The sequence below is a fragment of the Psychromonas algarum genome (assembly GCF_004376845.1).
Taxonomy (GTDB): domain Bacteria; phylum Pseudomonadota; class Gammaproteobacteria; order Enterobacterales; family Psychromonadaceae; genus Psychromonas.
Genome location: NZ_SNUW01000002.1, coordinates 115,344 through 173,014, shown reverse-complemented (window position 1 = coordinate 173,014; position 57,671 = coordinate 115,344). Strand labels below are relative to the sequence as shown.

Here is a 57,671-nt window from a genome sequence, read left to right as displayed (position 1 = left end):
GGTGGCTCTGGTTCACGGGGCATTACGGCAGTTATTTTTCCAGATAATCAGCCTGCAGTGTTTGTAGCTATCTATATTACTCAAACAAAAGCAAGCATGGCGCAACGAGATCGTGCTATTGCAGAAATTGGAGAAGTGATTTTTACCTTGATAAAAAACAATAATAGCAATCATAATCAATAGCTTATTTATTTTACTTGTTAAAATAACTTATTTTTTCGTTGTAAATGTCGTAAGAATTGTTTTTTCAGCGCAAAATATTAAATAATATATTTAATGTAATCGCTATAATACCATTCCGCTTAATTATGTGATCTAATATAACTATTATTAATTCATAATATTTAGTTGGTAAATATGACTCTACATAACTTTACTGAATTAGCTAAAACACATAAAAGTGTTCGTATGAGACTAGGTTATTCAGCGCTAGCACACTTTCAAGAGGGTAAGTCTCGTACTTTTATTGAGCATAAAAAAGCCAGTAGCGAATAAACGTTACTGGCTTCAATTAACACTGCAATCTATTGCTAGATAGTTAAATTATTTCAATTTACTCATATCACGTACAGCACCTTTATCAGCAGATGTTGCCATTGATGCATAAACTTTTAATGCTGCTGAAATAGGGCGGACACGATCTACAGGTTTCCATCCGATAGCATCTTGTTTTACACGACGCTCTGCTAATATTTCATCTGATACTTGTAGGTTCATTTCACGTGTTGGAATATTGATGTCGATAATGTCTCCATTTTCGATTAAACCAATAACACCACCTGCTGCAGCTTCTGGTGAAACATGACCAATAGAAAGGCCAGAAGTACCACCAGAAAAACGACCATCAGTAATTAATGCACATTCTTTACCAAGCCCGATCGATTTTAAATATGATGTTGGGTAAAGCATTTCTTGCATACCAGGACCACCTTGTGGGCCTTCATAGCGAATAATAACCACATCACCAGATACTACTTTTCCACCTAAGATGGCAGCTACTGCATCATCTTGGCTTTCGTATATTTTAGCTGGGCCAGTAAAGGTCAAATTACTATCATCAACACCTGCTGTTTTTACTACAGCACCGTCAACAGCCATGTTACCAAATAGTACGGCTAAACCACCTTCGGTACTAAATGCATTTTCGATAGAGCGAACACAACCACTTTTACGATCATTATCAACGGTATCCCAACGACATGATTGACTAAATGCTTGAGTCGTACGGATCCCTGCAGGTCCAGCACGATAAAAGTCGATAATGGCTTGATCTTTTGTTTGCATAATATCGTAGTGTGCAAGCTGTTCTTTCATTGTTGGACTTAAAATAGTTGGAATATCACTATTTAATAAACCTGCACGGTCTAATTCACCTAAAATAGCCATTACACCGCCTGCACGATGTACATCTTCCATATGGTATTCTGGAGTTGAAGGTGCAACTTTACATAACTGAGGAATACGACGAGACATTGCATCCATATCTGCTACTGTAAAGTCTAATTCAGCTTCTTGTGCACACGCTAATAAATGAAGAATTGTATTTGTTGAACCACCCATTGCGATATCTAATGCCATTGCATTTTCAAATGCACCTCGGTTAGCAATTGAGCGTGGTAATACAGAGTAATCATCTTCTTGATAGTGGCGTTTTGTAATATCAACAATACGACGACCAGCTTCTAAGAATAGGTTTTCACGGTCAGCATGTGTTGCTAACATTGAACCATTACCTGGCAATGATAAACCTAATGCTTCGGTTAAACAGTTCATTGAGTTTGCAGTGAACATCCCAGAACAAGATCCACAAGTAGGGCAAGCACTACGTTCCACTTTCTCAAGATCTTCGTCAGAAACATCTGCATCAGGTCCCATTACCATTGCATCAACTAAGTCGAGTTTAATGATTTGATCTGAAAGCTTAGTTTTACCTGCTTCCATCGGACCACCTGAAACAAAAATAACAGGAATATTAAGACGTAATGACGCCATTAACATCCCAGGGGTGATTTTGTCACAGTTTGAAATACAAACAATTGCGTCAGCACAATGGGCATTGACCATATATTCAATTGAATCGGCAATTAAATCACGAGAAGGTAAGCTATATAACATACCTGAGTGACCCATCGCGATCCCATCATCAATAGCAATAGTATTAAATTCTTTTGCAATACCGCCTGCCTTCTCAATTTCGCGAGCAACTAATTGCCCCATATCTTTTAAATGTACATGACCTGGTACAAATTGAGTAAATGAGTTTGCAATAGCGATGATCGGTTTTCCGAAGTCGTCATCTTTTACACCGGTAGCGCGCCATAATGCACGTGCGCCGGCCATGTTACGGCCATGTGTTGATGTTTTTGAACGATAATTTGGCATATTAATTTCCTCAAACTGCTGCAAACCAAGTGACTTGGTTCTGATGTAAGTAAATAATTTATAGCAGTAAAACAGATATCCCTTAAGGGCACAATCTGAAATTTTACGCTGTTGCTTTAATATTTTGTTCTTGTTGTAATGTGGCAACTTGCGTCACACCTACTATTTTTTCAATTTGTTTAGTCAACAAGCTAATATCACGATCACTACATACTGTTAGGGTCACGTGTGTTGATTGCTTTATATTAGCGGTTTCTGCATTGATACTATCTACTGTAAAACCTCGATGACGACAAACACGTAATAACCGCTCTAAAAATTCTGGGCTTTTTTGAGCTTCAATAATTAATAATGACTTCATTCTACACTCTCCATCATTTTGTCATTTGGTGCTCCAGGTGGTACTAGCGGCCATACATTTTCTTCTTCAGAGATAGATACATGTAATAAATATGCGCCATCACTATTTAAAAATCGTTGTAATGCTTGATCTATTTGAGACTTGCTTTTAATGCTCTCTCCTGGAATATCAAATGCACTGGCTAGTGTTACAAAATCTGGATTATCAGTTAAAACGGTTTCGCTGTAACGGCCATTAAAGAATAGCTTCTGCCATTGTCTCACCATGCCTAAACGTTGGTTATCAATTAATAATATTTTAATTGGTAGTTGTTTACGTTTTATTGTGCCTAATTCTTGTACGTTCATCATAAATGAACCATCACCAGAAACTGCAATAACCATGTTGTCTGGTCGTGCAACTTGTGCACCAACAGCTGCTGGAACGCCAAATCCCATTGTTCCCAAACCTGAACTCGAGATGTGGTTCTCTGGGAAATCAACAAACATATGTTGAGCAACCCACATTTGATGTTGTCCAACATCACTACATATTACTGTATTGGCTGGCATTAATTCAGCTAACTGACGCAATAATGCAGGTGCAAATATAGGATCTCCGGGATGATCATATCGGTTAGCGTAATCTATCTTCATTTTGGCAATATGCTTCTGCCATGAAGTAATGCTCAGTTTAGTATTAATAGCAGGTAATACTTTTTTCAAATCATCTGTGATAGATAAAGTGACTTGGCGTAATTTATCTATTTCAGCAGTGTCAATATCTAAATGGATCACCTTTGCATTTTCTGCAAACTCATCTAATTTTCCTGTGACTCGATCGTCAAAACGAGCACCTACTGCAATTAATAAATCACATTCTTGGATGGCTAAGTTTGATGCTTTGCTGCCATGCATCCCCACCATACCCATAAAGAATGGTGAGTCATGGGGAACGCATCCAATTGCTTTAAGCGTACATACACTGGGGATCTTGCTATATTTAATGAGATCTCGTAACTCTTTAACAGCACCAGCCATTCCTACGCCACCACCAATATAAAGTAATGGTTTTTGAGCAACTTGTAACATCGATTTTGCTTGTTCAATTGCTTTATGATCAATTGATTTTTCAGTTTTCACTAATTTAGCTAAATGATGCGTAACACTTGGGCCGATTTGAATATCTTTTGGAATGTCAATTAATACAGGTCCTGGGCGTCCAGAGCTAGCTATTTCAAAAGCTTGTTCAATGATAGGACCCAACTCTTCAGCAGAAGACACCATAAAACTATGTTTGGTGCAGGCTAAAGATAACCCTAATACATCGATTTCTTGAAAAGCATCTGTGCCAATTAAATAGGTAGGTACTTGTCCTGTGATCGCGACAATAGGAACTGAATCTAGTAAAGCATCTGCTAAACCTGTGATTAAATTTGTTGCACCAGGTCCCGATGTTGCTATACAGACACCCACCTTACCTGTTGAACGTGCGTAACCAATTGCTGCCATTGCAGCACCTTGTTCATGACGACATAATAAATGATTAACTCCACCATCAAATAGAGCATCATATAGAGGCATAATAGCCCCACCTGGGTATCCAAATACCTGTGATACGTTTTGCTCTTTTAAAGCTTGTACAACAAAATTTGCACCATTCATAGGTTTTTCCTGAATTGCATGAAGGGTAATCAACCTGTGGCTAAACAGCAGTTGATAGATTTCAAAAAAGGGTGCTCTTTATAGCAAAAAAGCGTTAATCAAACAACACTTGTCACATTTTTAAACGAATTTGCAATTTTTTATCACTTTTTTATTTATATGTTTCACGGAAATCGAATGATTTGGTTTTGCCTCCTATACTTAATCTAATACTAGGAATGTGCGTTATTTAAATAACGTTAAAGGAGTATACATGGCACTAGCAAGGTTAGTTTGTAGAGCAATCTCAGGTGTTGATGCACCTGAAGTAGAAGTTGAAGTTCATCTTGGAACAGGGTTGCCGGGATTTTCTTTGGTTGGATTGCCTGAAACATCCGTTAAAGAAGCTAAAGATAGAGTGCGAAGTGCCATTTTAAATAGTAATTTTAAATTTCCCAGTAAAAAAATTACAGTTAACTTAGGTCCAGCCAATTTGCCCAAAGAAGGGGGGCGTTTTGATTTGGCGATTGCTCTTGGCATTTTATTAGCATCGGATCAAATTCAATGTACAGACATATTAAAATATGAGTGTTATGGGGAATTATCTCTGTCCGGAGAGTTACGTAATGTTGATGGCATTATCCCCTGTGCTTTAGCCGCTAAAAAACAACAACGAATTGTGATTGTATGTGCTGATAATGAACATGAGTGTGCATTAACTGGTGCACAAGGTTTTGTGGCAAAACATTTGATTGAGGTTTGTGCTTTTTTGCAACAGCAAACAAAATTATCTAACGCTCAACAAAGAAAGATTATAGAAATAAAACAGAAGCAACTCGATTTTTCTGATGTATTAGGGCAAGAGCAAGCCAAAAGAGTATTAGAAGTCGCAGCTACAGGCGCCCATAATTTATTGTAGTTGTGTCAATATCACTACCAAGTAAAAGTATTAAAATATTAGTGACTTAACAGGTAGATACTTTGGCTATTATAACCAAGAACATTAATTCCTCTTTTAAAAAAGCTTGATTTCTATGGATAAAACAAAAGGTAAATAACGCTTGTTTCCTGACAATTTACCCCCCACCTCCTAACAATTACACAGTGTTCTTTATATTCTCCTAACAATTACACAGTGTTCTTTGTATTCTCCTGATAATTCAGAATATCTAGATATATCTCTTTAGATAGATTTATTAGATAGATAAAGAAAAGAAATGGTTATTCAAGAATAACATTGTAAAAAGCTAAATATTTTTACAAGTAATTCTAGTTATTTATTAAAAGATTTTCTAATACTTGCTTCGCAAGCTTTTCTGATAAAAACAGGCTCGAAGTGCTGGTAATACTAATAGTTCGGTACAATTCTGGAAGCTTTTTCAGAAGTGAAAATCTTTGATTTTCTTGCGAAGCATATAAATAATTCTGTAGTGCTATTGATCTTTGATAGATTTGTTATACAACAATATTAAACAGAAGAGAAAAGCCAAATTTCTAATCAAACATAGATAATCCGCAAAATATATACACTTATTTCTTTTCTATAAATTTAACTGAAAGGAAATAATATAATGACGAAACTCTACACTCCAATAAATAATTACGAAGGTCTCTCATCTGAAACTTTAACAATCCCTACTTTTCAAATTCACAGTGCATTTTTCAGAAATGAATCTGTACAAAAAGAAGTAATTTTTTGCCCGATCAGAAACGAAAAAATTAGCTTTAATAACGTTCAAGCAAACATTAAACATGACTTGTTTATATTTAATCATCTACTTCAAAAACACCACCATTTGGCTCTTAAACATCATTCTAAAGAACTTATTGAAGTTAAATGTGAAGCTGGCTCAAGCATTGTAAAATCGTGCAAGGTCAAAGCTAACCATACTGTTAAAGAAATATCTGATGCATTAGAAGAGTTTGCTTTAAAACTGTCTGTAGATAAGAAAATAACTGTTAATAAGTACAAAGAACAACAGAAAACAGGAAGTTATACTTTCTCGATATTTGAAGAGATTCGTTATGATAATAAAACTAATACATTAAGTTATATGTTTAGTGAAGAGTTCTTAAGCTATTTAAATTTAGATGATAAATGTCTGACTATTATACAAATAAGCGATTTTAAAGACGTTAAAAGTAACAAAACAGGAGCTTCAATTTACTTACTTACTCAATCAATGTCTGGACTTGATAAAGACAAGTTTCTTAAAACAAAATATTTATCTGAAATCTTAGGAATTAAGAAAAATTGTAATCAACTCTTTAATAATGCATTTAAACTTTTATCTGAAAAAGTCTTTCGTGAAAGTGAAGCAGATAAAGCATTAAGAAAAACTAGAACTAAAGAAGAAAATAAACTACATGATCAAAATAAAGAAAAAATATTAGAGTTTAATAAAGAAGTAAAAATAAAAGTTGAAAATGGAAAATTCAAAGTATGGTCTAAATATGTAATCAAGAAAATTGCTAAAGCAGTTGTTGAGGTAAAAGAAAAAATTAAAACGTTTACACAAACAGAGATTCTAGCTAATAAAAAAGCATTTATAAAAAAAGGTGCTTTTGCAAAACTAATATCAGAGCTTAATGAAATGGATGCTATAGACAATTTAAAGGCAGATTTAAGCGATTTAACTTTACACAATGAGTACCCTGAAACTTATTTTGATTAACAGTTACTTTCTGTTTATCTCTTAAACTAATAGTCCTTTATATATACACAATTTAAACATTGCATTAAATATTAAAGTATTTTTAGTTAACTTGTTTCTATGCTTGGTTCGGCATTTTCAGAAAAAGTCAAGCGAATAATTCATTTATTATTTACATTTTCAATGGTTGTGGTAAAATATATATAAAGTAAATATTTAAATAATTTAAGGAAAAACAATATGAAAGCAACAAAATCATTAATTATATTATCAGCCGCATCATATCTTCTTGTTGAAGCAGGTAGACTAGATATTTTAGCAGGACTTGGATTGCTTGTAGCAACTGCATTTATTTTAAAAGTCGGAATTGATAAATTATCTTCATAAAAAAGACTACAAAAAAGTAGTCTCTATAAACTTATTTCAAACATTTATCAGGAAACCAAGTTTTAATCTTATACATTTCCTCTGCTCTTTTTTCGTCCGTTACATATTTAACTGTTAAGTTACCTTTATTATCTAAAGGCTTTCCTTTTTCGAAGTAACTCTTATAAACACCATCAACATATTCTTTTCTGTTCGATTTATTCATTTTCAACTCATAATCTACGTCAGAAACTTTAGTTAACTTAAACTCAATACCAGTTCTTGATCCTTTTTTACTACCTTTTTTTCTTTCTGATTCATTGTAAAAAGTATAAACACCACCTTTTTCAGTTAAATCAAAAATCCTAACTTTTTTACCAGATAGAGAAACCGTAAAAGTTACATCAGGACTAAAATAGAGACTGTCAAATTTAGGTGTATTTTCACCTTCGTATTTTAAATAAAGCCCGTTAATTTTGTTACTACCATACTTATTATGATACTGGTTGTATTTGTCTACGCAGTCATTTCTATACTTAGTTAAGTCTAAATCACTAACATCAGCTAGAGCTATATTAGTAAGAAGTAAAGAGACTGTTAAAGCGATAATTTTTTTCATATTATTTTCCTTTTATTTTTGTTTGAACTTGCTTGCTAGATTTTTAATTTGATCTGTTTTCCCCGTGATTCTGTCTGAATCTGTTTTTAACAATTCTTCTAAAAAATTATGGGTTTCAAAAAACATTTTAAAGAATGTGATTGCGGAGATTATGATTAGAATGATGATTGCGGATAAACTCATTAATAAAGCAATCTTGCTTACACTATCTAGAACTCCTATAGATTCCATAACCTTAATGCCTACAGTAGCAATCCCTGAACTGGCTAACATTGCACAGAAAAGTGAAGTGGGGATTAACACTATTGCAAAACAAATGTTTATCATTTCATCAAACAAAGATTCAACTTCTGTATTTACAAATACTGTAAATATAATTTTAAAAACAATAACGATAACAGCGATTAAAATTAATTTGATATAGATTACGAGCATATAAGCAATGACTATATTGCTTGAAATTTCGGGGTAAAACGAAAGAGCAATTGCTACAGTTCCATAAGTATTCATTAAAGGAAAAATACCAGCATCTATCTTTTTGGATTTAGCTTGGAATTCACCCAAAGCACCAGCAATTTTTATTGCACTACCAAGGGTAAACAGAGAAGTTCTGTTTTTATCTACGGCTCTAAAGGTATTTACATCTACTTTAAAGTTCTCTTTTTTTGTTGCATCAGTGTAATGACCGAGTAATTTTTTAGGATCAGTTAACCAGTCGAAATCGAGAAAAGTATCAGACAATAATGAATTGTTAATTTCAAAGAATAATTTGGAGTTTGAAGCTAAATATGAATAGAAATCAGCACTATTAGTAATTGCGCTAGAGTTTGTATTTTGAGTAGACTTAGAACCTACATTCAGATTTTTACTCGATGGTTTTATAAAATGTATTTTGTTGAGTTCAGAATCAATTCCTGAAGAGTAACCTGCACTATCGTAATTGACAGACATAAACTGCTTTATTTGATCAGCAGTATTCAGCATTAAATTATCATTGTTATTGTTATTGTTTTCTTTTCTGGCTTCATTAAGTTTATTTTTAATATATTTAATCGTTTCTATTGATAGAGCCGATTGAAAGTTAGTAACCGTTTCACGAAGCTTTGATTCGTAGACAGAAAGCAAAACGTCAGTAGAGCTTGCGTTAAAAGCACCATCAGAATAATTTCTACAATAAACTTCAAATTTTTCTTTATCAATTTTCAATGATTGATTACATATGATAGCCCTGTACTCATTAGCAAGTGTTGCAAGCTTAAGAGAGTATTCATCAATGATGTTAGCAACATTTTTATTTTCAGCCTTAGAATTAACCCTTCCGCAATTCACACTTACTGAATCATTTTTACTTGAACAATAATTAACAGCGAAAGGTAGGGGAAGCATATTTTCCCTACCTGCTAAAGAATGGGGCAATACTTTAATATATGTTTCTTCTATACAATCTAATTCTGGAACATCAGTAATTAATTCTAAATCTCTTTTGTTATATTCTGAAATAAGTTCTTGTTTGTATTTCATTGCACAGAATTGAGATGAGTAAATAGAACTAGATATTTCAGATATTTTATTTGAAAATTTAGAACTGTTTTCTTGAGTCGCAATATTGTTTATAGACTCAGATTGAGAGTTGATTCGATTAGTTGTTTCGAAATAAGTCAGCATCGTTACATTTAGATAGTTTAACGATTTCTCTAATGCATAAGTTGAATATCTATCGTTACCGATAATAATTACTAGAAAACTGATAACAGCAACTTTCATTGATTTTTGAGTTAAGAACTCTTTAAATTTATTATTCGAAGAGTTGTAATCCATCGCTTTATGAAGTGCATAAATAACAGAAAGAATTATTAAGATACTGATTAATGTATTACTGCTTGAAATAAATGATTTTGCAGCGCTGGGTATACTCACTGCAATACTATTATTTGTTTTTTGCTGTGTAGTGCCTTTCTCAGTCAGTTCAGAAATACAGTCTTTAGTTTCTTTAGTTGTTAAGTCTAAATTTTTATAATCAGTTACAACACAATCACCAATTTTCAAATCTTCGGCAGGTGCATTTGAATATGCATAAACGCTGAAAGTAATAAATATAAGTGCTAGTAATGTTTTCATAATAATTCCTTTAATATAATTACAGAATTATCATAATTTTCGTATAACTCAACAGAGGGGATTTTAGACATAAAAAAAAGACCGTTAATCAGGTCTTTAAATTATTTTAAGATACGAAATTTTACTCTATATTTTTGTCATTTTTAGCAACATCTTTATCTACGTTAAATGATTTAGTTGGAATCGGGTTAGAAGGTTTTTTTGAAATTTCTTCTTTTTTAGATTTTGCTGATCGTTTAGCTTTTTCTTTAACATTACTTACTTTATTTCTAGTAGTAGTTGTAACTTCTGCTCCTTTCATAACAACTGCTGTAAGTATCGCTGTATCTAAAACATCACTGCTTTGAGAGCTATTAGATTGAATATTAAATATGTCTTTACCTTTTGAATATAAAAATGGAATTATTTTTAAAGTAAGTACATATGTAGCGATAAGAAATATAAGAGCTTGTAAAATCCAAGTGAAAAGGGCTGAACCTGCATCTGTGGGTATAGTTACAACACCCATATCAAATAAGAATCCACCGATTATCGGATTTAAGTATAAGAATAACCAAATGTTGACTAAAACCAAAGGTGCGACTGTTGAATAAGAAATTGCTTTAAGGACCTTACCTGAATACTTAAAATCATTTAATTGATTAAACGATTCAATACTTTCTTCTACTGTTCCATCTTTAAAGGAAGAACCGTACCTCCATATGTTCGCAGCCATTTCGTAAGATCTTACAATGCAGTACACAGTTATATTAACTAATAAAAATAAGAGAACATAGAAAGGACTAATTACATCAATAAGCATCGGAGATAACGTAGCAGTAAATGTTGAGATAGTACCAACAACTCCAAAATCTATAGCAGGAGAAACAAATATTTCATTAAAACCATCAAGAAGACTAGCTGCACCACAAACAAATGCACCGCCAGCTTTCATAGCTACACCGAATACAGCACTTGCGCCACCTTCTGAAATATTACCGCTAGAACAAGCTGTTTCGCCAAGATCAATCAAACTTTTGTATGCGATCATCGTTGTTGTAAACGTAAACGCTTTATCGAAAGAGGCTTTGTTTAATTGTGCTAAACCTGTATAGCAACTACCATCTTCTCTTGTTACTGCACATTTTAAAGTTAATATTGATTCTAAATTACCTTTTGCTTCTGTTACTTGCCTGCTTTTTTCAGTGATATTATTTTCCTTAAGAATGTCGAAATACCATTTTAAATCGTAATACGGTAAGCCTTTACTGATTGCAATTTCTGCTTGTATTTGTGGAGTTAACAAATGTACATTTTTAGAATATTTTCCAAAATTATAATATAAGCTTGGAATGTCAGTATTGTATGATTGATGCTTCTGAACTCTATAAGTGTCGTTTGCAATTGAAAAAGCTTTAAGTATTTTTTGTTTTTCATTTACTAACATTGAATGAGCATCTACAGAGCTTGAAATTGTTGTATCTAATGAATTGAGAGTGTCTACAATCAAATCATAATTCATTTGCTGATTTGATAAGATTAAATTCATTCCCGCTACATCCATAGCTTTCAGCCACGTAACGATAGCCAACGTTCTGTTTTCAACTTCCTCTTCTATATCAAAACGATCTTCTGGATCAGCGGCTTCAGTTAAAATGTTATTTTTATATTTGTAACAGTGTAGAGGTGATACATTCGCAAAATGAAGAGAGTGTTTAGCTAATGAGTTCTTGTCTTGATCATTAAATTTTTCAGCGAAATCCTTACGAAATAAAAACTTTTCTTCTTGTCCGCCAGTATTCATACAATCTAATTCAAGAACTAACAAAGAGGTCTCACGAATGTATTGAGACAAGTAGAAATAACCATTCTTATAAACATTAGATGAAAACTCACTTTCTTCAATTTCTCTTCCATAAATTCGAGCATATTTATATTGCTGTAATTTAATCGTTTCTTTTGCTATATCATCAATTCTACTAATGCCATCAATTGCTCGATAATTGAAATTATCACCCATATTACTTTGAATTACTTTTACCAAACTTTTGAATGCGATAGTGGTTTTAGTATCAACCTCAACAGAGCCTTTCTTAGATTGCTTAACAGCCATTTCAGCAAAGTGTAACTCGTTTATTATTGACTCAGTATTTTGAGAAGCTGTATTTGTAATTTTTTCATTTTCTTCACCAACGATACCAGCCGCTTTATCAAACATTGCACTAAAACCTTGAGTAAAATTAAGCTCTTGTCCTAGGTCCGTATTCAACGTATTGCTTAACCAGTTTTTAGTTATTTGGGGAGTTCGTGAATGTACTGTAAGCGTTGCAGATGTTTTACCGAAATGATCTGTACAATTATAATTATTTGAATCACCGCCAGAACGAAGACTTGCTTCTGTTGTGATCCTATTAAAACTAAAGTTTGCAATACTTACACTTGATTCACTCGATACGTCAGCATAAGAAGACATTTTCTGACACTCACTCTCATAATCAGTATAAGTAGCAATACTTGGATTATTATCGTTACTCTTATCACCAAGCAGCGTTGCATCGATCTCTATACTAGAACCACGCTTACGAGTCATTTCATTTAAACTTGTTGATGCATCTATTACACCAGCATAAATCATTGACCTTGCGAGATACGCATTTGAATCATTAAAAGTTTGCGATAGTTCAGAGAAGTCAAAGTTAATAAACTCTTTTAAATCTTCAATCGGTGCGCCTTTGTGAGTCGTGTAATTCCATGAAGCGGTAGTTTCAATTGTTATATACAGAAGAATAAATGGTAAGTTAATAATAGCTAGAGATGATAATGCTTCTCTTAAAGTAGTTGTCGTACCTTCCAAAACCTTTCTTGCTTTAGTTGCTGCAAGTAAATTTGTCATGGTATACGCAGTTGATGGAATTCCGTAGATAAAAGCTAAAACTAAAAAGTAATAAGAAAAAATGTTTTCTTCATCTGCGTATTCAATTGTTCTATCTGTATCGTTACCCAATTCATCTAAACGTGTACGTTGTTTTCTATAATCATCTTTTGTTGCAAAGAAAGAGTTTGTTTCTAACCTTTCATCAGTTGGTTTTAAAAACTTACTACAAGCTTCTAAATCCATATTGTTTTTTAAATCAGCATCAGCCCAATTTCCATATTTAGCTCCGAATTGCTTGGCTGGGTAACAGTTTTTAATTTCTCCAGAATCATCAACAGCGAAAGTTGTAAATGAAAAAATTAACAACAATCCACTTAATAAATACTTCATTTTAATCTCCTTATTTCTAAATCTTCCTTATGTATCTAATAGAGCACATAAAAAGTGATTTTCAACACGAAGGGCTTAACCAGAAAAAAAATGCTTTTAGTTAAAGTAAAAGAAGTAAGGATAATTTTGAATTTACACGAAATAAAAAAGAGTGATTTAATAACTAATCAAAAGATAAAGGTAAATAACTGTTAACAAAAGGATACTAGTTACTTTGCAAGACTAAGGCATAGACCCCTAAAACAATATTACAAAGCCGTTCCGACTTTTCATATCTGTTTTATGTGTCCTATCCCTGAATAAATTAATATTAAATTAAAGCTTTTCACTTCGTTCTTGGCTTTCCTTTTATATTAGATTTACTCCCGCTGGTCGTTTTTTAGTTCGATTTCTGACTTCATTTTTACGGAATTTTAAGATTGATTTCTGATTTTTTTGAAGCTTGAAAGTGATGTTTTAGTATTAAAGTATTTTCAATAAACAACCAAAAAAATAGATTTTTAGATTGTTCTTTATGAAGCCTTTAAAACTTGAAGTTAATGGGGGCGATCTTGATTTAACTTAAAAAAGTGATTTGATAAAAATATTCATTAAGTAAATTTTAAAGGAGCTAAATTATGAATAACAAATTACCAAGTACATCAAGGATCGATAAAACGTTTAAAGCTAAAAATAAAAAATCTGTAGCGATACTGGATAATCAAAAACTAGCAGAAATGAAAGCTAGGTTTTCAGCACAAATAAACACATTAGAACAATCAGATATAAAAGCTAAAAAAGAAGTTTTTGAAGATATAGAAATAGTGATGGAGAAACGTTACAACGCATTTTTTAAGATATTAAACATCGTTAAAAAGCAAAACACAGAACATTTTTCAGAAGCTTTTTTTAATCAATTCTATGATGAATGTACAAATAGAATTTCACTTGAAAGCATAGAAATTGAAAATAAAAATAAGAGCCTTAATGCACCAATAAACGATTTAAAAAAAGATACTCTTGAAGCTTTATCTACAAAATTAATAACTAAAGAAAGCTTCCTTTTGTTGTCAGCAACATTCGGAAAAAGAAGAAACACAGCAGATAATAATTCGATTATAACCTTTGTTCAAAATCTTGATAGAAAAGCTACATCTAAAAAAGTAAATCAAGAGCAAGGCTAAGGAGATTATTATGAATGATGAACTAGAAAAGCCTAAAGAAATATTTTTTAGATACTACGCAGGAGATAACTTTGAAAACTTATTAAAGTGCCTCAAAAGTGAACTTGCCAATGGTAAAAGACAGAGACTCTTTGACCTTATTTTTGGTGAATCTCTAATTGAAGTTTTTAGTTCTGAATTACAAAACGTATCAAATCAATACAAGCTATTTCAGCCTAACAAGAGTCAGATTGAATTAAGTGATACATATTTCAATAGTCTTAAAGTGAAAGACAAAAGCCCCTCAGAACTCGATATAGAAACGTTAATAGATGTTCAAGATATGCTTAAAGAAGGTGAAAGTATTACAGAAGTAAATAAGCAATTTTTACCTTTGTACTTAAAGCTATTAGATGAATTACTAATTACATTCGACTTTGAATGTAGTTCACCTGAAATCACTGTTCAAGACAAGAACAGCCCGTTTATAAAGTCGTTATACAAACGTATAAATAAAGCTCTTAAACTCGATAAAAAGCCTGGGGGGAATCGTCTTCAACGTAAAGCTAAATGTTCAGAAAAAATTAAAGTTGAAGTGGCAGAATATAGTGAAGTATTAGAGACAATAAATATTAATTCTTTACTGCTTGAGCTTACAAAAACTAAAAGCAATATTAACTCTGATTCGAGTATAAGTTGTGAATTAAAAGAAAGAGCTAAACGTGAAATTCAAAGTTGTATCGAAGGAGTTTCATCAGTTTCATTTCGTAAAAAAACGAGCTTGAACTTTCTTGTTGATAAGCTGAAAAATATACAGATAAGATTGTATGGTTATAGTGATGAAAGAAAGAAATTGATCCAAGAGTTTATATTTAATATGTCAGAATTAAATAACTCAGTGAAAAAGTGTAACAGCATAAAATCTGATGATAAAAAATCTTCAAAAGACAAAGCGATTGCAATTATTTCTTTAAAAAAACAAGTTAAGGAAACCGCATTAAAACAGCATTCTTTGGTAGCTTTAATGAAAGCATTATAATATTTATACTGTTTTAATTTGACTTATATTTCTGCGATGATTAACTACTTATAGTGTTAGGTTATATGTTTGGCTTATCACTTTCTGTTAGTTATAAAAAAAACAATCGTTTGGCTTCGATTGTTTTTTTCGTTTTAAATAAAGATCAATGAAGAGGGGGCCTTTCATCTTTCCCTGTAGGTTGCGGTGTTAAATCTCTATCTGGAAGTGAGTCAGAATTCAAGTTTGCCTGTTCAAGTGCAAAATCAACTGCATTTCCAACAATCGAGTCCATTCCTCCTGAATTTGCAATTCTAACATTTCTTGCTGCTCCACCTGAAAGATCAGGCTTACCATCTCTTTTTAATTTATTACACCATCTGTCTTTCTTTTTCATAATATCACCTATAATTGTCGGTCATGAGTATCTGTTGTATGTCTCATGAGTTAAGAGTTTCCATCTCTGTTTATCGTTGGAAAGTAACCTGTATCTAGTGCCAACATTAAATACAAATTTGATACCAAATCTTGTCTTAATTTTTCTTGGATACCGCCTTCCCACTGTCGATGATAATAAGACTTCAGACGCTTTCCTTACTACATGGTTTGGAACACCTATTCCGAAGTCAATGTTGTCGTAAGGTTGCATTTTGATTCTCCTATATCATCTAAGGTCAGTGTATAGGTTGGCATATTTTTTTAACCCCCACTTTTGTTCGAGCCAGCTTCATTTGAATTTGAAGTAAAAGAAGTTCAAGATGATAGAGTGATTTAATCAAAGGGTTAGAACGTTATTATGTTGATTCCAAATACTGCTAAAATTGTTGATTTTGTGTTCGACTTGTTGGATCTAAAGCTTAGTGAGGCAAAAAAAGTTGCTATTGATAGTCGCACTGAGTTTCAGAGTCAAAACGAGTTATTTAAAGAAAAAAGCGTTCTCATAGCTTCTGCTTTGTCTTCTGATAATCCTGATATATGGCTATACATGGATCATACGATGGGGACACTTCTATCTTTAATGAAGGATCTTAACTTACTACTTGAACCTTTAGCGATGGACAAGTCTAGTCAACAGAAAAACAGAGCAATTTTTATTAGTTATTGGTGTATACCATATGTAATTTCAGCAATAGGAAAACTTGAAGGCAAAATTGAAGAAGAATCACCATTACTTACTATTAGAGCTTGGTTGATTGAGATCCTTCAAAGTAGTGATGATGTCAAAAGTGCTACAAAGTCTAAGAGTCGTGACGTTGAATCATTTATTCGCCAAAAATTGGCTCTACTGATTCCAAGAGGAGTAAGCGGAGATATAAAAAGCGATCTAGCTTCTAATAAGGGATGGAAGTCCATTTCCTATTGTGATGATAAAAATAAAAATCTTCTTGAAAAATTTCAAATTGATTTAGTTGAGCATGATAGATCTAAGTTGCTTCCCCAAATTAGATCTGTAGTTAAGGCTGGAGGTGTTTTAAGAAAAGCACTAAAAGATTCTACTTTTGATGAACTGGCTATTCCTGATGCCGATAAAGTTATACTTGGAATGGACGGTTTTCTCCTCTCATTTGAGCAGATGGAAGAAAATTTTAAAACAGGTAAAAAAACAAATTCTTCTGCTTCATTTATTAAAGTGTTTAACTATTTTGAAGCGAATTTAATAAAAGAAACCAAGCAGAAGAGACTAAAAGAAATTACTGCTATCAATAATTTAATTGAAGTTCTTCCTACAGTTGCAGCAGAAAATAGATTTGAATATATATTGTTGATATTACACGAATATATGGCTGATTTTGAAGGTTTTGATCCTGCTCTATTGCAAACAGTTATTAATAAAAGTAAAAATGTAGATGGCGATATCTACAAAATAATAATATCTAACGCTCATGAGCAAGCACGACAAGAGTTTATCAATTTTATTGATAAAATTGAAAGAAGTTCCGCTTCATCGACTCAATTATTGGTTCTGTCTTGTATCGTATTAGCGATTTCGTCAGTGGTGTTACAAACCGTACAACACAACAAAATGACGAAGCTCATAGCTATAATTCGGAACTGCTTGAGTTCTTCTGGAGATTTTGCTGTTTTACCACCATTTTCAACAGTTTTTGAGCGAAAGAGTAAGACCCTTATTGATTTCAACCGTTTTAATGAAGATAGTCAGCTCTTCGTCTATGCGATTAAAGTTTACAATAGGCTACTTATCGAGAATCTTTTGGTAAGTGATTTTACTAATAAACTTGTAATGCCACTTTGGCATATGGATTTTCAATTAGAAGAGTTTATCGACTCATATCATAACGGTAAGTTTGATAAGAAAAAGGCGAAAGTGCTAACTGCACCTAAACGATTTTGGAGAGTAGATCGATCATCTGCATATGAAGTGTTACGAGATATTGATTTTTACATAGATATATTTGGTGTGAAAATTGATGAAGAGAACGCTGCTGTACCACTTGGAGTTTTTAAATATCTTAGATTGCAAGATGAGATAAAAAAGAAGGCTCTTAAAATATTAAGTCCTAAAGAATATGAAAAAGATAATGCTTCACTGAAAAGAGCGGTTGAGGCAAGGAAGGCAGGTAAAAACTCTTATATCGGCTCTGATGGTTTACCTGTTTTCATTATTAAAAATAACCTTAAGGTGTAATAGTTCAGAGCAGAACTAAGAAATCTAAGTTAATCTTTGGGTTTTATTTTTTAATTTTTATCTTTTCAAAATCTTCCTTATTGCTAGTGCCGCATTAAGCAGACGAAAACAGTGGGTTATAATGTTGGGGTGAGAAACGTAATCTACTGTTTTAGTTCCGTTTAAGTTCCTTGTTGGCATTTTTCCGTTATTTGCGATTTTCGCTATTAGACCATGATGCAGTCGCATATTTACCTTCACCTTTAGGGAGATCTTTACGAGCAATTATCAGACTTTCAAAAGTAAAATCTTTGTTTATCTTTATAATTAGCAGCTTGTTAAAGTTACCTGCACGCTTAACTTTAACTTGGTCTTTATTTTTCTCAGGAGAGATGGTTTTTACCTCGATAAAATCATTGCCAAGTTTACCATCCGAACCTTTAGTATGCGGCTTGTGTCGCTTAATACCATATTCGATTTCAGCAAATAACTCACCTAACTCCCCCCAAATTTGTAAGTAACGATTAGTTAATGCATAGAAGGATTCTGCATTAACGACCAAACTTTCAAAAATGCTCACTAGCTCAGGATTGACCGAGAAATGTTCAGAAATATACTCGTCATCTATTACCTCCCAATCATCAGAAGAATACCCTAAAGCGTCTATATCAACTTCGGCTGGGTTATACCCGCAAGCAGCAGCATCCATTATTTGATCAGGGCTATACCCTTCATTGTGCATATCGTGTAGAAAATCCCAATCACTCATATTTACTCCATATGATTCAAATTAATGCTGATGCCTAACCGTGTAATTAAACAGAATTGTTCTGCACTTTTGGTAGATAGACAGAATCGACTAATTTAATAAAAAAGAATCACAACGATATCAAGGCGGGATTTTAAATCAACAACTTAAAAAATTAATTAAAATAATCGTGATGATGAAGAGATAAAAAATCCGTATTAACAACAAAAAATACTGACTGTAACGGGTAATGGCTAAAGTGGATTAGGTGATTTTTTTGAATTAAAAGATATTTCATAAGGAACTTTGTGGCCCATTGCGACCTAGAAACTTACAAAGTTGTGGACAACAATATTACTTAGTAGCAACAACTAAACATATCAATCAACAGCTCTTATATTTTTACTAGATTTAAGCCTCGTTCTGATTTCTTCTCCCTATAACCAAGAACGTAAGACATTCTATGTAATATCGTTATTGAAAAATGAACAGATTTTAATTTTTGCAAATCTGAAACTCGTGGTTGTTTCACCTTAAGTATCTCGCCAATTTCTTTTTGAGATAGCTCTCTTTCTTTACAAACAGAATTAATAAACTTCATCAAATCGATCTTCAACTTTTCTTCATAAATAATAGCATCTTTGTAAATATCTATTTTTCTAACTCCCATTTTTACACTCCTTGTTCAGTTATGAATTTATATTCTGCATAACGTTTTTTAGCTAGTTTATTGTATTCATTTCTATTTGATGATTGCCTTTGTTTGTAGCGTTTAAGTAGTTCATATTCATTAAATAGATGTTGTTCATAACAGTTATATTTAACGTCTATAAAGCAATCTTTATTGAACATATGACTAATAAAACATCGTGGTATTTTATTAAGCTTAAGCTCTTTTATCGTTGCTAATTTGATACCTAGTTTCTTTTCTAATCGTTGCCTGTTGTGTGCCATTTTTATTTCTCCTGTATTAATAACGTTTCCGTTATAAATATCTAATCATAAAAATTAAAATATTAAAGAAAGTAAAAAATAAAAAGTCATTACTTTAAGCAAAAACGTTGTTCTTACTGGTTTTGTTGATTTCAAAAAATTGTTATTTCTCTAAAAAGTGATAAGAAAATTAGTATAAAAAGGAGAATAATTATGATTTTTAATATTGATAGAATTGCATTCAGTTGGAATGACTTAATAAGCAATAACAAAAAAGATAATAAAGGCGCACTAACCAAAATACTGATGTATTTTTTTATTGATAAACACAGCAAAGAAGTTTCTTCAAAACGTGCTGATTTAGTTGGTTCAATAGATCCAAACTTGCCTGATCTAGGTGATTATTTGAGAGTAAAAGGTGAAAGAGTCAATATAGCCGAAACAAAAGGCACAGTACGTGATTATGCTAAAAAACAAATTCAGTTTATTAATAATAAATATACTAACAACAGTAATAAATTCAATTGCCTTAATGATGTAGGTGAGTGTTATGAAACTTCGGGGGAGAATGGGCTTTTCTTAAATCATATATACGCTTCTTACGCACCAGAAGACACGTATAAGCTTAAAGAAAAATGCAATAATGACATGAGCAAAGTTAAAGATTATATGCTTCAAAAAGCTAAAGAAGAGTACGCAGACTACATCAATTATTCTAAAAAAATTCAGAAAATAAAAGGTCCCAAAACAAAAGCTTCTGATATAGAAATGCTCGCTAACTTCCATATGCATGATAATTTCATTCATATTCATTGTATAAGTCATAGCTTCGATCCCGTATCGAAAAAATTCATCAATCCACCCAATCCAAACAAAGTTATTCAGCAAATCGCTATGGACTTTGAAAAGAAAAATGCTGATATTTTATTGCAAGGTGTAGCCGCTGGGTATGACAAATCCGAAGGTCTAAAATCAAGAATGGGGTTAATTGAAGAAATTAAACTAGATGGAAAAACTGATGAGCAAGCTATAGACCAATTAGAAGAGCTTAAAGGCACAATTGAAGAACTTGTATTAGACAATCGTTATAACTGTTCAGAGACAATTGCAGAGCTTAAAAAGCAAGATATTGAGCTTTACTATACAGTCGCAGATAAAGTGAAAATTAAAGCGTTTGGTAAAGAAATTGAACTGACACAAGATAGTTTTGGCGATGATAAATTTTCAAGAAAGTTAACGACTTTTGCCAAAGCAGGTAATCTCGAAGAAAGGCTTCCTTTTAAAGTAAATGAGCTTGAAAAAGTTTTAGCTAAAAATCTTGAAATGGTCAAAACCGAACTAGAAAAAGAGTTAAGAGCACTCCCAGCAAATAATCATAGCGAAGCGAAAAAAAGAGCGTTTTTACAATTTACAGAAGTTTGTAGAAAGTCGGGTGTGATGGTCGATATGAACAAGCAAAAGCATTTAAGTTATCACAAGATTTCATTGAATAAACGAGCCAATGAAAACAACGTATCTTCTCACAAATACAACTCTTCAAAGCTTCAAGATAGTACGTTAAAAGGTAAGCATCTTTATAGCTACTTTGATTTAGATGAACAAGCCATTTTAGATCATCAAACAAACTTACTACGCAGAATGCCAAAAACGATTAAATACAGAGATAGAGTGTTCTTAAATCTTAATTTATCAGATGTAAATTTACTTGAAGATGAAAGTTACTTTTTGAAGAGTATAGATAAGCTATTAAAAGACATTACAGGAATTCCCAACGACAAAGGACTTACTTATTTCAATAAGAAAGGCGAAGCTCTAATTGATTTTAAAGATCTTGGTAATGGTAAATCTGAAATAACTATTAGTAATTTAAGACCTAAACAATCAGCAATACTTTTAAAAGCAATGCTTCTTGAAGAAGTTAGATCTATGAAAGAGGGGGAAGTAATGATAATCACTCCAAGCTCCGACAAACAGAGCTTTGATGATTTAAGGCACTTACATATTCAACTACTATTTTCACCTGACAAAAACAGTCATAAAATTGCAGTCGATTATCCTGATATGAAATCAGATCCCGAATTAAATAAGCTTATTGAAATAGAACTTAAGAGTAAAATAAAACGTTTTAACAGTACATTTAAAACGTATGGTAAAGAGCCTAAAAAGAAGTTTAACTTCACTAAAGCCTATGGGATTGAACTACTCGACAATCCAAAATTAAAAGGACTGGATAGTCTCGTATCTGATAATTTAAATAAACAAATAGTAGAACTTGTTGCTAAAAAAGACGTAAAAGAAGTTCTATTTAACAATAAAGTTCCAGAAGTATTTTTAAATAAAAACAAAGATAAAATAATTGATATCTGTGATGGGATGAATCTCACAGCAGAGCAAAAGAAGAAAGTGATTAACTATCTTGAAAAGAATGTTCCACAAGAAAAAGAACTTACTGATAAAAGAAAAGTTAAGTTTGGTATTTAATAAATACTAGAGTTTTACATAGTTAATTAAAAGCACTACGTTTCAGGGAGATGAATAAACTTATTTATTTTGTTTCGCATTTCTAAATCCTTTATAGTAAATAAAATCGAATTAAAATGCTGAACTGATTTTCAATTCAATGGCTTATAGTGATTTTAGGGATTTAGCTGGGAGTTATCGGAAATGAGTAAGCTTTATATCATTGGGAATGGATTCGATTTACATCACGGTTTAGCTACAAATTATACTGATTTTGAGTATCATCTTAAAACCCATCATATTCAGCTACTCGATAACCTCAATAAATACTACTACATCCTAGAAAACGACCAAAATTTATGGTCTAAATTTGAAGAAAACTTAGCTAATCTCGATAAGGATGGTTTACTTGATTACTTAACGGAATATTTCGATGATAGAAGTGACAGAGGTCGAAATGCAATGGCTATTGAAACTGAAACTTACCTTGATTTATTAACTAATGGTTTACGCCGAGAGTTCAGTGAGTTTATTTTAAAAGCGGAAAACAAAGGAATTGAGAGAAGTAAACTAATTAAAATAGATATAGATGCAAAGTTTATTAGTTTTAATTACACAAAAACTTTAGAAAAGATTTATCTAATCCCTCGTGGTAATATCTTTTACATTCACGGTATTGCTAGTGAAAAAGAAGGGATAATTTTAGGTCACTCAACGAATCCTGAACTATTTAATGACGATAAGCCCGAACTGACCCCTCCCAAAGGAGCCTCTAAAGAGAACTTAGAGCTGTGGTATGAATATATGTCAGATCAACATAATCCAATATACGATGATTGTGTTAGAGAAGTTAATAGATATTTTTTATCCTCATTTAAAAATACAAAAAAAATAATTGAAGAGAACTCAGTGTATTTTGATGACCTATCAGATATTAAAGAAGTCTTTATTTATGGTCATTCAATGTCCTGCGTGGATATAGAGTATTTTAAGTATCTTGCTAGTACAGTAAAATTAAGTTGTCGTTGGTGTATTTCCTATTACGATGAAAATGAGAAAGAAGAGCTAGAATACACACTCGAATACTTAAATATCAGTTCAGAATTTTATCAGCTTGTTAAACTCACTGCTCTATAAAACTTGTAAATAACGGATTAATAAAAAATGAAGATTTTAGAGGATATATGGTCATCTATTGTAGGTAACGCAACAACAAGAGTTAGTGACCCAGTTATAGGAACATTTTTAACCTCTTGGGTTATTTGTAATTGGCATTATTTAGCGTTGCTTTTTTGGGGGGAAGGTAATGCCACCCAAAGAGTTAGTGCCTTCTATAAATACTGGTCTAGTAGCGAATTTTTTGCCTTTAACTCAATTTTTGTCATTCCTTTTATATTTACACTTTCTTACTTATTTATATTTCCTTGGTTTTCATTACTAGTGAAGTTTTTACAGAAGGCTGTAAATGATAAATTGCATGAACAAGCTGTTGCTATAGAGCTTATTAAAATTACTCAACAAGAGGAACTAAATAAAGCCAAATTGAAAGCTAACCCTGACAAGCAGTTTTTAGAACAAATCATACAGTTGGAAATTAATCGTAAGGAAGAAGTATCTAAACAAAGAAAACAAAGAACAATTCGGTTTACTGAAAAAGCGATAGAGGCTAAAGCTAAATCTGCTGAAGCAGAGAGTAATAAAAACATAGCAAAAAATGATGAGGAAAAAAAGAATAATCAAGCTGCACTAGAACGTCAACGATTTAATATTAGTAGCGCTGAATTCAGATCAACTATGGCTTCCCATCGTTTTCCGTCAGCATTTCTTTTTATATCATTAATTTCTGACAGTCTTAAGCAAGATGGCATTACTTTATCTGTATCGGCTTCTTGTGAAATAGTAGCTGCAATATTTGGTTATGATAATTTTAAGTCTTTATTGAGTGATGAAAAATTTAATAACGAGAATCTATCAAGTGTTAAGTATATTTATTACGATGATAATGATTTGGCTAAAAAACTTGAGGAAATAACTTGTGGAGAAAACTCTGATAATGAGGATTTGACTTCAGATATGTTATTTGATCATATAAGGATGGTCTTTGATGAACTACCATATGTGTTTACTAATATTGATGAGTTAGCTCAACTTAGTCTTGAGTTATGTGAAAACGATGCCTACAGCCTGCTTGAAGACGATGGTGCATCAGGTGCGATGGCAGAATCTGATACGATTTATGATGAAGTATATGTGGAGGAGATTGACTCTTCGAAATTTGATGGGAAATTTACCGCTTTTATCAATGCTTCTGCATCAGGATCTCATCGAAAAGAAAGTGATATTCCTGGGCGAGATATGACAATACAAGCGGAGATCGTTAGTTCTGTCTTGGTTGGTAAATATGCTCTAGGGGAGCTTGAGATTGAATCAGTTAATGGAGGTCTTGTTGATTATTGGGAGGATGAAGCTTAAAGTCGGTTCTTAATTAGTGATAAAAAGCTCAGATAAAGTATTTTGGTTGTGTCTACTACTTAAGAAATGAAAAGTTACACCAAATCTATAATTTTAGATTTTCCTCTATTGTTTAAATAAACACGGAATGTGTATGAAATTAAGTATAAATGATTTTGATTTCCTTGATAGTTTTGATGATCTAGGGGAGCACTACCTAGACTCTCATTATAAACACAAGATCAGTTTGTTTTCTCTAAAAATAAACGCTAACGATTTTGATTACCAGAACCTACAAGATAACCTATTAGAACCAATGGTTAATTTTTCGCTTTCTAGAGCTGTAAAGGCTGAATATGCAGATAAACCAGCGAAGTTGAGTAAAAAAGCGAGAGAGAAATTCATTGAATACGTGCGTAATAAAGGAGAGTTAGGGGAGTTAATTCTTTATAGTTTCTTAGAATCCCACTTAAATGCACCTAAAATCCTGTCGAAATTGGAGCTAAAAACCTCAACTAGTCACTATGTTAACGGTGCTGATGGTGTGCATTTTTTAAAGCTTCAAAATGGTGACTATCAGATTATATTTGGAGAATCAAAGACGGAGGTTGGCATAACCAGAGGGATCAGTAATGCATTTAAGTCGATATCTGAGTTTAAGGCAGGGGTGAATAATAAAGGTGCAAAAAAAAGCGGTTTACCCTATGAAAAGTCTTTAATTAGTGACCATTTAGCTAATGAAACATTTTCAGATGATGAAAAACAGTTTGTAAAATCAATTATATACCCTTCTCGAAAAGATAACTTTTATGTAGACGATGCTTTTGGCATTTTTATTGGCTATGAAATGAAGATCGAAGACAGTGATAAGACGTTACCTAACTCTGAATTTAGAGAGAAAATCAAAAAGAAAATAAAAGCGGAAGTTGAAGGTAAGTTCAGTCATATTTTGAAAAAAATAACTCAATATGATCTTTCTGGGCATAACTTTTACATTTATTTCCTACCTATTACAGATTTGAATAAAAATAGAAAACTCATTCAAAAAGGGATTACTCTATGAGTTTTTTTGAATCATTAGCAGAAGATTGTCTCCAAGATGAGTATTTTATCTATCTATTAAATAAAGCTGAATGTATTAATGCTAAAAGCTTTTTTTCTGTTGTTGTTGAACCACTTGATGAAAAAGAATATATAGACCTTCTTCGGTTTTCCGATATTTTATCTCGATCTAAAAAGTCTGAATCTTTAAATAAAGCATACAAAATAATAAGTGTATTAGTTGATACTTATAAAGAAGATCAATTATTTCTGACTTTTGCAAAATCCATTTTGATTAAAATGGGTAATTTTCCAGCTATAAAGTTTCTAGAAGACAATTATGATTTTGATTGTGAACTTCCTGTTGAACAATTTATGGCTAAAACAATAAAAGAAGATCTTCAGAAGATACCAAATAGTGAATTAACCTTTACTGACTCTCAATATGAGATATTTGAAAGGTTAAAGAATAGTAATCACTTTAGTTTTTCAGGGCCCACATCATTAGGTAAGTCATTTGTTATAAATTCATTTATACGATTTCTTATTACAGAACATAAAGCAACGGATAATTTGGTTATTTTGGTTCCTACAAGGGCTTTAATTAATCAGACTGTTAATCAATTAAAACGTGAATTCTTTGATGTCGATAATTATAAAATTTTAGCATACCCTAAAGTTCCTACTTCTTTTAAAACAGAAAATTCGAGGTTTATTTTTGTCTTTACACCAGAAAGGCTATTAGCTTATTTAGCTAATATGGATAACCCTAAGCTAGATTATCTTTTTGTTGATGAAGCTCATAAGATAATTTCAAAAAAGGACTCTCGCAGTCCTCTTTATTATCACGCTATATTACAAGCTGAGAAAAAGAGCGTTAAATTGTTTTTCGCCTCTCCTAATATCCCTAACCCTGAAGTTTTTTTGAATATTTTTGGTAAAAGTACAGATGAGAATTTAAGTATAAAAAACTCTCCCGTATCCCAGAGTAGATACTATATGGATTTTTTAGATGACAAGTGTATTTACTTTTCAGAAGATAAAAATGATGTTGATATTCCTGTCGATTTTCAAGGTAAAGGTTTTTTTCATTGGTTGAAAAAGTTATCTGGTAAAGACAAAAGCATTATTTATTGTAATTCAAAGAAAGATACAATTGATTTAGCCTTAAGCTTTTCAAAGGAGTTACCTTTTAATAAAGATAAAAGAATTGATGAGTTAATCTCTTCAATTAAAAATAATATTCACGAAGAATATTTTCTGATCGATTGTTTAAAAAAAGGTATCGGTTTCCATTTTGGGAATTTACCACAAGACATCCGAGAAAGAGTTGAGGAATTATTCTCCGAAAATGGTGGGATTGATTATTTATTTTGTACATCAACATTGCTTGAAGGGGTTAATTTACCAGCTAAAAATATATTTATCCTAAGTAATGCCATTGGGCTATCAAAATTCACAGATATTGATTTTTGGAATTTAGCTGGTCGTGCAGGGAGGATGACAAAAGAGTTATCTGGAAATATCATTTGTACAAGAATTGAAGATAAAAATAATAGGTGGAAAGAACCTGAAAAAGATTTAGATGTTGCTAGAAGTAAAAATATCAAACCTATTGACTCTATTTTAGTTAGTGGGAAAGGGAATTTTTATAAAAATCTTGAATCTTCAATAAATGAAGAGTCGTTCACTAAGAAATCGGCATCTAGTAATGAAAAAAGTATCTGGGATCATTATGCTAATATTGCTCAAATCCATGAGGTTTTAGGTTATGACTCCACATTAAGATCTAATTTTATTGAAAAAATAATAACAGCAAAAGACACTTTAAAAAGAAGTGCCTTGAAAAATTCAGTACCAGAAAAAATACTCTCATTTTCATCAATGATTAAACCTAAATATCAAAATCAAATATTATCAATAAATAACGATGAAAATTTTGTTTTGCTAGGTAATGATATTAGTTATGATTCTTGTCTTGAAGCGCTAACTGTACTTTATCATTTGTATGGGTGGGAGTTTGAAGAAGCTACGGGACGAAACCCAATGTGTCGTACAATAGATGTATTGAAGTATTATGCTGTTATTTTATCTAGTTGGATGGGGGCTACTCCATTGCACTTAATGGTAAAAAAATCACTTGATCATTATGAAAAGAAAGGGGTTATTTGGGATAACCATTTAAGAGTAAATGTATCATTTAATCGGAAGAACAAGCAAAATATAAATACTGTAATTAATGAATTAATATCCGACATTGATAATATACTCAGGTTTAAATTAAAGAATTACTTTGATAATTATTACCTTTTATTGCAAGAAAAGTATGGTAAAAATAACTCTGGGATTAATTGGGCTGATTTTCTTGAGTATGGAACCAGTGATCATCAAATGATTGAATTACAAAATGTTGGTTTTTCAAGGCATCTAGCTTCAATTCTTTTAGAACAATATCAAGAGTACCTTGAATTTGAAGGAGAGAATCTTTTGTTTATTGATACTGATAAAATTTCAGTGTTACTCAAAGAAAGACCTGTTGAATGCAGAGAGTTTGCAGAAGTTCTATCGTTGAAATAGTGATCTGTACTTATCGGTGAGTTAATCAGTGAAAGGTGACCATAAACTAGCTGGTACTTTAATCAATTGAGTGAGAGCGTTTAGAATAGACGGTTTAGCCTTATATTCTTCTAGGAAATACTAAGGCTAAAACTCTAGTGGTAGCAATGAACTTGAAGCTGTTAGATAAAGTCTGAGCTATTACAAATAAATGCTTCGCAAAGAAAAGAACCTTAAGTAAGGTTCTTTTTTTATTTTCTGAAATAGTGTTTATATATTCAAGATTATAAAAAACTACTCTGATATTCATAAAAACTTAATCCTGTTTCTAATACATCATTAATTATTTTACTACGATATTCAGGTTCATAAATTGCTAAACAAAACTCTTCAATTTCTGGTTTTAATTCGTGATTGTAATCAAACTCAATATTTCTAGAAACCATAACAGCTACTTCATTGAACGCTTCTAAAGACTCTGTAATTAAGAAAAAATCATCTTGGTTATGTTCTATCTTTTCACCAATTACACGCTCAAAATCACGCTTATTTGTCTAAGTTTTATATGTTCTCATAAGCTCTCCTTTAAGCTGCTTGATCTAAGTTCATCATATAAACACCTTGAGCCTTTACAGCATCAGAACGATCTTTATTGAGCATAAATACACAAGTTGGAATGCTTGTTTCTTCAAAGACTTTACTTGGTAAAGCAATCACAGCGTCTAATATTTTTTGGAATCTCATTGATTTTCTAAACTTCCGTGTAGAATCCTTAAATTGAACACCTCTAGGCAAAACTAAAAACGCTTTACCATCGTCAGTAAGTAGATCAATCGCTGATAGAATAAAAGCATATTCACAATCACCTTTGTTCGGAATACCATCTTTAAAACGACTTTGTGAACTGTTATTTTTAGCATATTCAAAACCATAATCTTTAAGTCCAAACGGAGGGTTTAACATCAAGTTATTTTTCTTTGCTTTACTCATTGATTCAAAGTTTTGAACCGATTCTTCTGATTTAAATATCACTTTTAAAGGTTCTTTCCAGTCAGAAATAACGTTGTTTTGAGTAACTAAAAGATCAAGTTTAAACACAATAGAACAGTGTAATAACCAATTTATGTAAATCTGGATAGTTGAGATTTTACTCATTTCATTATCTAAATCATTCAAGTGAATCTTAACCTCAATTCCAAAGCTAGAAGGACAGATTCTATTTTCAGCAATGAACATATCTTGATAAGTTTTGTGTAAAGTTACTAGCCCCATAATTCCAGTGCCACAGCTAAAATCTAACATTTCAGGGTTCATTCTTTTATCGGGTTGGCTCATTCTATTTAAACATTGAGCTAGTTCAAACGGAGTCATATATTGACCACGTTTCGCATCAAAACGCCCAATTTCAACACATACATCAGCTAGAATGTCGTAGAATGGATATTTAGAAACAAGCTCAAAATACGTTAAGTATTTCATTCTATCTATGTTATCTGATTTAATCATTTGATATAAATCTTCGACAAAATCAGAAAATGCCCTTTGAAGATGAACACCTTTTTTATCTGCGTCTTTTTGTAATTCATTTAGTAAATCTTTAATCATAAATCTCTCCTTACGCTGCATAATCAACTACTTTATTAGGAATCCAGTTCTCATCACTAAAAAGCATCATTGCTGCATTTACTGGAGTTCTATCATCGTTGATCTCATGAGCTAGAGCGAAATCATCATTTATCACTAAGCCACTACTAAGGTGAGTATCAATCTTGGTTTCAATGTATTCAGCAAGAACTTTATAAACATTTTGAATGTCTCCATCTGCATTTCTACATATATGGTTAATCAGATCATAATGAAAATGTTCATTGAGCAATCGTCTAGCGTAGTGCATCACCTCTACAAAATGTTCAGGCGTAGTTATAACAAAATACTTAAGGCGAGTTTCTTCTCCAAGAAGTCTTAAAATTTCAACGAACTCAATAGAATCATCTAGTTCAGGATTTAAAGCTTGTGGTTCTGTAATTGAAATATTTATCATCATAATTTTCTCTCTGAGTAGGTGAAACATCCGTTGTTTCAGTTAGGTCTTCCCCTTCTTCATTTAAAACTTTAGTTAAATAAAACTTCTGCTCCATCTTCGCCATAAAAATATATTCCATTTTTATAAAGACTTAGCTCCCATTTAGAACCGCACCCCCAACAGGTTCGTATCTCCCAACCTTCAAGAAGTTCTGCTTCATCAGGAGCGTCACGTCCATAATCATCAGAACCGCATTTACGACACTTTTCATTGTCATAATCTTTCGGCATCTCTTGCAGTTCATAAAGTTCATTTTCGTATATCGTTGTCATATTCTGCCTCTCTATTTGCGGCAACCTCCGTTGTTGCGATTAATCTTACCCACTTCGTTTTATTCATAACTATTTTAACTTTTTCTAATTTTTTCTATTAAATCTATATCTTCAAAATCAGCATCAATAATTTCTTCAAAAATATTTATACCCAATTCAGACTCAAAGAAATCTGTCGTTCTTTCACATTCGATAGATTCTAGTAACTCTGTATGATCTATGAGTTCGCAATCACTAGGAAGTAAATCAGAAATTGTGTATTTATTTTCAATTGTTTGTTTCTGTATATAATTGCTGATACAGCAATCAAAATTAGTATCTTGAGCTGCATGCCTGTATATCCAATAAAACTCCTTCACAGAAAGCCCTAATACATTCAAGTATTCAAGATCACATACATCTTGAATATCGCTAAATGCATATTGGTTTTTATCTAACGCAGTAAAAATATAAAAAGGTTCATAAATATCTAAATCTTCTGTGTCGATGGCGAAAATCTTTTCATTAAATAGTGACCACTCAGTTTGAAACAAAAACTTATCTATAATTAGAACACCACTTTTTTTTATAACCTTTTTTGAATCAAATATCACAACATCATTAAATTTATCCATAAGTTCAAAAACTTCAAAAACATCAAAAAAGTGAACTGATTCTTTTTCCAATACTTCTTTCTCAAGTACCTCTGACCACCCAGATAAAACTAGTGTGTTGTTTTTAATTGTGTAATAACTCATATTATTTCTCTCTCTATTTATGCAACCTCCGTTGTTGCGGTTAAGTCTTCCCCTCTTTTTAAATCTTTATGCTGCCTGTTTAAGTTCTTCATAAACTGGCTGTAATCGTTTCTGTGCAATTTCAAAATACTGCTCATCTACTTCAACACCTATTCCATTTCTTCCAAGATTTTGAGCTGCTACTAAAGTGCTTCCTGTGCCTAAAAATGGTTCGAAAACAACATCACCTTGTTTAGAGCTATTCCTGATTAGAATCTCTAATAGATCAACGGGCTTTTCGGTGGGGTGCGTTTTAGAACCAATGATGTTATTCACTTCCAGAACGTTCTTTGTTCCCATATTTGCTATGTTCTTTGCTTTGCCTTTCCGACACATGACAATGAACTCGCAGTTCTTCATGTAGTATTTGTTAGGAGTTGCATTGTTCTTCTTCCAGACAAGAACATTCTGAAGCTTGAAACCTGCTTTAATAGCTTCTGTCATAAGCTCGTTTAAGTTTCTGTCATTAACCATAAAATATGCGTGAGTTTGATTTTTCAAAACTCTAAATACTTCTGGCATCCAATCAGAAAACTTGATTTTGTTATGCTTAAATAACGAACCACTTCTGATAAACTCAACATTCGATTTATTGATCCATTTCGATTTAAGGTCATTAGCTGGAATGCCACGATTAAGCATTCCAGAAGGATTTTTAGAAGTATCTCCATTCACTTTGCAACCACCAGTGGCGATCTTGTATGGTGGATCAGTTACTACTAGATCAACACTTTCATCACTCATACTTTTCATTACTTTCAAAACATCATCATTTTGAATCTTGATACTTTCATCAATGACAAAATCACATGTTTTTACTTGTTTAGGTTTTACTTGAGCTTTATCCAGAAAAATATTATCTAAGAAATAATGAGGTTGAAGACCTTCAATATTAAAAATCAGAATCTCTGTTGGGATCGCAACTTCATCAAAAATATTCAATGGTAAAGTAATTGTTGATGTAATCTGACCATAGATATCTCGCATTTTTCTAAAGCGTTTACTCTTGATATCTTGGTTATTTCTAAGCGCACTTGGAGTAATAATTATTGTTGGTATGTCATAACCACACAGTTCAAAAATCTTGTCTAAAAACACTTCAGGATAAAGCTTTTTTGACGGATGCCCGTTGAAAGGTGGATTTACAATTACTAAATCAATATCACCTAAAGACTTATCAAACTTTTCAAAATCGCCTTGATAAAGTTCATCAGCTTGAACGCCATACTTACTTACATCTTCAACATCATTTCCAATGACATAAGCACCATTGGATTTAAGCTGTTTTGTAAGTGCGCCTTTACCAATCGCAGGATCGAATACCTTCAAAGAATCCCCTGATTTTTGTATATGCGGAATAATCATTCTATGTAAAAACTCTGTAATACATTCAGGTGTGTAAACGGTACTGTTCTTCTTGTTTTCGTGATTTTTATTGATGTGTTTCATTGGTTTTTCCTCTTTTAGTTAAATTTTGAGCGCAAAAATCCCTAGACCAATTTTTAAGCCTGAAAATAGTGCGTTAGGGTTTAGTTAAATAGTGTCTAAAAAGTACGTTGGTTTAATGTTATCGACATTAAAAACAAGTATTTCGCAGTGAATGAGTGTGCCGAATGAATCTTTCGGTAAACAAATAACAGAAGAAATTGGATTGTATACTTCTACAAATTTTCTGTATCTTTTTGAAGACTTTGAGCAGTTAAATCTCAAACCTTGGGGAGTAATAATTATTGTTGGTGTGTTATATCCACACGATTCAAATATCTTATCTAAGAATACTTCAGGGTATAACAGTTTATTGCCACAACCTGAGAAGGGAGGGTTTACTATTGCTAGATCAATACATTCTAATTTCATATTAAACGTTCTCATATCTAGGTTATATAATTCATCTGCTTGAACGTCATGCATACTTACATCTTGAATATCATTTCCGATAACGTAAGCACCATCAGACTTAAGTTTATTTGTAAGTGCTCCTTTCCCAATCGCAGGGTTAAAGACTTTTAAAGCACCTTTTGATTTATTCACTTTAGGAATAATATTTTGATATAGAAAATCAACAATAAAATCAGGTGTACAGATAATCTCGTTAGTATTTACTTTTTTTTCTACTTCATTTTTCATCGTTTTTTTCATATATTTCTCCTAAGCAGCCGCTTTAAATTGTTGTTGAATCATTCCAACTACGTTTGTTAACTCTTTAAATTTGCTCGATTTATCAGCTTCTTCTAGAGATTTCTTAACAAACGGTTGAGTAATTGAATTGATATTTGAATGACAGATTAGGTTTTTACGATTGCCACTAACTGCGGTTATATTGATAATTTTCGCTTGATTCTGGTTATGAATTAATTCGTTTAATTGAAGTTGAACAACAGCTACTTTTAATAATTTTTCGTCAGTATCATTTAAATAAATATCCATTTGTTGAGCTTCACTTCTCATGAAACCTGCAACATTAACTAAAACAAAAGAACCAGTGCCACAAGCATTGTTTTTATAAGTTTTAACATCTGTTTTTTCACGGTTATTAGCTTTTTTGAGTGCTGATAATTTTAATAGAGCAGCAGGTTTAACTAATTTTTTCTTATCAAAATTAACAGCCTTTGTAAGCACATTGTCTAGAATATTTACTTGTGAAGATTTAACTAAATCACTCGGTTCAAACTTCGTAACATTCATCAGAACTGCACCTAAAATATCTGTAAATGGTGATTCTTTAATTGCAATAATCATTAATCTTGCAAACTCAGAATGTTCTTCTTTAAGCTCGTTATATTTAATCTCATAACCCATCGTTAAGTTCATTTGATAAGTCATTTCAATGAAGTTATGAAAAACTTCTTTAGCTTTAATTTTCTTTTTCTTACTTGTTGCGATGATGTGTTTAATTATATTTTTCATTGTTATTCTCATAATTTGGGTGCAAAAATCCCTGAACTCTTTTTTAAGTTCAAAATTGATTTGTTTTTAAATTTTAAAAATTATTAAAAGTAGAAATTTTTAGGGGATTGCTAGAGATATAACTAATTTTCGAAGGTGTTTTTCGCAGAGTAAAGGTGATTTAATTCTGTTAAGAAATAGAAATTTTAGATGTGAGTAATCGACAATAAAATCAGAGGAGATTATATCGTTCTTAAAATTTGATAGGTTTTGTATAGTGTTTTTCATAACTTTTCTCCAAATGAATACCATTTGATGAAAATCAGTTACAGAAAAATAAGATCAGAGATTTATATATACAATATACAAACTATTGAGCATTAACTCAGTAGATAGATTTTCCCTTAAAAGAAGTATTATATTATTGGTTAGATCTGTATTGATTTTCAATACAACACTACTAAAGCTAAGTTAGCAGATCGATCAAACCCAAAAAATAATTAACAACATTATAATAATGGCTAAATCTGTAATGTAATTGCACTTTTTAAATTATCTCTAAATCAATTCCTCTTTGTGAAAACTAATAATCATCGTTATATGACAAGCGACTTAACGCTTGTCTGGTAGTCAATGTAAGAAAAGTTGAAGAGGCATTTTTGAAATGAGTCTAAAACTTTTGTTCATTTAACTTTACTGTAATTACAACTTTCCTTGTTGCACAGTATTTAACTTTCCAAACTGTCTTATTGATTTACAACATTCACTGTTTACAATTCGATATAGGTTGTCCATACCAATTATCGTTCCATTAGCTTACCATTCGACAATGCAACTTGTCAATAATTATTTTTTCTTTTTATTTTTTCTTTAACGATTTTAAGATTCTTAATTTTGCTATGAATTATGTTATCCATTTTCTGAGTGATGTAATTCACTTTTCCCTGTGTATTTTTATAGTTTGAATTCGATACTTTGAATACTGCTATTGTTTTAGATATTGCGTGATGATGATCTTTATTTTTTGATTCAGAAACCCTTATCGAATTTTCTACATTATGCATTTCTTCTAAAGTCATAATCTCTTCATCAATAATGCTCATCGCTATTTTCTGTATATGTTCTTCTAAATTACTAACTGCCATATTGTTTACCTCCTTTTTCATAGAAGAACATGCATTTATTTTTTTGCAAATCCACTAGTGCTTTTGAAATTATTTTTAATGATTTTAATAGAGAAATAATGCTTAAAGATGGGGGAAAAAAGGGTGTTGTAAACAGATATAAAAAATTCAATAAAATTAAAAAAACAATTTTTTTTTGACAGATTAAAGCTAGATGATATGACTGTAAGTGGCGGAAACACATAACTAACAAGGAAAATAAAATGAATACACAACAAAAAGGAAACTCAATATTAAAAGAGATTTACATAACTCTAAATACAATTGGACTTCTAAAATTAGCATTTGTAACAATATACATAGCTTATGTAATATCAATAACAGACCATAAGTTATTTCTGGCCTTTCATACAATGGCGTTAACAGTTATGTATTTGACACAATCGGCATCCAAACATTGTAAAAATATTTCAGTAGTTATTCGAACAATGATTGTTGTAACTTTTTTCGAACTGCTATACATCTGGTCATACTCTCCCAAAATAATGATTCCTGAAAGTGTAATGGAGTCAATTCTTATTGCTTTGCCTGTATTTAAATTTTGCGTTTTTATCTATGTTGTAACGTTGAATAGAATTGCTAATCAAGGAGAAGGGGATGTGCAAATCATATGAGGGAAAAATAAGAATGTTTTGTAAATGCACTAAAAATGAAACAGAACATTATGTTTATACAGAAACATCATGCGTTAGCGATTTAAACCAAACAACTAAATATTATTATGTTTGTACAGAATGTAGAAATGAGAATAATGATAAATGTAACGATTAAAGCGTACAGCGATAAAGCAAAAAGCACTTTTTAACGAGGTGTTTTTTATGGTGAAAACTTAATTAATTTAAGAAGTACATGGCTATCCAATAAATATTATAATACCGTTTAACTTTAAAGCTTATCATTGCAATTATTGAGCATATCAAAACGGATTTATAAAATGAAAAAACTCCAAATTTCACTGCTCTTCATACTATCACTCTGTTCTTCATCTTTAATCGCTGCAAATCAAACAATCGACTCATTTGGCAAAGCTAAAAAAACACTTGAAAGAGAAGTGTATCAAAATCACAGAATCACTTTATATTGTAATGCTGAATTTGATAGTAAAAAAATGGTAACTCCTCCTAAAGGGTTTCATACAGATAAGTACGTTAAACGGGCTAAAAAAATTGAGTGGGAACATGTTGTTCCTGCTGAAAATTTTGGTAGAACATTCGAAGAGTGGCGTAGTGGTAATAAGCTGTGCGTGAATAGTAAAGGTAAGAGCTTCAAAGGTCGTAAATGTGCAGAGAAAGTGAATAAAGAATATCGCTATATGCAATCCGATATGTTTAACCTTTACCCTGCAATTGGCGCTGTTAATGCATTAAGAAGTAATTATAACTTTACGATGTTACCTACTGAAAAAAGTGATTTCGGAAGCTGTAATATGAAAATATCAAACCGCAAAACCGAGCCACCAGAAGCAGCTAGAGGACGCATAGCACGAACTTATTTATACATGGAAGATACATATTCTCGTTACAAAATGAGTAAATCACAACGTCAATTGATGAATGCGTGGGACAAGATGTATCCTGTCGATCAATGGGAATGTGAAAGAGCTAAAAGAATTGCTGCCCTTCAAGGTAATACGAACAGTGTTGTTCAAAGTAGGTGTAAAGGTAATTAATATGATGTATATCTGCAAAGAATGTGTGGAAGTAGATGAGGTTCAAAAAGAGGTTGAAAGGCTTAATATAGGTCTAGAAGTATGCAATTACTGCAACTCTAAAAGTATTGTAGCTCCAAAAGATAGTGTTTTTTCATTTATCGAAAATAATTTTTTTGAAGCTATTATTTCTATTGATGAATGCAGTCAAAGGGAAAGCTCTTCGTTCTGGGGAGGAAGTGATGATTTATACGTAAAAGAGATCTGGGAAATCATACATGATCTTAGACTGAAGAATGAAACATTAGAAAGCGATTTGTCTAACTACTTATCAGAGCAATTAGATGTTGATGATAAGCTATTTACTCTAAATGATGGGACATTAGAGGATAATTTGTATCAAAATAAATGGCTTAGTTTCATTGATTCAATTTCACACGGGAAACGATTTTTTAACTTTGACGTTAGCCATTTTTTAGACGACTTGTTTTCTGTGATGCATGAAAACAATCACGTTAATGACAGTATATGTACTGTGTTAGAACCTAACGAGTCTTTATTTCGTGCTCGTATTGCAAATTCAAAAATGGAACGAGAGAGTATAATTAGTGATCCAGCAAGTCAATTAGGACCAGTACCAGATAAATTAGCGAGTGACCAAAGGATGACTCCAAGCGGCATATCTGCATTCTACGCATCATCTGATCGTGATACGTGCTTCAGCGAAGTTCGAGCAATTACAGGAGATTTGGTAATTTCAGGTGAATTTACTGTGAATAGACCATTAAAATTTTTAGATTTGCGTAAAGTAGAAACTTTAAGCAAAAAAGAACATCATCCTTTTGAACACGATTTTCTTAAAAAATCACACAAGAGCCAATTCTTAAAACGCCTGATGTTTCTTTTATCTAAGCCAGCTTCAAAAAGAAAAAACTCTAACTACCTAGAGACACAAGTTATATTTGAATATTTCAGGGTGAAGTTTGGCGGTGATATTTCAGGTTTAATTTTTTCATCTGTTCAAACAGGGCTGGATGGGTTGAATGTTGTATTATTCCCCGAAGAATCTAATGTTAATTCGTTTTCGTATAATAAAGAAAGAAAAATCATATTCAGAGAGAGCCATCATCAAGACGATAGTTTCTACTCATACTCATTAAAGTTTGTTGAAAAACTCCCAGTTCAAGAATCTGAAGCTAATTTATCATTTGTCCGTGATAGTTTAGAGTTACATTATATTGAAGCAGTGAAAACGATTGCAAGAAAACAACATATATTCGTGAACGATGATACCTATGATGATGTAGATTTCTAAAATATAAAGACTAATAGGGTTACAAACATAGTCCCTCTTATATTGTTATTTAGAAGGGTATAGAGCCACGAACAAAGTCGAGAGGACGTATATTTCGAGAATATCTTTATATGTAATCGACATATAGTACATCCCCCATTTGAACTTAGACTGTTCTGAACAGCAGTTTGTGGATATTTCTGGCGTAAAAAGAGGTGGGTAATGTGGTTGTATTTGTCCTTCATGTTCAACACTATTGATGGCAAGACAGGACTACTTTAATAGAAATTTTGTCCATTTTTTGCTAAAAACTGTATTTTTTCTGTTTTAAATGTTGGCTTAAAAAGAAGTATTTTAACTCATTATATGCACTACTTATTAGAAAAATAACTTATCAAAAATCAGAGTAACTTTTAAAAATAAATAATCATGATATTTAGATCCTTAAGCAATAAAAAGGAGAAAATATTATGGCTGTTAAAAATAAGAAGGCTCAAAAAAAATACCCGAAAAAGAAAACCACGTATGAAAAACTTTATGCATATATGAATGATTATTTTGACTCGATTGATGATCAGGACAATCAAATTGAACTGTCAGAAAATCAAGTTAAGGTAGGTCAATATAGAAAAGTAGTTGCAGGAGAACCAAGAAATTTCAAAGGTAAACCTTACAATGAATTTAATACTTTTATCTTAGCACTGACCCAAACAGGTAAAGATACTCTTATCCCCCAATACCACTCTTTGAAAGGTCTTGAGCTGTACTTTGACGATAAAGATGTAAGAAAGATTTTACCCGAAGCTTCTAAAGAACTTACTACGAGACAAATCCTAACTGGATTAAAAAAGAACGGGAATGTTTATCAAAAATACTCTTTATATAGTAAAAAAGTAGACGGTAAATACGTGAAGATGAAACCGAAAGATTACCTGAAAGAAACGGAAGGAATGACTTATGAAGAGAAGACAAAAGCAGGGTATTACGAAAAGAAAGTTAAAGCTTTTACTGCTGTTTATTCTATCGATCAAGTCTACGATCATTTACCAGAAGAATATAAGAAAAATAGTTACTACTGTCGTGAATTTGAAAGACTCAAAAATGTAAATATGAGTCCTGAAGAACATAATGAAGAAATATATAACCTCGCATTAGAAATTCAAAGATCCAACGATATTGAATATGAGACTGTTGAAAATCGTGCTCAGTCTGCATACAACTACGGCACTGATGGTATTAAATTAGCGAAATATGAGACTTACTATAATGCTGAATCCTACGCAGGAATTACTATTCACGAAACCACGCATTCAACAGGGCATCCGAGAAAACTTAACAGATTTAAGTATGCTTTAGATAGTAATGGTGATCAGGTAATGGGAACTTTTAAATCTAGAACTGATAAAGAATATTCTGAGGAGGAATGTACAGTAGAATTGCCAACCGCAGTTACAATGAATGTGCTTGGCATACAAAATACAAGCAACGCTCATAAAGGCTATTTCAAGGGCTGGTGGAACGAGATAAAAGATGATCCTAAAGCCTTAAAAAGAGTTTTTGATAATGGTTTAGAAGCAGGTAAATATGTATTAAATGACTTATATACATTAAGAGTCTCTGAAACACTTCAAAACAATGATTTGCTAGTTAAAGATGTTCAACTTAATGACAATGTACTAACTACTGTTTTTTCACTTGAAAAGAACCCTTCAAAGGCATTCACTGCAATAGTTGATTTAGACAATCCTGATTTAATTCAAATTCCAGAATCGGATATGAAAGTATTTAATGAAGTGATAAGCGATAAATCACCAATCAATGATAAAAACCGTGAAGAATTATCAGCTAAATTAAAGCTCGATTTACAGAAATATTCAAAAGCAAAAGTTGAAGTAAGTCGTGTTCAGCTTCAAGAGAAAGAGCTGGAACGTAAATTAGTTCAAGAAGAGGCTTTAGATAATCCAGAATTAGATAATAAAAAGAAAGGTCCCAGACCTTCACGAAACTCTATATAAATAAAATTATCTTTTGGACCACTTTAAAATAATGTAACCTATGTAACATAAAGCACATAATTAATATTACATAGGTTACTTATCATGGCGAAAGGTGAATCTGGACGTATAGTCCTAGAGGTCGATCCTGAATTAAAGAAAACACTTTATTCAATATTAGCAATGGAACAACAAACCCTTAAAGATTGGTTTATAGATAAAGCACAAAATCATATAGATGAGAAAAAGAGTGAGCTAATTAAAAGCTTTTCGAAGGTAAATGATGAAATTTAAAGCAGATCAAACCGATCAAAAACTAAGAGGCGGTTATTATACCCCACAAAATTTAGCTGATTATGTTACCAAATGGGTTTTGAGTAAAAGCCCTAAAAGTATCCTTGAGCCTAGCTGTGGCGATGGAGTATTTATTCAGGCATTAGGTAATAATGATTGTGATAAAAATATAGACTTGTCTTGCTTCGAGTTATTCGATACAGAAGCAAAAAAAGCTACAGAACGTTGTAACAATATTAAACTTAGAAATGCCTCTGTTACCGAAGGGGATTTTTTAGTTTGGGCTAATAAAGAAATGGCAAAAGAGAAACCATGCTTTGATGGTGTTCTAGGTAATCCCCCTTTTATTAGATATCAATTTCTTGAAAAAGATTTTCAGAAGCAAACGGAATTAGTTTTTAAGCAATTAGACTTAAAGTTTACTAAACACACAAATGCTTGGGTTCCATTCTTGTTATCTTCGTTAGCATTACTTAAAGATGGTGGAAGAATGGGGATGGTTATTCCATCAGAAATTTGCCATGTAATGCATGCTCAATCACTACGAAGTTATATTGGTGAAGTTTGTTCAAAGATAGTTATTATTGATCCTAAAGAAATTTGGTTCGAAGATACTCTTCAAGGTGCTGTAATAATATTAGCCGAAAAGAAGCAGAAAAAAGATCAAAAATCTGAAGGTGTAGGAATAGTAAACGTTAGTGGTTATGATTTTCTGAAACAAGACCCTAACGTATTATTTGACAATACAATAGGGATTAATGGCGAAACAGTCGTTGGTAAGTGGACTAAAGCGATTCTCGATGTAGATGAATTATCGCTGATTAATGATTTAATAAACCACAAAGATGTACATCAATTTAAAGATATAGCGAAAGTTGCAGTAGGTATTGTTACAGGAGCAAATAAATTCTTTCTTGTAGACAACAAAACTGTCAATCAATATGACCTACAGAGTTATGCTCACCCTATGTTTGGTAAAAGTCAGCATTGCCCTGGTATTTTGTATAATGATGAACAGCACAATGCTAATCAGGAGAGGGAATTACCAACAAATTTTCTGTACATAAAAGACAAGTTTGAAGATTTACCTGAACGTGTCAAAGCTTATATTGAACTAGGGAAGTCAGAAGAATACCATACACGTTATAAGTGTCGAATTCGAGAACCTTGGTACACAGTACCATCAGTTTACAATACCGAAATTGGAATGTTAAAGCGTTGCCATACTGCACCACGATTAATTTACAATCAAGTTGAAGCATACACAACTGATACTGCTTACCGTATTACTTCTACCTTTACTAGTGCAGAGAATCTAGTGTGTAGCTTTCTGAACCCATTAACGGCTATCACTGCCGAGTTAGAGGGGCGGTTTTATGGTGGTGGTGTTCTTGAATTAGTACCATCGGAAATTAACAAATTGTATATTCCAATCGTAGAGAATATTGAACATGAAGCCTGTAAAATTAATAAATTAATCAAGCAAGGTAATATTGAAGAAGTCATGAGGAAACAAGGAATAAATATCCTAACTAAACTTGGTTTTACTGAAAAGGATAATGAAAGTCTTCTTAAAATATGGAAGAAATTAAGAGATAGAAGGCAGCGTAACTTATAACTTGGCTTGAGCGCAACTCATTATCTGAGTTGCGCTACTACCGACTATTTAATTCTTTATAATGATTTATACAGGTCCTCTATTGATGGGATGTCTATATCAAGATCGCCTAGATTAAAAAGTTCTTTAATTAAACTTGCCATTTTTGTTTTAGACGCTTCAAATTGCCTTTCTAAAACTATCTTTTCACGAGCATCTGCTTTTAGTATTTTCGAATAGATAGAGTTTAGTTTCTTTTGTAAATTACTAATTGTTTTATGTTTGGAAGCTTCTCCAGCATTATCAAAATCAATTGTTGGAATTGGCATTCTAGTTTGCACTTTTGTACCACGGGCAACAAAACCCCCTCTAAATATTTCACCGTAAATTGAAGAAAACCATTCAAGGTACTTCGATGATAAAAGAGCTTGGATGTAGTAAATCGAATATTTGCAATTGTCGGGTATATTTATAATGCTATAACCTGCTGTACCACCCGATGAAACAAATGTTCGGCTATTATCTATTGAATACTTATAACCGTTAGATAAAACACCTACAATCAACTTTTGATCTACATCACAGTTTTCTAAGGCTTGGCTACGTCCATACCTATACCATTCATTAAGCCCTGTTGGATCGGGTTTAATAGACCGTTTTTTAGTATCAAGGTTATCTTTTACAACGTGTAAGAATTTGAATATTTCGGGATAATCAGCTTTAAGGGCATCATATTCAATGAATTTTATTTTTCCATCAACCTGTCTATATGGGTAAAGAACAAAAGTATTTGGCTCAACATCTTTATAGGTGTAGAAATGGTCTTGTCCTGAACGGTTAGTCTCAAAGTAAGGTCTAGTTAATTCCTTTTCTACATGGTATTCCTTTCCATCATACTCAAAAAAGATATAGTTTTTATCGCTTTTAATTTCTTTGTGTATGTAGTATTTATTAGCACTTGTTTGAATACCATTAGCGATTGCATCTTTACCTAAGACTTCACTTAAAGGTTTTGAATTAAGAAGCATTTTTTTCAAAATATCATTGGTTTTCTTCTCTAAAATCCAAGTGTCTGAATCAAGATTCTTTGTTTCATATACACTGGATAAAATTGATTTATCTTCACGAGTTAACCACTTTTTAAAGTCTTTAACTTCGTAAAAAGAAAAACTTTTCTGCTGGGATTTTTTTAAGAATAATAGACAGGTGTAAGTTGTTTTGTCTTTGAATACTTGATGAGAGCCAAAGGCGACTAATTTAGATAAATATTTATTATCAGTGAGTAGCTTCCTTAAGTTTTTTCCTGCGCCCACTTTAGTAAATTTGGACGGGAGTATATAACCTAGAAGGCCACCTTCATTTAAAACTTGCATAGAACGTTCAACAAACAGGAAGTATTTATCGAATTGCTTGAAAGCTGATTTGTATTTCTTTTTATAGATAGTTAATTCAGTTGATGTAAGTTGCTTCATATGTTCAGTCGCCATATATGGCGGATTTCCCACAATAACATCAAACTTATAATTTTGAAGATCGAAAGGATTAATTGATAAAAGATCTTTTTGATCTACTTTATCATCATAATCAATCAAGCTATTTCCAAATAAAATATTACTTTCTATATTAGGTAAAATCGGTGTTTCTGTGCCAATTGTGTCTTTCGATTCACCTTCAAGTAGTTTCAATAACAGGCCGAATGAACAGGCTTTAGTGGCATTATAATCTTTATCTATTCCATAAATACATTTACATAGTATTTGCTTTTTAACGGATAATTTTAGTTTAAAAGTATGTTCTGTTAATTGTTGAAGCTTGGTTTCATCATGTTTTAGATAATAATCTATTAGAATATCTTGTAGCGTTTGAAATACCTCAACAATGAATGCACCAGAACCACAAGCGATATCGGCAAACTTTGAATTGAAAATTTGTTGATCTGACTTGTTTTTACAAAATTCAGTGACTGTATTTCGTATAATATCTTTAACTACGTGGTTTGGAGTGGTTACAACGTCTCTATCTAGATGTTCTGCTTTGGGTTGGATTTCAACATCACCATTATCTGTTATGCGGATTCTTTCACTTAAAAACACCTCATAAATATTACCAAGTATATCGGAAGAAAAAACAGAAAAAGAATAGGTACTTTGTGGAAAATAAAGCTGTTCAATGATTGTCCAAATAGATGATTCGGTATTGCTAATTAGCTCTTCTATGTATTCTAAAGAGAACAGCCCTGAGTTATATTTTTTATCTGCTTGTTTAAGTTTAGATACTAAAGACTTATAGTCTTTTGCTTCTGCATAGTGGTGAAGGGTTTCATATTCTTCTAAGTCTCTATCTTCACATACTCGTAGAAAAACAATGCTATTAATATAATTTTGAGTTAAGTCGTTTAGTTTCTCTTCGTTAAGCTCACTTTTAATAGAAAGGAATTCTGTAGCTAGTAGCAATCGCCATTCATTTATTTGTTTAAGAAATAAATCATCAACACTAAATTTTAGTATCTTATTTTCAATACTAGACCACTCAGAATCAAACTGACCAGAGTAAACACTCTCTCGACCTATCAGTTTTTTTATTTCATCTAAGTTATTAATTAAATCAGTATAGTGATATAGCTTTATTCTTGAATTAGAAACTTGGTCGTTTTCGTCTACTTGGTTTGAGCAATCATATATAGCGGTATACTCAAAGTTTGAAAGAACTGAAACTTTTAGTTTAGCAGTAAAGCCGTAACGCCTTACTTGTTTTGCAGGTTCATTATCTGTGGACACATCAACACTTGGCTTTTTCGCTTCAACAAAGAACTTTCTGTCTGAGTATAATCTAAAGGTATAGTCAGGCTTTTTGGTATTTGCACCTGCTTTGGCTTTTAGTCCTTCTTCGACTAAAACTTCACGTTCGTTTGTTGGTTTACCTTTAGCATTTGTAATATCCCACCCTAAGATAGAAAAGAACTGATCTAAAAAGTCTGTTCGAAGCTGTGTTTCATTGTATTTTTTTGACTGGTAGTATGCAGAATCATTATTATATTTATCTACTAGCAGTTGTAATTGTAATTTCTCTTCCATCAAGTTATTTCACCTACGATAGTATTTAAATATTTATTTTTTATAGCCGTATTTTGTAATTCTCAAAATCGGTCCTTTATTGGCCAAATTATCGCATAGTGGGTATAACTAACCAATACATTAGTTCTGATAAGATCTTGATATTAATACACAGATCAATTGAAGTGGATTGATGTAAATGAGTTAGATGCTTAGAATCAAAGCTTATTTTTCTTTTTAGATGGTTTTGGCTGTGATTCGCTTTTAGATTTAAAGGTGTCTTCAACAACATTATGTTTAAAGTACAAATCAAAGTATTTACTGAATAAAAACATAAACAACTGATGTAAGTGGTTATCATAATTAATAGAATAATTATCGACTATCATATCCCTATTAATTCCTTTTTCATTATAAAACTGGTTAATAGACTTTCTGATTAATCCTATGTTTTTATCAAATCCCATAGCATTTTTACTACATTCATTTTGATAGTTATAAAATGATAAACCCTCCATACCTTTAAGCACTTCAATAACAAATTTATCGGCTGAATAATTAAAGTTATATTTTTCAAAAAAGCTTTCATAAACAACATCAAGAAAAATAGGCTTAACACCAATTTTAGTTTGATCCTCTCCATCTTCATCACTATCTGTCTCAGGGATTCTTATTGTCATAAGATTTAGCAATGCAGTATCAATTTTAAACGGCTTAACACTGTAGGATTTTTTACAGAACTTATTCAATAAAAACATTACACAAACATTCATTTTATAATCGTCAAAATGATCAATCACACCATCGTTTGTTTTGACTGTTATATCTTCATTTTTAAACTTTTTAAAACCTGTTATGTAATCAATATGGCAATGAGATTCAAGTACAAATAAGAAAGCTTCATCACAGCGAAATTTAAACATAATCGGAAACTTTGAGTTCTTTGATATTTCAAAAAGTAAGGCTGGGTTCTTTTTCTTTTTATTACTTAAAGTCTGTTTTGATTGTTGTCGCTTTTCTATATTTTCATCAAATACATCACACATATCACGTTCACAATCTAAATCTATATCCTTAGCATAATCTGACTCTGAAACATCTTCTTCATAACTAACAGAAGGGAATTTTTCACATAAATACTTGAATATTTCTCTTACAGATTTTAGATCTTTTCCTCTTTTCGCTGGTGCTGGCTCATTCATAATAACGGCAGGAAACATCGTTAGTATTATAGTATTTGTTGCAATTCTCTTTTGAATTTTAATTCCGTTTAAATCAATTACAACATCTATCCCTAATCCAACTTTCTTTTGATTATCAATGTAATGTTTTTTGAACTCGTCTAAAGCTTGAATTACTTTTGGTGGGGTATTTTTATTCATGTTGTTATCCTTTTCCATACTAATCATTTATCATGATTTTCATATAGATCAAAATATTAGAGAGATATTTTAATACTTGTTATTCAGTATTTAAAATTGAATTAGTGAATCTGGAATTGATATTTAAGCCTGAATAAAGGGGTTTTAATAATGCAGTGGATATCCAAGCGGATATACAAAAGATATCCATTTGGATATTCATTATTGTAATTTTCAGAAGGTGATATTGTATAAATTAATTTGTATGTTTTATTAGTATTAAGGATTAACAATTAAAAAAGGAATCGTTATGAATGATACAAAAGAAACAACATACATAAATAAAATACATGATTTGAATAAGTATGAGAGTCAGTATGATTTAATTCAAAGACTTCAATTATTAGAATTAGAGCCTGAAATAGTTCTACCACTTTTAATAAAAAGTAAGGAATTTCAAACCCAAATTGCAAAGCTTGAAATCTTATTAAATAAAAATAAGAAAAAGAAAACACTCGTAGAGCTTAATGAAATTTATATTAAAAGCATTGAAAATTATGAACAGATTAAATCTATGTATTTAGATTTAAAAGTTGTTAAATACATTTCTGAATTGAATGAAGCTAGATTTGAATCAATAATTAACCGAATTGATAAGCACAAATCTGCAACAATTTTATACAAAGAAAATCTTGTATTAATTCTTAAATGTTTAGAGAGACAGCAACAGCTTAAAGATAAATTTAGTAAAGAATTAGAAAGGGTGGGTTTAACATTCAAGCTTTTCCAAATGCTTGTTTTATCACTATCAAAAAATGACAAAGAGCTTTATCAAAGAGTATATGAGACTGTAAATAATGACTTTGAAGTTCTTAATATAGATAAGAATGCAAGTTTAGAATTAACCGCTTTAAACTGCGTCAGAGGACGTAGAACGATAACAAATACTCACGAATCATTTGATAAATTTCATTCAGTTATAAATCATCCAGAAATCTTTATCTTTCAATGCTTACTTTCAACAGCATTAAATTAGCGCTGATGAGCTAGTACAGTTAATTTTATTTGTATTTAAACGCCTACCTACTTTCATTATTAATATTAAACTTAAAAAGAGCCGAGGCTCTTTTTTATGGTCTATTTATTTAGGTCTGCTTGATAAACGACTCGCTTTAGTATTTTTATTCGTATGCTTTGGCTCTTCATTTTCACTTGTTTTAATAGCTGATTTACATTCATTTTTTAGTTCGGCTAATAAACTATTTTTTTGAATATCCATTTGCTCAGAAGCTGTTTTCTTTTTTTCTGGTGTAGGTTTTAAAGAAGAGTTTTCAGGTTCAATTTTTATTGAATCGTTTTTCAATACATTATCTACGTCATCATCTAGATCTAATGAGCTATCAGCTTCAAGCTTATCTTCATCAAAATCTAACTCAATTTCATCTACATTTAAGCTTAAATCGTTAGTCTTTTTCTCACTTATATTTGAGTCTAATTCGTCAATAATATCTTTATTAAACTGTTTCTGGCTTTTATTAAGAGTTGGTATCTCTTCTGAATCCAATTCATAAGCATTATCATCACCGAAATTTGCAATATCATTATCAGTTAGTTCATCTGATGGTTTTGTTTGATCTTGCTTATTGCCTTCATCATCATTTTTAGCAGTTTTATCTTTTTTATTATCTAAACCTAGCTCAACATTATTTTTATTCTTAAGACGTTCAAGCATTTCTTTCACGCTATCATCAACATCTTTACCAATCGTAATTTCGTTTAAATCAAATAAGTCTTTCTCTTGAATCAGCAATAAAGCTTGTTCAAGATTTTCTAAACTACCTTCAACAATTGGAAAATTACTAATATGCTTAACTTTTACATCTGATAAACTTTTAGCAAAAACTAAAGGGCTAGAGTGAGGGCTACAGCTTGTACTTTTGACTCCATCTTTATTAAAACCTAATGTATAGTTTTCAACTTTAATTGCAGTTTTACCCTCTAAAAAGTAAACGTTACCTTTCTTTTCAAAGCTTTTAAACATTTCATCTTTTGTGTCTTTTAAGTATTTTTCACGATCTAAAGATACTTTTAATTCTTCTTCGAGTTCTTCTTTTGATTTTGCCAATATTTTTTTAGCATTTGGTTTTTGTGGTTCAGGTGGAAGAATCTCAGTTGATATATTTTCAACTTCTTCTTTATCAGAACCAAATTTAACATCATCCACAACAGGTTCTTCATTTAGCTGTTTATCTAAATTTTGAGCTGTATTTGTTAGTTCTTCTGTGTCTGCTAAATCCTTTTTTTCGTCACTCATAATATTCTCCTTTCTTATGGCGTATATAATATGAATATCATTTTTTATAGATATTTGAAGAGTGAGTATATAAATAAATTTATAGACAATTTTAAGGTGGTTATAAAATGTATTAGTTAAAAGAAATTAGAGAGTTGGGCGAGTCAAAATTATTTTATTTCTGAAAGTATAATTAATTTTAAAGGTTTGGTTATTTACACTTTTTAGCCATTCGCTAGACTTAACCATCTTTTTATTAAGTTTATAGTTATTATAGTTATGTTTAAAAGTAATAGATAAACTAGTGAGTTTATTTAACTGAAAATACTGAGAACGAATGCTGATTCCAATTTTTTCAAAGAGTATTTTATTTTGCTTTTCTGTTAATTTATTTTCTTCAAAATTAGAAATCATTTCATAAAATTTACTTGGTCTTAACGAAGATAATGTAGTTGTGGTTAAGTCAGAAAGATAAGTTTTACCGTTTGCTCCAACACCAATAACTATGTGTGAATATTTAGTTAAAATTGGATTGAATAGGGTCCTTAACCCGTTACTGTATTCAAGAATAAGACTGAAATTGTCAGGTTCTCCTGTACCAGAAAACAAGCTATTATGGAGAGTAATAGTATCTTTATCAGTGTCAGAAAAAATCCCAGTTTTTTCTCCAACCAACTTAAATTGATACAGCGAAGATTTAGTTAATCCTGGGATTAATAATTTCAATTCTTTAATAGAAATTATCCAATCTTTTACTAGTCCTGCTTTTATGACAGTACATAATTGCTCTGAAAAAATAGGTCTAGCTAGTGGCTTTAACTTTGTTATTGTATGTATGTAATTGTATAAATCTTGATTATCTGTTTTTACTGTAATTGTATTATTCATGATATTTCTCCCTTCAATTTAAATATCATCTAAAGAATAAATGTAAAGTTTAGAGGGGGAAATTAAGGCTTTGTTATTGAAATAGTAGCCTTTTTAATATTTCTTTTAAAAATTATTGTTCATAGGTTTCACCCGACTTTAAGAACTGATCAAACACTGTATCGTTAACATATAAGAATGTACCTACAGAACCTTTTAAAATAACAAAGCTTGAGACAATGTAAGCGCAGTACATAAAAATATTTGTAATTACATCGTTAAAAGAATTTATACTTTCAATGATTTCATAAGTGTAATCAATGTGCATAGCTAGTAATAAATCTACAGTAGTACCACAGTTCAAAGTTACATACCCAACAACAATTATCTTAAGTATTCTTGCTACAAATTCTCGACCTATTTTTTCTAAACCAGTAGAACCATGATTTCTAACAGCAACAAATAAACTTGCTGGTAATACAGCAATAAATATTAATAGAAGATAAAAGTCTTTAAGGATTCGTAGAGTTAATTGAAATTTAATACCGATCACTAAATAATAACCGAGATAACCAACTACTAGAAAAATAGTAGCGACAGGCGCTAATGCCTGTAATAGCTGTGAACCAAAACTTGTTAGTATAAGTATTGTAACAATGACATTACTAACAGTTGCATCAGGCGTGTAATTAGAGCCTTTAAACGAGTTATTAACAGTCAGAGGTGCGACAAGCTTTGTAATGTTTTTGGCTGTCTTAGAAGTAAGCTTTTTAGCTTGTCCTGCGACAAAAGCATTAGAATTATTTAAAGAACTATTAAATGTATTAGCCGCTTTAATAAGCCAGCCAATTTTAATTAATTCACTACTTAAGTCAGTAAACTCTTTGCTCTCACTATTACACTTATAACCATTCTTGATCATTCTTGCATATTTAAAACAGGTTTTAACCCTGTAAATAGGGTCTACCAAAGATCTACTTAGTGTTGAATTTACAACCTCTTCTGGTGTAGGAATCGTGATTTTATTCAAATCAATAAGCGATTCAAGAGGTATAATATTTCCTCGATGATCGTTATCATGATTTTTGATTTTTACATTGAAAACTACATTTCCACTCGAATTATCATTAAAATATGGGATTGGGATAAATTGCTGTTTGAATGTTCTGGATTCGAAAAGCAGAGAAGTATAATCAAAGTAACTTGAAAACACGTTGTTTATTGATTTTACTAACGGGGATAGTAATCCAAGCCCTTTGTAAATTTCATTATTCGATCTTGATGTAATTTGAACTGCTTCAATACACGCTAAATATCCTGATTCAGTACATATTGAAGTAGTAAATGAGAGTAGTTCATTGTAAAAAAGTTCAGTGTTTTGAACACCAAACGGCATTACATTTCTATTATTTAAAGCATTGCTTGAGTACACATCAACAGCATCATAATACTTGTTACTATATTGAGACTCTAAAAATGTTTTAGAAGCACACATACTTGATATTTTTAAATACATATTAAAATCAAATAACCCTGTACCTGCTAAATCAATATCATAAATTCCTTCGCAATACTCATTTACTGGTTTAGAGAAAAGCTCTTCTTTATTCAGTATATTTTCTGAATCTGTAAAATCACTGGACTTAAAATTTTCGAAAACCTCTTTGTAGTTAGAAACGTTTTTATTAACCTTTTCTGCATGTAAAAACAAAGCTTTAATATAGTCTTCAACCATCTTTTTTTCTTTAGCTAAAAGATCGATACGAAGCTTATGAGCATATCCATTTAATATAGGATTGCTTTGTATTGCTATTGTGTTACTCGCACCACCTAGAAAAAATGTAGCTAGATACTCACCATCTTTAAAGATAACGTTTAAGTTATAATCATCACTATCGTCAGGTCTGTTTTGATGAAGTAAATACACTTTTAATACTTTAAGAAAGTCGGATTCAAACTCATACGGATCAGCTAATTGAATAGAAGAAATATCTACAAGCTGATTTTGATTTGATTCTAATTCCTTTTCTAAATCATCGAATGTTTTACCAAGAACTTCAAAAGCAAAATATTGATAAAATGCAACAGACACTTTGTAACCATCATCATTTTCCACTTCAAATTTAGATTCTTTGGCGAAGCTCAATAGTAGTAAAGCTAAAAGAATTACTTTATCTCTTGATTCAGCTTTAACTTTATTTTGCATAGATTGCATAAGGCATTCAGAGACAGAGAATAAAAAAATGAAATACAGAATATATTTTACGACTGAAAACACATTAGAAATGAGATTGAAATAATGTGTTGAAACATCGTTTGATAAATATGAATGAGGACTAATACCAGTATTATTTGAAGCTGGCATAATGACATGTAACATTTCAGTTAATACAGAGTTACTAGCTGTCTCTGGTAAATTGGAATCTGCGAATGAGAAAGATACATTGATAATTACAAAAAAAAGCATACCAAAAAAATAAAAAATTCCTTTATCTTTCAGTTTGAAAGAAGATAGAAAGATCTCTTTTGCTGAATCAATTTCGTGTAAAAATATTTTTTTTGCTAACGGCCCATTTTCCATAATAAATCCTTTTGATAATTACAGATTTATCATAATTTTCGTATAACTCAACAGAAGGGATTTCAGGCATGAAAAAAAGACTGTAATCATCAGCCTTTTAAAAATTATATCTTTGAATAATTATTAGGTTTTCTATGTAGATTGTTGTTTTTGTTTTTTTATATCATCAAGTTTGGATATCACAGTTGCGCCCGTTGCAACTTTAGCTAGCGATTTTACTGACTCTAAATCTTGAGAAGTTTTTGTAAATGTTCCTTTTATAGATCCAAATGTTACTGCTGAAAATTGTTTTAAAATATAATGACCTATTTTTAAATATCCGAACAAGACACCAAAAACTAAGATAAATAAACAAAGTCCATACCCTAAAATTTCGGCTAATACATTACTTGAAAATTGACCTAATATACTTTTAAGAATCATTGGTAAAAAGTCTAAACCTACGTTCAATATTAGATGTAGTAAAAACAATACAAACATACTTGAAACATTGATTACAATTGAGAATGTAAATAAAAAGAACAGAGATAAATATGTGTTTTTATAATCCTCTTCCGCTTTGAAGAAATTAGTGAAAAACCCCATCAAAATTGTGCAAATCATTAAAATTCCGAGAGTCGATTGAATCAGTAATTGCTTAGACATAATAGATATCATTATTATCGAACTAATCTCGTGAATTAACTTAATTGAACCTGCCATTGTTACAGCAATTCCTCCAAGCGTCAGTTGAGTGTTACTTACGACTTTAAGCATATCAATTACTGAGTTACTTATTCTTGATATATTATGAGTTCTCGTTTTGGAAGAAACTTTTCTTTTACCAAATTGCGCTTTATCTTCTTTTGAAGATTTAGTAACCATCTCCAAGCCTAACTGAGCTGTTTTAACTGCGAATCCTTGAACAATTAAACCTTTACCTAACGAATCAAGATTTGCTGATAAGTTATTAATTTCAATAACACCATCTTGATTTCTCATTTGTTCAAGGCAACTTATATCTGAGTTTTTACAACTTAATCTTTTAATTCCACTGAAAACTTTATGACCACTTTCAAACGTTGTTAAAAGAACGTTTTTTACGTTCGTTGTAGTAAGTAGATTGTCTGTATCTATATTTAGATTAGAGCTATCCACAGAGTATTCTAGAGCGTTTGAAGCTATGTTTGTTGTATTAGCTGATTGTTCATGATTTATTTTGTCAGTGATCGGATTCATAAACGCATTTACAAAGCTTGTGTTGTAATAATGAACATCTGCACTATCTAAATTTGCATTAGAATAATTCGGCAAAGATTGTCTAAAGTCGATATTTGCAACATCGACAATTTCTGAAAAGAGGTGTTCATATTTATCACCTTTTTGATTTAAATATCTGTAAAATTTACCAGCCGATGTATGTCCTTCGTTAATCAGTTCTGCTAGATCTAATTGATCATCGTAGAAACTATCAATCTTATTTAAAAAATGTGTATTTACTATCCCATACTGCTTTACTACATCTACATAACTTTTTTCTACAATCGGAGCTGACTCTTCAAGCGCAAATTCAATTTCACTATTAATAAAAGGAATAGCTTCATCACGACTTTGATCAACGCTATAGATATAAATATCATCAATAGCTAAATCAATTTTACTATCGTGAAAATCTATACAATTAAATTCAGTTATTGCTGCATGATTACCTTTTTTATAATCATCAAGCTCAATTTTTGCATCTCTTGTTAGCTCTTCATTTTTCAAACAAGCAACTTCATTTATCTTTCTGTAAAGTTCATCAGAGTTGTTTAAAAATGATTCTAGATTCTTATAGCTTTTCTCTTTTATTTCAGGTCGAACTCTTTTGTAATCAGTAAGTACAGAACCGAATAACACACCTTTTTTAGATTCAATAGAGTAATGTACAAGTAACTGCACTAAACGACTTTTTAAATTGTTAGAGTATGCGTATTTATCACGCATTTTCGCTTCAATATCTTTCCAGCCATTTTCAAAACTACCTTCAACACTGCTATTTATAATTGAATTATGAAGAATCTCTTTGTACTCAATAGATTTCATAGCTTCTAACAAATCATCAGTTATTTTTTTGTCTGGAAAAGTAACTGAACCACAATCAGCAAATTCGACTTTACTAATAGTTCCACCAACCCCGATTGTGTAACTTATCTTTTGATTTGTGCGTTTCTCGAAATACTTTACATAAGGCCTATTTTTACTTTTAAAGAAATCATATAAATCGGTTTCATTATTAAAATATTTAGTAAAAACATTTGTTGAGTTGTTCTGTATATTTTCAAGATTATTTTTAATATTGTTACTCAAACAAACATTTATTTTATGCAACGATTCAACATCAATAAGTCCTTCATTCATGTGATATGAATTTAAATTATGTCTAGAGGTTCTTTGTTTAAAAGTGGCTGTTTTTGCTAAAGTTTTATAAGTGATATCTCCAGCTTTCATTGCTGTACGACTTTGAAATACTTCAACCATATTTGAAAACATTAGTAATGAAAGTAATAGCCCCAAACCTGCTTGCATACCTACTATTGATAAAGTTTTTGGTAAGTTAAAACCCTTCATAAGTGTTTTAAAAATAGAACCTATTACAATCAAAATTACTAGATAATAACCGATACTTTGCCAAGCCGTTTTTGTAAAATTTTGCTTAATTGATAAGTTAGATATTGATGATTTAGCAAGGAGAGCTTGACGAGCATTTTTAACATTTATTTCGTCAGCATCTAAAAGATTATCTTCTTTTTTTATTTCATGAATATCAGAGTCTTCATCGAGATAATATATATTGTGATAACTCATATATTTATTTTTTGACATACATTCTTGAAAGTTAATGGTTAATTCGTCAAATTGCTTTATACAACCTTTATCCGAAGGTTCATCGTAACAACCAGATAAAAGCATGGTCATTGCTAGTAATATTATTGCTTTAATTTTCATGATTAATTCCTTGCATATAACTACAGAATTATCATAATTTTCGTATAACTCAACCAAGGGGATTTAAGGCATAAAAAAAAGACCGTTATCTAGGTCTTTAAAATATTTTTAGGTATGAAATTTAACTTTCATTTTTCAATAAAAAAGCCACATAAAATGTGACTCCTTTCTGTTGTATTGTTACTGACAAGCATCATCAGCATTGGTTTGAGATATTGAGCTACTAAAAGTAATATTTCCCCATCTTACACCCTGACAAAAATTAGAGTATCGAGGTGGAAAAGTTGTTACTTGAGGGAAATATAATTCATTATCATTATTAGTTATTATTGAACCGAATTTTAAATTTACGAACTTAGATACATTACTGATATTAGTGTAAGAAATATCTATTGTTCCTGCATTTTGCAAACGAGAAATGTCTAACTCAGTAGCTACCATCGCTCCCATTACGTTAATATCAAGCGGAGCGTTGTAATAGTTTTGAAGTTTGCTTAAATCAAAACTAGTGATGTTCTGCATTCCTCTCAAAATTACTTTATCCCCTAGAACGTATCTTAAATTTGATAGATCTAAATTAACTAAAAATGGGAAATCTACAACAATATCTCCAAATACATATTGGATTAAAGGAAGGTTAAATTCTGGATTTGAAGCGCCTTCACCTATTCCTTCTCCTTCAGCAGGAGGTAATTCAAAACCCTCTCCACCTTCAGAACCACCTTCTCCGCCACCTCCAAAAACATCTATAACAATTGAATCTAAAAAGTAGCTAGGTAGGCTGTCATGACTAATTAAAGATCTTATTGCAGAGCCATTAATTGAACAACTATCAGAATTGTATATAAGTCCTGTACCACCAAAACCAAAATCTTGTTGTTGTTTTGCAGCCGCTAACCATTCATTCTCCCAATATTTACAAGTAGAAGCATTTTCCCATAGTGCTATCGTTTTAACTAAACCTCCTTTAGCTAAAAATGTAATTGTGTCACTGTCTGAACAAGCTAAAGAGTTGAAATACTTCCAAGTTCCTGATTTTTCATCACCTGTTAATTTTACATCACAACCTTCTTCGCTGATTAATGTTTCTGAATAGTAAAGTTCTGAATTACTTACGGAGTAGCTACCACTCATATCTACTATTGATTGTGATACTAAAATTTGTGCAACTGGATCGATTGTTGGAGCTTTTGGTAAATGTATAACTGCTACATAGCTTGCTTGAGCCGCAATACTAAGTAATATTGTTGCTAGTAGTGTTGTTGTTTTTATTATTGCTTTCATTTTACTAAATCCTTTTATGCTAAATTTTTAAAAATTATGTCTAATTCAATGTCTGAATACTGAAGTTCTTTATGTAAATCAAAATCAGTACGTTTTATGTAATTATGATTTTTTGTGTAAGTACCAATTTTGAAAATAGTTTTCTTATTTGCTTCTGAAATTAAATGATAAATAACTTCATCAATCAGAATTTCAATTTTAAAGTCTTTACGGTTTACACTTAAATAACGGCTAATAGTGCTTGAAGTTTTTATGTCTTTATTTGTTTTTTTTAATAGGTCCATCTTGGGTTTTTCCTTATGCATTCATATGATTACATATGCTCATGTATAACTAATTTGTAAAGAATAGGGGGAGTTATTGTTCTTACAGAAGTAAAGTTATCTGTATTTTTAGGGGATTTTTATAGTGTAATATTTTTAAGTTTTTGGAAAAATAATAAAGGGGTTTATTAAATATTAGATATACAATAAGGTTCTACAAAATGAATTTTGTTACTCATTTTTATATTGTTTTTAAGGCCAATAAAACAACATAAAAATCGAGTTTCGGTTTTAAAAAAAGACCTTGTAAGATCTTGTTTTTTGGTTGTTAGTGTTAATTTTAATTTTAATTTTAATTTTAATTTTATTAAGTAAACTCACTATCACTATCACTATCTGTTTAATTTTTTATTAAATGATTTAAGGTGTTTTGCAGTTGCTTCTATCATAAATTTACTGAATGAAAGTTCTGTATAGCCATTATCATAAAGCTCTTTATGTTCTTCTTTAAGGCGATTGGGAACGTTTCTTACTAGTTTGTTTTTTGTCTTGTTTGATTTGCTTGAATTACTTTTTTCAGTTAGTGAAGCTCCTTTTGAAGCTTGCTCTGCGATAAGCTTGATATTCTTTATA

Annotated in this window: 47 protein-coding genes and 2 pseudogenes (2 of these 49 cut by a window edge); 20 read left to right on the top strand and 29 right to left on the bottom strand. The window is 31.4% G+C overall.

The annotated features are described in order from the left end of the window. Positions 1-183 (top strand): annotated as a pseudogene (gene bla / locus E2R68_RS00800) (class A beta-lactamase); it begins 707 nt to the left of the window's first position. Positions 184-357: 174 nt separating this feature from the next. After that, positions 358-495: a hypothetical protein gene (locus E2R68_RS13850; protein WP_166738772.1), complete on the top strand. Its 138-nt coding sequence runs from the start codon at positions 358-360 to the stop codon at positions 493-495. Positions 496-543: 48 nt separating this feature from the next. On the opposite strand, the gene ilvD is transcribed toward E2R68_RS13850, so the two are convergent. The 3 genes from ilvD to ilvG all read right to left on the bottom strand — a co-directional run bounded on the left by ilvD (position 544) and on the right by ilvG (position 4,386). Further along, the gene (gene ilvD, locus E2R68_RS00795) at positions 544-2,382 is read right to left on the bottom strand and encodes a dihydroxy-acid dehydratase (protein ID WP_134275602.1); all 1,839 of its coding nucleotides are present in this window, start codon (positions 2,380-2,382) and stop codon (positions 544-546) included. Positions 2,383-2,485: 103 nt separating this feature from the next. Then, positions 2,486-2,743: an acetolactate synthase 2 small subunit gene (ilvM, locus tag E2R68_RS00790; protein ID WP_134275601.1), complete on the bottom strand. Its 258-nt coding sequence runs from the start codon at positions 2,741-2,743 to the stop codon at positions 2,486-2,488. Beyond that, entirely contained in the window at positions 2,740-4,386 is a 1,647-nt protein-coding gene (ilvG, locus tag E2R68_RS00785) for an acetolactate synthase 2 catalytic subunit (RefSeq protein WP_134275600.1), read from the bottom strand. Before ilvG ends, ilvM begins: the two co-directional genes overlap by 4 nt. Before the next feature lie 253 nt (positions 4,387-4,639). On the opposite strand from ilvG, the pseudogene E2R68_RS00780 reads away from it, so the two are divergent. The 3 genes and pseudogenes from E2R68_RS00780 to E2R68_RS13840 all read left to right on the top strand — a co-directional run. After that, positions 4,640-5,281 (top strand): annotated as a pseudogene (locus tag E2R68_RS00780) (magnesium chelatase domain-containing protein); the annotation flags it as partial. 655 nt (positions 5,282-5,936) lie between these two features. After that, positions 5,937-7,040: a RepB family plasmid replication initiator protein gene (locus tag E2R68_RS13845; RefSeq protein ID WP_166738771.1), complete on the top strand. Its 1,104-nt coding sequence runs from the start codon at positions 5,937-5,939 to the stop codon at positions 7,038-7,040. A gap of 219 nt (positions 7,041-7,259) precedes the next feature. Further along, positions 7,260-7,406, top strand: coding sequence for a hypothetical protein (locus E2R68_RS13840; protein ID WP_166738770.1), 147 nt, complete (start codon positions 7,260-7,262; stop codon positions 7,404-7,406). 31 nt (positions 7,407-7,437) lie between these two features. On the opposite strand, the gene E2R68_RS00775 is transcribed toward E2R68_RS13840, so the two are convergent. The 3 genes from E2R68_RS00775 to E2R68_RS00765 form a co-directional block, all read right to left on the bottom strand. Further along, positions 7,438-8,004, bottom strand: a complete 567-nt coding sequence (locus tag E2R68_RS00775; RefSeq protein WP_134275598.1) for a hypothetical protein — start codon at positions 8,002-8,004, stop codon at positions 7,438-7,440. 12 nt (positions 8,005-8,016) lie between these two features. Next, positions 8,017-10,122, bottom strand: coding sequence for a hypothetical protein (locus tag E2R68_RS00770; protein WP_134275597.1), 2,106 nt, complete (start codon positions 10,120-10,122; stop codon positions 8,017-8,019). 121 nt (positions 10,123-10,243) lie between these two features. Beyond that, the gene (locus tag E2R68_RS00765; RefSeq protein WP_134275596.1) at positions 10,244-13,366 is read right to left on the bottom strand and encodes a hypothetical protein; all 3,123 of its coding nucleotides are present in this window, start codon (positions 13,364-13,366) and stop codon (positions 10,244-10,246) included. 617 nt (positions 13,367-13,983) lie between these two features. Here E2R68_RS00765 and E2R68_RS00760 point away from each other — a divergent pair. Both E2R68_RS00760 and E2R68_RS00755 read left to right on the top strand, forming a co-directional pair. Next, positions 13,984-14,529, top strand: a complete 546-nt coding sequence (locus E2R68_RS00760; protein WP_134275595.1) for a hypothetical protein — start codon at positions 13,984-13,986, stop codon at positions 14,527-14,529. A 10-nt stretch (positions 14,530-14,539) separates the two neighbouring features. After that, the gene (locus E2R68_RS00755; RefSeq protein WP_134275594.1) at positions 14,540-15,547 is read left to right on the top strand and encodes a hypothetical protein; all 1,008 of its coding nucleotides are present in this window, start codon (positions 14,540-14,542) and stop codon (positions 15,545-15,547) included. A 145-nt stretch (positions 15,548-15,692) separates the two neighbouring features. On the opposite strand, the gene E2R68_RS00750 is transcribed toward E2R68_RS00755, so the two are convergent. After that, positions 15,693-15,923, bottom strand: a complete 231-nt coding sequence (locus E2R68_RS00750) for a hypothetical protein (protein ID WP_134275593.1) — start codon at positions 15,921-15,923, stop codon at positions 15,693-15,695. Positions 15,924-15,944: 21 nt separating this feature from the next. Then, positions 15,945-16,175: a ParE family toxin-like protein gene (locus E2R68_RS14225; RefSeq protein WP_445177070.1), complete on the bottom strand. Its 231-nt coding sequence runs from the start codon at positions 16,173-16,175 to the stop codon at positions 15,945-15,947. Positions 16,176-16,322: 147 nt separating this feature from the next. Between E2R68_RS14225 and E2R68_RS00745 the strand changes: the two genes are divergently transcribed. Further along, positions 16,323-18,173: a hypothetical protein gene (locus E2R68_RS00745; protein ID WP_134275592.1), complete on the top strand. Its 1,851-nt coding sequence runs from the start codon at positions 16,323-16,325 to the stop codon at positions 18,171-18,173. A 187-nt stretch (positions 18,174-18,360) separates the two neighbouring features. On the opposite strand, the gene E2R68_RS00740 is transcribed toward E2R68_RS00745, so the two are convergent. The 3 genes from E2R68_RS00740 to E2R68_RS00730 form a co-directional block, all read right to left on the bottom strand. Continuing rightward, entirely contained in the window at positions 18,361-18,921 is a 561-nt protein-coding gene (locus E2R68_RS00740) for a hypothetical protein (protein ID WP_134275591.1), read from the bottom strand. A gap of 373 nt (positions 18,922-19,294) precedes the next feature. Further along, positions 19,295-19,570 carry an XRE family transcriptional regulator gene (locus tag E2R68_RS00735; RefSeq protein WP_134275590.1) on the bottom strand — a complete coding sequence of 92 codons (276 nt, stop codon included), beginning with the start codon at positions 19,568-19,570 and terminating at the stop codon, positions 19,295-19,297. A 2-nt stretch (positions 19,571-19,572) separates the two neighbouring features. Then, the gene (locus tag E2R68_RS00730; RefSeq protein WP_134275589.1) at positions 19,573-19,854 is read right to left on the bottom strand and encodes a hypothetical protein; all 282 of its coding nucleotides are present in this window, start codon (positions 19,852-19,854) and stop codon (positions 19,573-19,575) included. Between the two features lie 192 nt (positions 19,855-20,046). On the opposite strand from E2R68_RS00730, the gene E2R68_RS00725 reads away from it, so the two are divergent. From E2R68_RS00725 to E2R68_RS00705, 5 genes are all read left to right on the top strand, one after another. Further along, the gene (locus E2R68_RS00725) at positions 20,047-22,314 is read left to right on the top strand and encodes a hypothetical protein (protein ID WP_134275588.1); all 2,268 of its coding nucleotides are present in this window, start codon (positions 20,047-20,049) and stop codon (positions 22,312-22,314) included. A 183-nt stretch (positions 22,315-22,497) separates the two neighbouring features. After that, entirely contained in the window at positions 22,498-23,430 is a 933-nt protein-coding gene (locus E2R68_RS00720; protein WP_134275587.1) for a bacteriophage abortive infection AbiH family protein, read from the top strand. A 27-nt stretch (positions 23,431-23,457) separates the two neighbouring features. Further along, positions 23,458-24,765, top strand: a complete 1,308-nt coding sequence (locus E2R68_RS00715; protein ID WP_134275586.1) for a cell envelope integrity TolA family protein — start codon at positions 23,458-23,460, stop codon at positions 24,763-24,765. 133 nt (positions 24,766-24,898) lie between these two features. Further along, a complete protein-coding gene (locus tag E2R68_RS00710; protein ID WP_134275585.1) occupies positions 24,899-25,807 on the top strand; it encodes a HamA C-terminal domain-containing protein in 909 nt (302 codons plus the stop codon). After that, positions 25,804-28,362 (top strand): DEAD/DEAH box helicase, encoded by a 2,559-nt coding sequence (locus E2R68_RS00705; RefSeq protein ID WP_134275584.1) that lies wholly within the window; start codon positions 25,804-25,806, stop codon positions 28,360-28,362. The genes E2R68_RS00710 and E2R68_RS00705 overlap by 4 nt, the downstream gene beginning before the upstream one ends. 263 nt (positions 28,363-28,625) lie before the next feature. Here the strand turns inward: E2R68_RS00705 and E2R68_RS13835 are convergent, their stop codons facing one another. The 9 genes from E2R68_RS13835 to E2R68_RS00665 form a co-directional block, all read right to left on the bottom strand. Further along, positions 28,626-28,787 (bottom strand): hypothetical protein, encoded by a 162-nt coding sequence (locus E2R68_RS13835; RefSeq protein ID WP_166738769.1) that lies wholly within the window; start codon positions 28,785-28,787, stop codon positions 28,626-28,628. A 139-nt stretch (positions 28,788-28,926) separates the two neighbouring features. Next, entirely contained in the window at positions 28,927-29,946 is a 1,020-nt protein-coding gene (locus tag E2R68_RS00700; protein ID WP_166738768.1) for an HsdM family class I SAM-dependent methyltransferase, read from the bottom strand. Positions 29,947-29,956: 10 nt separating this feature from the next. Continuing rightward, on the bottom strand, positions 29,957-30,385 hold the full coding sequence (locus E2R68_RS00695; RefSeq protein WP_134275582.1) for a hypothetical protein: 429 nt from the start codon (positions 30,383-30,385) through the stop codon (positions 29,957-29,959). A gap of 68 nt (positions 30,386-30,453) precedes the next feature. Further along, on the bottom strand, positions 30,454-30,696 hold the full coding sequence (locus tag E2R68_RS00690; protein ID WP_134275581.1) for a hypothetical protein: 243 nt from the start codon (positions 30,694-30,696) through the stop codon (positions 30,454-30,456). 74 nt (positions 30,697-30,770) lie between these two features. Continuing rightward, the gene (locus tag E2R68_RS00685) at positions 30,771-31,433 is read right to left on the bottom strand and encodes a hypothetical protein (protein ID WP_134275580.1); all 663 of its coding nucleotides are present in this window, start codon (positions 31,431-31,433) and stop codon (positions 30,771-30,773) included. A gap of 66 nt (positions 31,434-31,499) precedes the next feature. Next, a complete protein-coding gene (locus E2R68_RS00680) occupies positions 31,500-32,921 on the bottom strand; it encodes a DNA methyltransferase (protein WP_134275579.1) in 1,422 nt (473 codons plus the stop codon). A gap of 84 nt (positions 32,922-33,005) precedes the next feature. Further along, positions 33,006-33,611, bottom strand: a complete 606-nt coding sequence (locus E2R68_RS00675; RefSeq protein WP_134275578.1) for a hypothetical protein — start codon at positions 33,609-33,611, stop codon at positions 33,006-33,008. Between the two features lie 9 nt (positions 33,612-33,620). Next, on the bottom strand, positions 33,621-34,379 hold the full coding sequence (locus tag E2R68_RS00670; protein ID WP_134275577.1) for a hypothetical protein: 759 nt from the start codon (positions 34,377-34,379) through the stop codon (positions 33,621-33,623). Positions 34,380-35,197: 818 nt separating this feature from the next. Beyond that, complete coding sequence (locus E2R68_RS00665; RefSeq protein ID WP_134275576.1) at positions 35,198-35,503, bottom strand: hypothetical protein; 306 nt, start codon at positions 35,501-35,503, stop codon at positions 35,198-35,200. Between the two features lie 242 nt (positions 35,504-35,745). On the opposite strand from E2R68_RS00665, the gene E2R68_RS00660 reads away from it, so the two are divergent. From E2R68_RS00660 to E2R68_RS00635, 6 genes are all read left to right on the top strand, one after another. Further along, a complete protein-coding gene (locus E2R68_RS00660; RefSeq protein WP_134275575.1) occupies positions 35,746-36,156 on the top strand; it encodes a hypothetical protein in 411 nt (136 codons plus the stop codon). 320 nt (positions 36,157-36,476) lie between these two features. Then, on the top strand, positions 36,477-37,211 hold the full coding sequence (locus E2R68_RS00655; RefSeq protein WP_134275574.1) for an endonuclease: 735 nt from the start codon (positions 36,477-36,479) through the stop codon (positions 37,209-37,211). Between the two features lies 1 nt (position 37,212). Beyond that, positions 37,213-38,505 carry an RES family NAD+ phosphorylase gene (locus E2R68_RS00650; protein WP_134275573.1) on the top strand — a complete coding sequence of 431 codons (1,293 nt, stop codon included), beginning with the start codon at positions 37,213-37,215 and terminating at the stop codon, positions 38,503-38,505. Between the two features lie 449 nt (positions 38,506-38,954). After that, positions 38,955-40,499: a zincin-like metallopeptidase domain-containing protein gene (locus E2R68_RS00645; protein WP_134275572.1), complete on the top strand. Its 1,545-nt coding sequence runs from the start codon at positions 38,955-38,957 to the stop codon at positions 40,497-40,499. Positions 40,500-40,583: 84 nt separating this feature from the next. Continuing rightward, the gene (locus E2R68_RS00640) at positions 40,584-40,772 is read left to right on the top strand and encodes a hypothetical protein (RefSeq protein WP_134275571.1); all 189 of its coding nucleotides are present in this window, start codon (positions 40,584-40,586) and stop codon (positions 40,770-40,772) included. After that, the gene (locus E2R68_RS00635) at positions 40,762-42,390 is read left to right on the top strand and encodes an N-6 DNA methylase (protein ID WP_134275570.1); all 1,629 of its coding nucleotides are present in this window, start codon (positions 40,762-40,764) and stop codon (positions 42,388-42,390) included. Before E2R68_RS00640 ends, E2R68_RS00635 begins: the two co-directional genes overlap by 11 nt. Positions 42,391-42,446: 56 nt before the next feature. Here E2R68_RS00635 and E2R68_RS00630 read toward each other — a convergent pair whose 3' ends face one another. Beyond that, on the bottom strand, positions 42,447-45,443 hold the full coding sequence (locus E2R68_RS00630; protein WP_134275569.1) for an Eco57I restriction-modification methylase domain-containing protein: 2,997 nt from the start codon (positions 45,441-45,443) through the stop codon (positions 42,447-42,449). A 197-nt stretch (positions 45,444-45,640) separates the two neighbouring features. Next, positions 45,641-46,804: a hypothetical protein gene (locus E2R68_RS00625; RefSeq protein WP_134275568.1), complete on the bottom strand. Its 1,164-nt coding sequence runs from the start codon at positions 46,802-46,804 to the stop codon at positions 45,641-45,643. 289 nt (positions 46,805-47,093) lie between these two features. Here E2R68_RS00625 and E2R68_RS00620 point away from each other — a divergent pair, with 289 nt between their 5' ends. After that, a complete protein-coding gene (locus E2R68_RS00620; RefSeq protein ID WP_134275567.1) occupies positions 47,094-47,819 on the top strand; it encodes a hypothetical protein in 726 nt (241 codons plus the stop codon). Positions 47,820-47,924: 105 nt separating this feature from the next. Here E2R68_RS00620 and E2R68_RS00615 read toward each other — a convergent pair whose 3' ends face one another. From E2R68_RS00615 to E2R68_RS00585, 7 genes are all read right to left on the bottom strand, one after another. After that, positions 47,925-49,097, bottom strand: a complete 1,173-nt coding sequence (locus E2R68_RS00615; protein WP_134275566.1) for a hypothetical protein — start codon at positions 49,095-49,097, stop codon at positions 47,925-47,927. A 126-nt stretch (positions 49,098-49,223) separates the two neighbouring features. Next, positions 49,224-49,964 carry a hypothetical protein gene (locus E2R68_RS00610; protein WP_134275565.1) on the bottom strand — a complete coding sequence of 247 codons (741 nt, stop codon included), beginning with the start codon at positions 49,962-49,964 and terminating at the stop codon, positions 49,224-49,226. 112 nt (positions 49,965-50,076) lie between these two features. Then, entirely contained in the window at positions 50,077-52,524 is a 2,448-nt protein-coding gene (locus E2R68_RS00605) for a hypothetical protein (RefSeq protein ID WP_134275564.1), read from the bottom strand. A gap of 132 nt (positions 52,525-52,656) precedes the next feature. Further along, positions 52,657-55,491 (bottom strand): hypothetical protein, encoded by a 2,835-nt coding sequence (locus tag E2R68_RS00600; protein ID WP_134275563.1) that lies wholly within the window; start codon positions 55,489-55,491, stop codon positions 52,657-52,659. A 180-nt stretch (positions 55,492-55,671) separates the two neighbouring features. Then, complete coding sequence (locus E2R68_RS00595; RefSeq protein ID WP_134275562.1) at positions 55,672-56,775, bottom strand: hypothetical protein; 1,104 nt, start codon at positions 56,773-56,775, stop codon at positions 55,672-55,674. 14 nt (positions 56,776-56,789) lie between these two features. Then, positions 56,790-57,059, bottom strand: a complete 270-nt coding sequence (locus E2R68_RS00590) for a hypothetical protein (RefSeq protein ID WP_134275561.1) — start codon at positions 57,057-57,059, stop codon at positions 56,790-56,792. A gap of 371 nt (positions 57,060-57,430) precedes the next feature. After that, positions 57,431-57,671: the 3' portion of a hypothetical protein gene (locus tag E2R68_RS00585; protein WP_134275560.1), read on the bottom strand. It continues 8 nt past the right edge of the window; only the last 241 of its 249 coding nucleotides appear in the window; the start codon falls outside the window, past its right edge; it ends in the stop codon at positions 57,431-57,433.

Coding starts and splice junctions, on each gene's coding strand:
- E2R68_RS13845 (WP_166738771.1), top strand. CDS start 5,937: ATGACGAAACTCTACACTCCAATAAATAATTACGAAGGTCTCTCATCT.
- E2R68_RS00600 (WP_134275563.1), bottom strand. CDS start 55,491: ATGAAAATTAAAGCAATAATATTACTAGCAATGACCATGCTTTTATCT.
- E2R68_RS00620 (WP_134275567.1), top strand. CDS start 47,094: ATGAATGATACAAAAGAAACAACATACATAAATAAAATACATGATTTG.
- E2R68_RS00710 (WP_134275585.1), top strand. CDS start 24,899: ATGAAATTAAGTATAAATGATTTTGATTTCCTTGATAGTTTTGATGAT.
- E2R68_RS00615 (WP_134275566.1), bottom strand. CDS start 49,097: ATGAGTGACGAAAAAAAGGATTTAGCAGACACAGAAGAACTAACAAAT.
- E2R68_RS00755 (WP_134275594.1), top strand. CDS start 14,540: ATGAATGATGAACTAGAAAAGCCTAAAGAAATATTTTTTAGATACTAC.
- E2R68_RS00630 (WP_134275569.1), bottom strand. CDS start 45,443: ATGGAAGAGAAATTACAATTACAACTGCTAGTAGATAAATATAATAAT.
- E2R68_RS13850 (WP_166738772.1), top strand. CDS start 358: ATGACTCTACATAACTTTACTGAATTAGCTAAAACACATAAAAGTGTT.
- E2R68_RS00690 (WP_134275581.1), bottom strand. CDS start 30,696: ATGACAACGATATACGAAAATGAACTTTATGAACTGCAAGAGATGCCG.
- E2R68_RS13835 (WP_166738769.1), bottom strand. CDS start 28,787: ATGGTTTCTAGAAATATTGAGTTTGATTACAATCACGAATTAAAACCA.
- E2R68_RS00745 (WP_134275592.1), top strand. CDS start 16,323: ATGTTGATTCCAAATACTGCTAAAATTGTTGATTTTGTGTTCGACTTG.
- E2R68_RS00705 (WP_134275584.1), top strand. CDS start 25,804: ATGAGTTTTTTTGAATCATTAGCAGAAGATTGTCTCCAAGATGAGTAT.
- E2R68_RS00685 (WP_134275580.1), bottom strand. CDS start 31,433: ATGAGTTATTACACAATTAAAAACAACACACTAGTTTTATCTGGGTGG.
- E2R68_RS00725 (WP_134275588.1), top strand. CDS start 20,047: ATGATTTTTAATATTGATAGAATTGCATTCAGTTGGAATGACTTAATA.
- E2R68_RS00675 (WP_134275578.1), bottom strand. CDS start 33,611: ATGAAAAAAACGATGAAAAATGAAGTAGAAAAAAAAGTAAATACTAAC.
- E2R68_RS00680 (WP_134275579.1), bottom strand. CDS start 32,921: ATGAAACACATCAATAAAAATCACGAAAACAAGAAGAACAGTACCGTT.
- E2R68_RS00715 (WP_134275586.1), top strand. CDS start 23,458: ATGAAGATTTTAGAGGATATATGGTCATCTATTGTAGGTAACGCAACA.
- E2R68_RS00670 (WP_134275577.1), bottom strand. CDS start 34,379: ATGAAAAATATAATTAAACACATCATCGCAACAAGTAAGAAAAAGAAA.
- E2R68_RS00595 (WP_134275562.1), bottom strand. CDS start 56,775: ATGAAAGCAATAATAAAAACAACAACACTACTAGCAACAATATTACTT.
- ilvG (WP_134275600.1), bottom strand. CDS start 4,386: ATGAATGGTGCAAATTTTGTTGTACAAGCTTTAAAAGAGCAAAACGTA.
- E2R68_RS00730 (WP_134275589.1), bottom strand. CDS start 19,854: ATGGCACACAACAGGCAACGATTAGAAAAGAAACTAGGTATCAAATTA.
- E2R68_RS00605 (WP_134275564.1), bottom strand. CDS start 52,524: ATGGAAAATGGGCCGTTAGCAAAAAAAATATTTTTACACGAAATTGAT.
- E2R68_RS00625 (WP_134275568.1), bottom strand. CDS start 46,804: ATGAATAAAAATACCCCACCAAAAGTAATTCAAGCTTTAGACGAGTTC.
- E2R68_RS00775 (WP_134275598.1), bottom strand. CDS start 8,004: ATGAAAAAAATTATCGCTTTAACAGTCTCTTTACTTCTTACTAATATA.
- E2R68_RS00720 (WP_134275587.1), top strand. CDS start 22,498: ATGAGTAAGCTTTATATCATTGGGAATGGATTCGATTTACATCACGGT.
- E2R68_RS00750 (WP_134275593.1), bottom strand. CDS start 15,923: ATGAAAAAGAAAGACAGATGGTGTAATAAATTAAAAAGAGATGGTAAG.
- E2R68_RS00695 (WP_134275582.1), bottom strand. CDS start 30,385: ATGATGATAAATATTTCAATTACAGAACCACAAGCTTTAAATCCTGAA.
- ilvD (WP_134275602.1), bottom strand. CDS start 2,382: ATGCCAAATTATCGTTCAAAAACATCAACACATGGCCGTAACATGGCC.
- E2R68_RS00640 (WP_134275571.1), top strand. CDS start 40,584: ATGGCGAAAGGTGAATCTGGACGTATAGTCCTAGAGGTCGATCCTGAA.
- E2R68_RS00665 (WP_134275576.1), bottom strand. CDS start 35,503: ATGGCAGTTAGTAATTTAGAAGAACATATACAGAAAATAGCGATGAGC.
- E2R68_RS00650 (WP_134275573.1), top strand. CDS start 37,213: ATGATGTATATCTGCAAAGAATGTGTGGAAGTAGATGAGGTTCAAAAA.
- E2R68_RS00655 (WP_134275574.1), top strand. CDS start 36,477: ATGAAAAAACTCCAAATTTCACTGCTCTTCATACTATCACTCTGTTCT.
- ilvM (WP_134275601.1), bottom strand. CDS start 2,743: ATGAAGTCATTATTAATTATTGAAGCTCAAAAAAGCCCAGAATTTTTA.
- E2R68_RS00660 (WP_134275575.1), top strand. CDS start 35,746: ATGAATACACAACAAAAAGGAAACTCAATATTAAAAGAGATTTACATA.
- E2R68_RS00760 (WP_134275595.1), top strand. CDS start 13,984: ATGAATAACAAATTACCAAGTACATCAAGGATCGATAAAACGTTTAAA.
- E2R68_RS13840 (WP_166738770.1), top strand. CDS start 7,260: ATGAAAGCAACAAAATCATTAATTATATTATCAGCCGCATCATATCTT.
- E2R68_RS00770 (WP_134275597.1), bottom strand. CDS start 10,122: ATGAAAACATTACTAGCACTTATATTTATTACTTTCAGCGTTTATGCA.
- E2R68_RS00610 (WP_134275565.1), bottom strand. CDS start 49,964: ATGAATAATACAATTACAGTAAAAACAGATAATCAAGATTTATACAAT.
- E2R68_RS00740 (WP_134275591.1), bottom strand. CDS start 18,921: ATGAGTGATTGGGATTTTCTACACGATATGCACAATGAAGGGTATAGC.
- E2R68_RS14225 (WP_445177070.1), bottom strand. CDS start 16,175: ATGCAACCTTACGACAACATTGACTTCGGAATAGGTGTTCCAAACCAT.
- E2R68_RS00635 (WP_134275570.1), top strand. CDS start 40,762: ATGAAATTTAAAGCAGATCAAACCGATCAAAAACTAAGAGGCGGTTAT.
- E2R68_RS00735 (WP_134275590.1), bottom strand. CDS start 19,570: ATGGGAGTTAGAAAAATAGATATTTACAAAGATGCTATTATTTATGAA.
- E2R68_RS00765 (WP_134275596.1), bottom strand. CDS start 13,366: ATGAAGTATTTATTAAGTGGATTGTTGTTAATTTTTTCATTTACAACT.
- E2R68_RS00700 (WP_166738768.1), bottom strand. CDS start 29,946: ATGATTAAAGATTTACTAAATGAATTACAAAAAGACGCAGATAAAAAA.
- E2R68_RS00645 (WP_134275572.1), top strand. CDS start 38,955: ATGGCTGTTAAAAATAAGAAGGCTCAAAAAAAATACCCGAAAAAGAAA.
- E2R68_RS00590 (WP_134275561.1), bottom strand. CDS start 57,059: ATGGACCTATTAAAAAAAACAAATAAAGACATAAAAACTTCAAGCACT.